The organism is Arthrobacter sp. Y3223166 (genome assembly GCF_059090935.1).
Genome location: NZ_JBNHGE010000023.1, coordinates 1 through 49,074, shown reverse-complemented (window position 1 = coordinate 49,074; position 49,074 = coordinate 1). Strand labels below are relative to the sequence as shown.

Genomic DNA, 49,074 nt, shown 5'->3' with positions numbered 1-49,074 from the left:
CCCGGGCCGCAGCCGGCCAGCAGCAGGGCCGCGATGGCCAACGCCGCCGCCGGTGCGGGAGTCCGCGACACCGCTGCCCGGTGAATGCATCGGCCCGGTTCCCGCACCGGGGAACCGGCCGGGCCCTCGGGCGGCTGCCTGTTCATGCCGCAAGTGTAAGTCCGGCTGTGCCGTGCACCACGGCGGCGCGGCGGCGTGCCCCCGGCAGGTACGGCGGGGACGCCGGGTACCCATGGCAAAGTGGTGGCATGGCCAACCCCTTCCTGGAACCCAGTGTCCTCCCCTATGAGCTGCCCGATTTCGCCGCGATCCGCCTTGAACACTATCCGGAAGCGTTCGAGGCCGGGTTCCGCGAGCAACTGGCGGAAATCGAGGCGATCGCGGCCAATCCGGCACCGGCGACGTTCGAGAACACCGCCGTCGCCTTCGAACGGTCCGGCCGCACGCTGTACCGGGTGAGCGCCGTGCTGGACAACTTCGCCGCCGCCGACGCCACCGACGACGTGATGGAGCTGCAGCAACGGATGGCCCCGCAGCGGGCCGCCCACCGTGACAACATCTACCTGCATGCGGCGCTCTACCGGCGGGTCTCGGCGGTCGACGAAGCCGCCGAAGGCCTCGAGGGCGAAGACCTGCGCCTTCTCACCGAGCTGCGCAAGAAGTTCCGCCGGGCCGGCGCCCAGCTCCCCCCGGCAGACCAGGAGCGGCTGCGCGCCATGAACGTGGAGCTGTCGGAGCTGGACGCGGAGTACTCTCGGGAACTGCTAAACGCCGGCAATGCCGCCGCGGTACATGTCACCGACCGCGCACAACTGGCCGGGCTCGCCGACGACGACCTGACCGCCGCCGAACTCGCGGCGCGGGACGCCGGTTACGACGACGGATGGCTGCTGGTCCTGACCCTGCCAACCGCCCAGCCGGCGCTGGAAACCCTCACCGACCGCGGCACCCGCCGCCGCCTGCATGAGGCATCGGTGGGCCGCGGCGAAGCGGGCCACCGGACGCTGGAGCTGGCGGCCCGCACGGCGGAGCTGCGGGCCGAGCGGGCCGCGCTGCTCGGCTTCGCCAATCATGCCGAGTATGTGCTGGACGGGCAGACGGCGCCCTCGCTCGCGGCCGTGCAGGACATGCTGGCGCGGCTCGTCCCGCCGGCCGTCGCCAACGCCCGCGCCGAGGCGGAGATCCTCGCCGAGGCGGCCGGCCACCCCCTCGAGCCGTGGGACTGGGCCTACTATGCGGAGGTTGTGCGCCGCCGCGACTACAGCGTGGACCTGGCCGGACTGCGGCAGTACTTCGAGCTCGAACGCGTGCTCGCCGACGGCGTCTTCTTCGCCGCCAACCGGTTGTACGGGCTGCGGTTCGAGGCCAGGCCGGACCTCGCCGCCTATCATCCGCAGGCCCGGATCTGGGAAGTGATGGACGACGACGGTGCCCGGCTGGGCCTGTTCATCGGTGACTTCCATACCCGGGACACGAAGAACGGCGGTGCCTGGATGGATTCGCTGGTCGAGCAGTCCCACCTGCTGGGACAGCGCGCCGTCGTGATGAACAACCTGAACATCCCGAAGCCCGCTCCCGGCGAGCCGGCCCTACTCAGCTACGACAACGTGGTGACGCTTTTCCACGAGTTCGGCCATGCGCTGCACGGCCTGCTGTCCCGGGTGGAGTACCCCAGCCTCTCGGGCACCAACGTGCCCCGGGACTTCGTGGAGTACCCGTCGCAGGTCAACGAGATGTGGATGCTGGAGCCGGAGGTCGCCGGCAACTACGCCAGGCACCACCTGACCGGCGAGCCGCTGCCGCGGGAGGTGGTGGACCGCATCAAGGCTGCGCAGCTGTGGGGCGAAGGCTTTGCCACCACCGAGTACCTGGCCGCGTGCGTGCTCGACCTGGCCTGGCACAGCCTGCCCGCCGGGCAGCGGGTCGAGGATCCGCCGGCCTTCGAACGGCAGGCACTGGCCGACGCCGGAATTGACCTGCCCCTGGTCCCGCCGCGCTACCGCACCGGCTACTTTAAGCACATCTTCGCCGGCGGCTACGCGGCGGGCTACTACTCCTACCTGTGGAGCGAAATCCTCGACGCCGACACGGTCGCCTGGTTCGCCGAAAACGGCGGACTCCGGCGCAGCAACGGAGACCGTTTCCGCCGCGAACTGCTCTCACGGGGCAACAGCATCGACCCGCTGCAGGCCTACCGGAGCTTCCGCGGACGGGACGCCGACCTCGCGCCGCTGCTGGCCAGGCGCGGCCTCGACCGGGACAGCAGCGCCCCGGCCGGCCGCTGGGACGTCCGGTAACGGCGGCCCCGTAAGGGCGGCCCCCGGAAACGGCGAACGCCCGGTACCGCACTGTCGTGCGGGACCGGACGTTCGCCGTCGTCGGTATTTACCAGCCGCGCTCGGCGAGGCGGTGCGGCTGCGGGATCTCGTCCACGTTGATGCCGACCATGGCCTCGCCCAGCCCGCGCGAGACCTTGGCGATGACATCCGGGTCGTCGTGGAAGGTGGTGGCCTTGACGATCGCGGCGGCGCGCTCGGCCGGGTTGCCGGACTTGAAGATGCCGGAGCCGACGAACACGCCGTCGGCGCCCAGTTGCATCATCATCGCGGCGTCGGCCGGGGTGGCGATGCCGCCGGCGGTAAACAGCACCACGGGCAGCTTGCCGGTGGCGGCGATTTCCTTGACCAGCTCGTACGGGGCCTGCAGTTCCTTCGCGGCCACGTACAGTTCGTCTTCGGGCATTGCCGACAGGCGCTTGATCTCGGAGCGGATCTGGCGCATGTGGCCGGTGGCGTTGGAGACGTCGCCGGTGCCGGCTTCGCCCTTGGAACGGATCATGGCCGCGCCCTCGTTGATGCGGCGCAGGGCCTCGCCCAGGTTGGTGGCGCCGCAGACGAAGGGAACGGTGAAGTTCCACTTGTCGATGTGGTTGGTGTAGTCGGCCGGGGTCAGCACCTCGGACTCGTCGATGTAATCCACGCCGAGGGACTGCAGCACCTGCGCCTCGACGAAGTGGCCGATGCGGGCCTTGGCCATCACCGGGATGGAGACGGCGTCGATGATGCCGTCCACCATGTCCGGATCGCTCATCCGGGACACGCCGCCCTGGGCGCGGATATCCGCCGGAACGCGTTCAAGGGCCATCACGGCCACCGCACCGGCGTCTTCGGCGATGCGGGCCTGTTCGGGAGTCACGACGTCCATGATGACGCCGCCCTTCAACATCTCGGCCATGCCCCGCTTGACGCGGCTGCTGCCGGTCACGGGCGCGTGAGTTGAAGTTTCTTCACTGCTGGACACTAAAAGCCCCTAGGAGTCGGTAGGAAACGTACACCTCATCATACGTCCGGCCCGGTGCGCTGGGTCACCGATGACGTAACCTTCCTCGGGGCCCCAACCGGGGGCCTGGGCGGTCCGGGGCGGATCAGGCGGTTTGCTGTGTCTGACGGTAGACGGCCATGATCCGCTGGGCCACGGTCAGCAGGCTGGCGGCGGCCAGCAGCACCAGGACCACCAGCAGGACCACCTCCGGCAGGCCCAGTCCGGTCAGGCCGGTGAAAACCAGGACGGAAACCAGGCGCTCGGAGCGTTCGGCCAGGCCCACCGCGGCGGTACAGCCCAGCGACTCGGCCTTGGCCCTGGCGTAGGAGACCAACGACCCGAGCAGCAGGCATACGAGCGCGGAGACGGCGATGGCGGTGTTCTCTCCGCCGGTGAAGAACCAGATGGCCACGCCGGCGAACACCGCGCCGTCGGCCAGCCGGTCGAGGGTGGAATCCAGGAAGTTGCCCCAACGGCTGTTGCGCTCCAGCATGCGCGCCATCAGGCCGTCCACCATGTCGGAGAAGACGAACGCCGTGATGAAGACCGTTCCCCAGAACAGCTCCCCCAGCGGGTAGAACACGAGCGCCCCCACGGAGACCCCGAGGGTGCCCACGATGGTGACGGCATCGGGCGAGACGCCCATCCGGATCAGGGCACGGGCCAGCGGCGAGAACAGTTTTCCGAAGAACCCGCGCGCGTACTTGTTGAGCATCGCCGCGCTACCGTGCCGGCCAGGCTTGGGATACCTGCTTGCGGACCTCGTCCAGGGTCTCGGTGATCGCCTTGGTCTGGGCAATGATCGGGAAGAAGTTCCCGTCGCCGCCCCACCGGGGCACCACATGCTGGTGCAGGTGCGCCGCCACCCCGGCGCCCCCGGCTTCGCCCTGGTTCATGCCCAGGTTGAAGCCGCTGGGGTTGGCCACCTTCCGCAGGACCCGCATCGCCGTCTGGGTCAGCTCGGCGAACTCGGCGGTCTCCTCCGCGGTGATGTCGGTGTAGTCGGGCACGTGGCGGTACGGGCAGACCAGCAGGTGCCCGGGGTTGTAAGGAAACAGGTTGAGCACCACGTAGGCGAACTCGCCGCGGTGGACGATCAGCGATTCCTCGTCGGGGCGGGCCGGAGCCACACAGAACGGGCACTCGTCCTTGTTCTTGAACTGGCCCTGGCCGCCCTTGACGTAGGCCATGCGATGCGGCGTCCAGAGCCGCTGGAAGGCATCCGGCACGCCGGGCAGCTCAAAGCCGTCCGTCACCTCGTCGCCGGTCCGGTCGGTCATGGCTTCGGTCGTCTCGGCCATCGTCAGTTGCCGCGCCTGGCGGCGGCCTGCACGATCCGGGACACGGCCTCGTCCACCGGGATGCCGTTGTCCTGGCTGCCGTCGCGGAAGCGGAAGGAGACGGCTCCGGCCTCGGCGTCCTCGCCGCCTGCGATCAGCACGAACGGAACCTTGTCCTTGCTGGCGGTCCGGATCTTCTTCGGGAAGCGGTCCGAACCCAGGTCGGCCTCGGCGCGGATGCCCTGAGCGCGCAGCTTGGCCACGATCTCCAGCATGTAGTCGTTGAACGCCTCCGCCACCGGGATGCCGACCACCTGGACCGGGGCGAGCCACGCCGGGAAGGCGCCGGCGTAATGTTCGATCAGCAGGCCCATGAAGCGCTCTACCGACCCGAACAGGGCGCGGTGGATCATGACCGGGCGCTGGCGGCTGCCGTCGGCTGCCTGGTATTCGAGTTCGAACCGTTCGGGCAGGTTGAAGTCCAGCTGGATGGTGGACATCTGCCAGCTGCGGCCGATCGCGTCGCGGGCCTGTACCGAAATCTTGGGGCCGTAGAAGGCCGCTCCACCCGGGTCCGGCACCAGTTCCAGGCCGGATGCCTCGGCGACCTCGGCCAGGGTGCGGGTGGCCTCGTCCCAGACCTCATCGGCGCCCACGTACTTCTCCGGGTCCTTGGTGGAAAGCTCCAGGAAGAAGTCGTCGAGCCCATAGTCCTTGAGCAGGTCCAGCACGAAGTTGAGCGTGGTGGTCAGCTCGTCCTTCATCTGCTCGCGGGTGCAGTAGATATGGGCGTCGTCCTGGGTCATGCCGCGCACGCGGGTCAGGCCGTGGACTACGCCGGACTTTTCGTAGCGGTAGACGGAGCCGAATTCGAACATCCGGAGCGGCAGCTCGCGGTATGACCGGCCGCGCGAGCGGAAAATCAGGTTGTGCATCGGGCAGTTCATCGGCTTCAGGTAGTAGTCCTGGCCGGGCTTGACGACCTCGTTGGTTTCGGGGTCGCGGGTCTCGTCCACATGCATGGGAGGGAACATCCCGTCCCGGTACCAGTCCAGGTGGCCGGAGACCTCGTACAGGTTGCTCTTGGTGATGTGCGGGGTGTAGACGAACTCGTAGCCCGCCTCGGTGTGCCGCTGCCGCGAGTAGTCCTCCATCGCCTTGCGGACGATGCCGCCCTTCGGGTGGAAGACGGGCAAGCCGGAGCCGAGTTCATCCGGGAAGGAGAACAGGTCCAGTTCGGCGCCCACCCGGCGGTGGTCGCGGCGCTCTGCCTCGGCCAGCCGCTCCTGGTAGGCCTTCAGGTCTTCCTTGGTGGGCCAGGCGGTGCCGTAGATGCGCTGCAGCTGCTTGTTCTTTTCGTTGCCCCGCCAGTAGGCGGCGGCCGAGCGGGTCAGCGCATAGGCGTTGGAAATCAGCTTGGTGTTGGGCAGGTGCGGCCCGCGGCAGAGGTCCTTCCAGACCACTTCGCCGCTCTTGGCGTCCACGTTGTCGTAGATGGTCAGTTCGCCGGCGCCCACTTCGATGCTGGCGCCCTCGCCGGCCTCGTCGGAGTGACCCTTGAGCCCGATCAGCTCTTCCTTGTACGGCTCCCCCGCCATCTCGGCGAGCGCTTCGGTCTCGGAGACGGTGCGGCGGACGAAGCGCTGGTTGGAGTTGACGATCTTGAGCATCATCTTCTCCAGCTGCTTCAGGTCCTCCGGGGTGAAGGGCTCATCGACGTCGAAGTCGAAGTAGAAACCGTCGGTGATGTACGGGCCGATCCCGAGCTTGGAGTCCTTCCGCAGCTGCTGGACCGCCTGGGCCATGACGTGCGCGGTGGAGTGGCGCAGCACGTTGAGCCCGTCGGGAGAGTCGATAGTCACGGCTTCGACCTTGGCCCCGGCCGGGATCGGCTGGTCCAGGTCCTTCAGTTCGCCGTCGACGCGGACGACGACGACCTCCCGCCGGGCGCCGTAAAGGTCGGCTCCCGTCGTGCCCTCGGTCACCTGGTTCTCTTCGCCGTCGACGATGAGGGTGATGTTCTGGGGCGCTGACACAGAGGTCTCCTTATGGTGGATGTAAGCCGTTACTGCAGCGACATACTTGGGCGCTGCAAGCCTCTACGATCGTATCCGCTGACGCGAAGCCCGACCAACACCGCCGCGGCGGGGCTACGCGCCCGCTGGGGCCGGCGAGCCGCCTCTGGCCGCGCATCATCCTGCCCGGTTCCCGTGGCTACCGGCCAGCCAGGACCCGGCCGGAACGCGGTGATCCAGTCCTTCTGCGGCCATGCGGCGGGCAAGTTCGCCAGTGCCAGGCTTTTCCTGGCGGGCGGCGTCCCTGCCGGCCGCCGGTGTTGCCGGCCCTCGTCCGGCCGCCGGTGTTGCCGGCCCCCGTCCTGCCGCGGCCCCGGAAGGAACAGGGTGCCCCGGCAGCGGCAGGCTGGCGGTGTCCGAAAGGTCCCACGCCTCCAGCGCCTGCAGCCCGATTCCCCTGGGGCCGGTCCGCCGGGTGAGGCCGCGGATGAGCAGCATCTCGGTGCCGAACAGCAACGGGCCGGAGCGTTCCTGGGCTTCCTGGAAGAAGGTGGCGTCCACGCAGCCGGTGCCGTCGTCCACGCTGATGAAAACCACCCGACGGCCGCCGCGCATGGGCGGTGTCTGGGTGGCCACACGGATGCCGGCCACCATTACTTCGCTCCCGTTGCGCATCTGCAGCAGGTCCTTGGCCTGGGTGACTCCGAGTTGGGCCAGCAGCGGAGCGTAGCTCTCCATCAGGTGGGAGCTGGCGTCGATCGAGAGCAGGTCCAGTTCGGTGCGCACCTTGTCCACCGTGGTCGGTTCCGGGAAGACCGGGACCAGATGGCGCAGCTCCAAGTCCCCCAGCGGCAGGGACAGCTGGCCCTCGGTGGGCTGGTAGCGCTGGGGAACCGGGCGGCTGTCCGGCTGGTCCAGATGGTAGACCAAATCCGTCCGGCTGGCCGCCCGGCCGCCGCGCTGGCCGGTCCGGCGGTTCAGCTCGTCGAAGGCGCCCAGCTGGGCCAGGCGTTTGAGCGCGGGTTTGCCGACCTTGGCCCGCGCGCGCAGGTCGGCCAGCGATTCGTACGGCTGGCCGACGACGATGCGTTTGAGCTCGGCCGCCGAGAGCCCGTAGATGCCGGTCAGGCTCAGCCGGATCCCCAGCTTTTCGCCGCTGCCGGAGGGAACGCGTTCCACCTGGTAGCGGTCGGTGCTGCGGTTGATGTCCAGCGGCAGGATCGGGATGCCCAGCCGCCGCGCTTCGGCCACCAGCAGGCGCAGCGGGTACATTCCCGGATCGTGCTGCCACAGCCCGGCCAGGAACGCCTCGGGGTGGTGGGCCTTCAGCCAGGCCGTCTGGTAGGTGGGCACCGCGAAGGCGGCCCCGTGGGCTTTGCAGAAGCCAAAGCTGCCGAAGGACTTCAGCGTGCCCCACACCGTGTCGACCACCTCCGGCGGATACCCCCGGTCCAGCGAGGCGTTGCGGAAGTATTCCTCCACCGCGGGTTCGGCTTCCTCGTTGCCCAGCAGCCGGCGGAATTCGTCCGCCTTGGCCAGTCCGCAACCGGTGAAGACGTCGAAGGTCCGCAGGACCTGTTCGTGGAAGATCGTGACGCCGTGGGTTTCCTTGAGGACCGGAATCAAATCCGGGTGCGGGAAGCGCTCCGGCGCCCAGCCATGGCGGTGTTCCAGGAATGGCCGGACCATATCCGATTGCATCGGCCCCGGACGGAACAGCGAAATGTCGATAATCAGGTCGTTGAAGTCCCGCGGGGCCATCTTGCCCACCAGCTCGCGCTGGCCCGGCGATTCAATCTGGAAGCATCCCAGGGTGTGGGTGCTGCGGATCAGCTCATAGGTCGGCTCGTCGTCCAGCGGGACCTGTTCCAGGTTGATGGTCCCGTCCGCGGCAATGTAGTCGGGCCCGGTTCCGTCCTCGCCCACCGGATGCCGGCCGGCTGCCGTCACGGCGTCCTTGCCCGGATGTATGCGGGCTATTTCCTTGAGCGCGTAGGCGATGGAACTCTGCATCCGCACGCCCAGCACGTCCAGCTTGAGCATGCCCATCGGGTCCATGTCGTGTTTGTCGAACTGGCTCATCGGCAGACCCAGCCCGCTTGGCTGGGTAGGGGTGCGGTCCAACAGCGAGCTGTCGCCCAGGATCACGCCGCAGGGGTGCATGGAGATATGCCGGGGCAGCCGGTCCAGCCGTTCGGTCAAATCCACCAGCAGGTCCAGTTGCTGGTCCTGCTCCACCTGGGCGGAAAACGCGCGCAGCTCCGGCTTCTCCGCCATCGCCTCACGGAACTGGCGCGCGGAGAACCGCCAGAGCTGTTTGGCGATGCCCGAAATCTCCTCCTCCGGCAGGCCCAGCGCCAAGCCGGCGTCGCGGACCGCCCCGCGGGCACGGTAACCGTTCTGCATGCTCATCAGGGTGACCCGCTGGCTGCCGAAACGGTCGAAGATTTTTTGGTAGACGTTGTGCCGCTCTGCACTTTCCACATCGATGTCGATGTCCGGCAGGGTGGAACGGTCCTGGGAGAGGAAGCGCTCGAAGATCAGCCCGTGGTCCAGGGGGTTCACGTGGCTGATGTAGAGCAGATAGTTCACCAGGCTCGAGGCACCCGATCCCCGGGCCGCGGCGCGCACGCCCATCCCGGTGATCATGCGCGACACTTCGGCCACCGTCAGGAAGTAGGAGGCGAAGCCCAGCCGCGAGATGATGCCCAGCTCATGGGCCAGCCGGTCCCGCAGTTCCTTCTCCGCCCGTCCGGACATTCCGCCAAACCGTTCGGCGATGCCGGTTTCGCAGCGCTGGACCAGCTCGGCCACGGGATCCCCGTCGATCCCGATGACGGAGGCTTCGGGGACCACCGGGCGCTTGAACCCCATGTCCCGGTAAGGATCCATGCGGCACCGGTCGGCCACCGCTTCCGTCGTGGCCAGCAGGCGGATGACGTCCTTGCTTCCGCCGCCGGCTGCCTGCACGATTTCCCGCGCCAGGGCCTGCATCCGGTCGGGGGATTTCAACCAGCCCTGGGCGCTCGGCTGCAGATCCGGCAGCTTGGACAAGGCTGTCAGCGCCCTCGCCGAGTCCAGCACATCTGCAGTGGCGGCGCCGTCCTCTTCGCAGTAGCGCACGGCGTTGGTCAGCACTGCGGGAAGATTCAACTCCCCGGCCAGGTTAAGCATCCGCACCGCGTGGGCGGTACTGAGATTCTCCCCCGGGGCACTCAGGTGGGAGACAATTTCCACTGCGAGCGCCCCGGCCGGCAGTCCGCTGCGCCAGCGTCCGGCCAGCCGGCGGGCTTCGGCGTAGCTACGGCGGCGCAGCGCCTGTCCGACGTCGGAAAAAGGACCCACCAGCACCGTCAGGGCCGGTCCGCCGTCCGGAATGCCCGCATGCCGGGCGAGTTGATCCACCGTCACGCCGGGCGTCCGGCGGCTGGCGGAACGCCCGCGGGCAGCCGTGCCGGCGTGGGCTTCCGAGACCAGGCGGCAGAGCGCATGGTAACCGCTGCCCTGGTTCCCGCCATGGGCCAGCACCACAACGCGGCCGGTGTCCCGACCGCCGCCGTCTTGGACGGCCAGGTCCACGCCGACTATCGGATCCATCCCCGTCGCCAGGCATGCCTTCAGGTGCTTGACCGTGCCGTAGAGACCGTCCCGGTCGGTGCAGGCCAAGGCGTCGGCACCGAAGGAAGCGGCCGCTGCGGCCAGTTCCTCCGGCCAGGAGACACCGTAGTGGGCACTGTACGCCGTGGATACGTGCAGGTGGGTAAAGCTCATGGACATTCCAAACAACGGTCGGGTCTCGGGATCGGCATCCGGCGGACTGCCGAGGCGAACCGGGGGCTGACAGAAAGGCCGGCGGGAACCGTAGCGCGGTCAGGCGCTCAACTCCCGGACGGCATCATGGACGCGGATCAGGCGCCAGCGTCCGGTATCCACCTGATGGGATAGGTCCAGGGTGCGGATCTGCGACCGGCCATTCAGCCGCGCCTGCACCCGCCAGATCTCATGGTCCACCAGTCCCGCGCCCCGGCCCCGTTCCGCACGCAGTTCCTCCGCCCACCATTTGCGGCGTTCGTACCAACGCACCGGTTCCGCGACGATGCGGTAGCTCCTGCCCTGCCAGCGCAGCCGGAGCGGCTGTCCGGCAGGGGAACACACAACGTCAACTGCTTCGCTGAAAACACCCATGTCCCAGTCGCCTTTCATCTGGACAACGGGTCATAATCCCCGGCGAGCGCCCCTGCCAACACGCCCACCGAAGAACTTGACCCTCTTATTCTATTCGAATATGTATTCGAATCCAAGATCAAGCGTAGGTTCGGGCACTGACAAAATCGGGCCGCCCGCCAACGGCGGCTCAGCGCGCAGCCGCACGGCGGCCAAGCGCAGCAGCACTGCCTACTGCAGCAGGACGGCCAGGCGCGCGCCGTGCGGCGGCCAAGGAGCCTAGCCGTCGTGCTCGGCGAGGTACTTCACGTCGTGGACCAGCTTGTCCCACATCAGCTTGGAGTGTTCCGCCGCCTCGGCCGTCTCGTTGTTGTCCTGCGACAGCGTGAACTCCGTGCCGCCCGGAACTGCCTCCAGCGTCCAGACGAGACGGTGGTAGTTCTCGGGCACGTCCTCCCGGCCGGACAGCGGGCTGAAATGCGTGACGACCAGCCGCCGTCCGGGTTCGAACTCCAGCACCTGGCCCTTGTCCTCGTACGCCTCGCCCTCCCACTCGCCCCGCCATCGGATAGGCCCGCCAACGCTCCAATCGGTCTGCACCTCGGTGCCGAACATGAATCCCCTGATGGCCTCGGGGTCCGTGATCACGGACCAGACACGGTCCGGCGGCGCCGCAATGGTCGCCGTCGAACTGGCCACGTACCGTCCGGACATTGGCTTCCTCCCCTGGTTCCCGCCGTGGCGGCGCGGGCGCGGTTACTCCATCCCAGCTTCCGGCAGCCGGGGCCGGCACACAATGGCTGCAGGGATGCCGCTCAGGGAACGATCCCCGATTCCGGGGCGCCCGGCGGCGCTCATGCTGCTTCGTCGATGAGATCGGGCCCGTTGTTGCGCACGTTGTTGACCTTCGAACTGACCCGCCGCGGGACAAGATGCGGTTCGGGCATGGCCTCCAGCAGCTGCCGCACGTCGGCCTCGGATGTTGTTTCCGGATCCAGCCAGTCCGCATAGAGGCCGGGCGGAACGATCAGCGGCGTCCGGTCATGGATATGCCCGAGCGCATCGGCCGCCTGGGTGGTGATGATGGTGCAGGTGCGCAGCCACTTCTCCGGGTGGTCTTCGGGCAGGGCCGGGTCGGGCCAGTTCTCGAACAAAGCCGCGAAAGCCAGCGCCTCGTCGCCTTCGCCGTGCAGGTAGGTCGGGATCTTGCCGTCCTCGGTTTTCTGCCATTCGAAATACCCGTCGGCAACAAGCAATCCGCGCTTCCTGGCCGCCGCCTTGCGGAACGAGGGTTTCTCCGTCACGGTCTCCATCCGCGCGTTGATCAGGCGGGCGCCGGAGCGGGGGTCCTTGGCCCACGGCGGCACGAGGCCCCACCGGGCCAGGATGAGTTTCCTGGACACTCCCTCGCCGTCGGCCTGCTTGCGGTCGATGATCAAGGGGACCTCGTCGGTCGGAGCCACGTTGTAGGAAGGCTGGATCTCTTCGACATAGGACTCATCGACGTCGAAGGAAGCCACGAGGTCGCCGGTGCTCCGGGCCATGACGTATCTGCCGCACATGCCTCCATTATGGTCCAGCCGCGCGGCGGAAGCCCGGCGCGCGGCCCTTAAACGGCCTCGCACCCCGGCGGTACTCCCCGCCCGGCAGCCGCCGCGGCCGGCGCCGGGAATGACCGCGCCCGGTGAGACGTTGACATGTACACAAGCTTTCAGACCAGAAGGAGCCATCTTGGATTACACACCTGCTGCCGGAACCGTCACCATGTTCTCCACCACCTGGTGCGGGTACTGCCGCCGCCTGAAGACCCAGTTCGATGCGCAGGGCATCGGCTACACCGAGATTAATATCGAAGAGGTCCCCGGCACCGCGGAGCTCGTCGAGAAGCTCAACGACGGAAACCAGACGGTTCCCACCCTGCTCTTCCCGGATGGCAGCAGCGCCACGAACCCGCCGCTCTCCCTGGTCAAGGAACGCCTGGGCGTCTAGCAGCGGCAGGCTCCACCGGCGGAATCCGGACCGCGGGCCACGGGGCGCCGCAGTTTCCATAACAATCGTTTTGGAAATTGTGGCGCCCCTGTTTTGTTCCTAGGATGGGGCAGGACGGCCGACGACGGCCTCGCCAGACTTCGCTAGGAAGGAATCACTCCCGCATGGTTCACAAGGTTCGGGCAGTAGTGGCCCTGGAAAAGAATGCTCCGGTCTCCATCGAAACCATCCTGGTTCCCGATCCGGGCCCGGGCGAGGCGCTGGTGGACATCCTCACCTGCGGCGTCTGCCATACCGATCTGCACTACAAGCAGGGCGGGATCAACGACGACTTCCCGTTCCTGCTCGGCCACGAAGCCACCGGCGTGGTCAGCGCCGTCGGCCCCGACGTGACCGATCTTGAGCCCGGCGACCGCGTCATCCTGAACTGGCGCGCAGTGTGCGGCGAGTGCCGGGCCTGCCGGCGCGGTGAAGCCCAGTACTGCTTCAACACGCACAACGCCACCCAGAAGATGACCCTCGAGGACGGCACCGAGCTCTCCCCCGCCCTGGGCATCGGTGCCTTTGCCGAGAAGACCCTGGTGGCCGCCGGCCAGTGCACCAAGGTGGACGACGACGTCGACCCGGCGGCGGTCGGACTGCTCGGCTGCGGCGTCATGGCCGGCATCGGCGCGGCGATCAACACCGGCGAGGTCAAGCGCGGCGAATCCGTGGCCGTGATCGGCTGCGGCGGCGTGGGCATCGCCGCCATCGCCGGCGCAAAGCTGGCCGGCGCCACCACGATCATCGCCGTCGACATCGATGACAACAAGGTGGAGCTGGCCAAGTCGCTGGGTGCCACGCACGGGATCAACTCGAAGCAACAGGACCCGGTGGAGGCCATCCGGGCGCTCACCGGCGGCAACGGCGCCGACGTCGTGATTGAAGCGGTCGGACGTCCGGAAACCTACAAGCAGGCGTTCTACGCCCGCGACCTGGCCGGGCGCGTGGTCCTGGTGGGAGTCCCGACGCCGGACATGAAGATCGAACTGCCGCTGCTGGACGTGTTCGGTCGCGGCGGCTCGCTGAAGTCCTCCTGGTACGGCGATTGCCTGCCGTCCCGCGACTTCCCGATGCTGGTCAGCCACTACAAGCAGGGCAACCTGGACCTGGACGCCTTCGTCACCGAGCGGATCAAGCTCGACGAGGTTGAGGCCGCGTTCGACAAGATGCACGAGGGCAAGGTGCTGCGTTCGGTGGTGGAGGTCGCATGAGCGCCGCAATCGAAAACCTGGTCACCTCGGGCACGTTCTCGCTGGACGGCGGCACCTGGGACGTGGACAACAATGTGTGGATCGTCGGCGATGCCACCGAGGTCATCGTCATCGATCCGGCACATGATCCGCAGGCCATTGCCAACGCCGTCGGCTCCCGGAGCGTGAAGGCCATCCTGCTCACGCACGGTCACGACGACCACATCCGCGCCGTCGGTGCATTCCGGGACCTGGTGAAGGCACCTGTTTACCTGCACGACGCCGACCGGATGCTCTGGGACGCGGTCTTCCCGGACAGCGCACCCGACCACGCAATCGAGGACGGCGACACCTTCGAGATCGCGGGAGCGCGGCTGCAGGCCATCCACACTCCGGGCCACTCCCCCGGATCGGTCTGCTTCCACCTGGCATCGCAGAACGTGCTGTTCAGCGGGGACACGTTGTTCAACGGCGGTCCGGGAGCCACCGGCCGCAGCTATTCCAGCTTCGAAACGATCATCGAGTCGATCAAGGGCAGGCTGCTGACGCTGCCGCCCGAGACCACGGTGAAGACCGGTCACGGCGATTCCACCAGCATCGGCGCCGAAGCGCCGCAGCTCGACGAGTGGATTGCCCGCGGCCACTGAGTAAGTCCGGGCCCAGTCCCGCACCGCCCGCGTCCGACCGTATTCCGGTTCGGGTGCGGGCGGTGTGCTGTCCGGGGCCGGATCCGGCTTGCCGGCGGTGGCGCCATCGGTTCCACGCGCGGCTGCGGTGCGGCCGTCCGATCAGCCGCCGATGTAGTGCATCTCGACCCTTTGCCCTGGCCAGCCGGTGGCCGGGGGCGCCTCGCGCGGCGCCCGACCGGTCCCGTTTCCGGCGGCCACGCCCGCGGTCTCGGCGCTGCGCAGTTCCGAGTAGCGGTCCGAGCGGCCCCGCCAGACGCCGGAGAGCACGCGCGTCAGTTCGCCGTCGTCCGCGCCGCCGCGCAGCAGGGCGCGCAGATCCGTCCCGCCGGTGCCGAACAGGCAGGTGAAAAGCTTCCCGTCGGTGCTCAGCCGGGCGCGGGTGCAGCCGTGGCAGAACGCCTGCGTGACGCTGGAGATGGTCCCGATTTCGCCGCCGCCGTCGCGGTATCTGAAGCGTGTGGCCGTCTCGCCGGGGTACCGGGGGGCCAGCGGTTCCAGGGGAAGGTCGGCATCGATCCGCCGCACGATCTCGGCCGACGGGACGACCTGCGCCAGGTTCCAGCCGTTGGTCGTGCCCACATCCATGTATTCGATGAACCGGACGATGTGGGGCGTGCCGTGGAAGTGGCGCGCCATGGCCGGGACGCCGCCGTCGTTCTGGCCGCGCTTGACCACCATGTTGACCTTGACCGGGCCCAGCCCGACCGCGGCCGCGGCCTCGATGGCCTCCAGCACCGCGGCGACGGGATAGTCGACGTCGTTCATCGCGCGGAAGGTGGCGTCGTCAACCGAATCCAGCGAGACGGTCACCCGGGACAGCCCGGCCGCCTTGAGCGCCTCGGCCTTGCGGGCCAGCGCCGAGCCGTTGGTCGTCATCGCCAGGTCCAGCGGACGGCCTTCGGGCGTGCGGAGCCCGGCCAGCCCGGTGACCAGGTCCTCGATTCCCCGCCGCAGCAGCGGTTCGCCGCCGGTCAGCCGCAGCTTTTCCACCCCTTCGGCGGCGGCGATCCGGGCCACCCGGACGATTTCGTCGAAGGTCAGCAGCTGGTCCTTGGGCAGGAACACGAAGTCGCGGCCGAATACTTCCCTGGGCATGCAGTAGACGCAGCGGAAGTTGCACCGGTCGGTGACGGAGATCCGCAGATCCCGCAGGGGCCGGCCCAGTGCGTCGTCGAGGGTATCCGGACCGTGCTGCGCTGGCCCGTCCATGGTGTGCCTCCGCTGCCGGGACTCGAAGTCCCCTCCAGACTAGGCGGGCCGGGCGTCGACTACAACGGGGCCGGTTCCGGGACCTGCACGCGGGCCAGCAGGTCGGCAAAAGACCCCTCCGCCACGTCGGCGTAGCCGGCGTACGCCGTGCGCAGCGCCCGCTCCACCGAGTCCACGCCGAGGCCGGGCAGCAGGTCCTCGGCCGCGCCGGCCGTTGCCGGATCCCAGTCCAGGCCGAGTGCGTCATAACTGGCCGTGAGCACCTCGCGCAGCGGCGCCGCATCCTCGACCACCACGACGGAGGAAAACAGCCAGGCACCGGCGACGACCCGCTGCGCGGTGCCCACCAGCTTGATCCGGCGCTGGGGCTCGACCGGGTACGCGCCGTGGATGCTGAACTCGCCCGGGCAATACTCCCCGGGGATTTCGCCCACGCCGGCCTCCAGCCCGGTGGCCCGCAAGCCGCCGGCGATGAGCTCCCCGAACCGGCCGAAACGCTTTTTCGCGCCGGCAATGGCATCGGCCAGCGGCTCCACATGGTCCAGCACCAGGCAGCCTTCGTGGTATGCGGCCGCGCGGCCGCCCGCCTTGCGCACCAGCGGTTCGAATCCACGTTCGCGGCAGCGGCGGGCCGCCTCCTGAAAGCCGGGCAGATGAGCGTCCCGCTGCCCGAACGCCACCGTGGGTGCCGGACGGTACAGGCGCACGGTAGCGCCGAGCCGTCCCTGCTTGGCCGCGGCCAGCAGTTCCAGTCCAAACTGCAGGTCCGCCTCCGCGCCGAACGACTCCGGCTGGCGGACCCAGTCGAGCCCGCCAGGGCCCTGCGCTGAGTGCTCCAAAATGTCGCCTGCTTCCTGAACTTGCTGATCCGCGCCGCCGGTCGCGGCGGATGCCCCTGCCATTTTACGGCCCGGGGCCATAAAGTGCCGTCCGTTCCGGGTCCGGGCATTCGAGACCTTGCCACCGTGCCGGACACGGAATAATAGCCATGTGACTTCTCCCCAAACACCGCTCGTGCTGCTCGGCGGCGTCTCCGGCTCCGGTAAGTCCTACCTGGCAGCGCGGTTCGGCCGTCCGCATGTGGAGCTCGACGCGTTTTACCGGGAGATCAGCGAGCACACCGGCGCGTCCCCCATGCCGCTCACCCCGTACGGGGAAATCGACTGGGACCATGCCGACACCTGGAACAGCGGCGCCGCGGCCGGCGCCATAATGGACCTGCTGGAGACTGGCAGCACCCGGATCCCCAACTACTCCATCGCCACCTCCAGCTACAGCGGGCACCGCACCGTGGAACTCGCGGAGGGGCCGGTGATTGCCGAGGGGATCTTCGCCGACGCCGTGCTCGGTCGGCTGCGCGGCCTCGGGGCGGAGGTTGACCCCATCTTCATAAGGGTCTCCCCCATCACGACGGCGGTGCGCCGCCTGGTGCGCGACCTGCGGGAGCACCGCAAGCCACTGCCGTTCCTGCTCAAGCGGGGCTGGGCAATCTTCCGTTCCGAGCGCGCCGTGCGCGACCGTTACGTGGCGGCGGGATTTCGCCCTGTCGCCAAGCGGCAGGTGAAGAGGGAGCTGGCCGCCCTGCGCCGGACACCGGCCGCCCAGCGGAAGTAGCGCCCGGCTATTCGGTCAGGTCCCACATCCGGCGCCACCATGGCCGCTTGGGCTCGGGCTCCGGTTCCTCGCGTGCCGCCGCGGCCGCCCTGGCCGCCCGGCGTTCCCGCCAGCGTTCCAGTTCATACTCCACGTCCCGGGTCTTGGTGATCACCGGCGGGCCGCCCTGTAACTGCCGCCGCGCGTTGACCACCCGGGCGTTGAAGTCCTCCAGGATTTCGCGCACCCGCCGGTCAGAGATCTGCTGGTCCAGGCGTCCGTCCAGCTCGGCGTCCTCGGTCCGCAGCAGCAGGGCTTCGGGGCCCAGCCCCGTAAGGTTCTCGCGCTCGATCAGCCCCTTAAGCCACCAGTCGGGGTCATACCCGTTGCCCAGGTTGGGTATCGGTTTTCCGGCGTATTTCAGGTCATCGAAATCCCCGCGGGCCATGGCATCCCGGATCAGGTAGTCCGCGCGCCGGGAGGTGTCCAGCTCCCGGATTTTCCGGTGCTTCTCCTCTTCGGCCTCCGCCCGCTCCTCTTCCTCCGCGTCGGCCGGCCCGCGTTCGCGTGACGCCCGCAGCTCCGCGGCGCGTTCCAGCCGCCGGCCGTTGTCACCCGCTGCCCTGCTGTTCACTCGTCAGACACCGCCTCCGGTACGACTTGGCCCGATGCTCGGCCACCGGGCTTTTCCTGACATTTTCCCAGCCCCGTTGCGAGCCAGCAATGCGTCGCCGTCGTTCATGCGCCGATCGCAGGTTCCCCGTCCGGCCGCGCCGGCGCGCTTCAGCGGTGGCCGCCGGCGCATCCGCGATGGCAGACTCGGCCGCATGCGCGAATTTGTCGTCCTGGGCACCGCCTCGCAGGTTCCTACCCGGAGCCGCAACCACAACGGCTACCTGCTGCGCTGGGACGGCGAGGGAGTGCTGTTCGACCCGGGTGAGGGAACGCAGCGGCAAATGATCCTCGCCGGGGTTTCGGCCAGCCGGATCACGCGCATCTGTCTGACGCATGTGCACGGCGACCACTGCTACGGATTGCCCGGCGTGCTCTCGCGCATGGTCCTGGACGGCGTTGAGCATCCGGTTCATCTGCACTATCCGGCCTCCGGTGCTGATGTGGTCCGGGCCCTGGTCTCACTCGCCTCCCCGGGACTTGACCTGCGCCTGCACCCGCACGGCGGCGCCGGGGCCATCGCGGACGGCCTCGAGGTGCGACCCCTGGACCACCGGATCGAGGCCTACGGCTACCGGCTGGTCGAACCCGACGGCCGCACCCTGCTGCCCGACCGGCTGGCTGCCGCCGGGATTTCCGGCCCCGACGTGGGCCGCCTGCAGCGGGAAGAAACCTGGAAGGGGGTGCGGCTGGAGGATGTCAGCGTGGCCCGCCCGGGACAGCGCTTCGCCTTCGTAATGGACACCGCGGTCTGCGCCGGGGCGGAGGAACTGGCCGACGGCGCCGACCTGCTCGTGGCCGAGTCCACCTTCCGCGACGACGACGGTGCTCTTGCCGTCCGGCACCGCCACCTCACCGCCGGTCAGGCCGGCGGACTCGCCGCCGGCGGCGGTGTGGGCACGCTGGTGCTGACCCATTTCTCCTCGCGCTATCCCGACCTGGCCCCGCTCGAGGAACAGGCCAGGGCGCGGGCAGGAGGGGCCGAGGTGGTTGCGGCCCGAGACCTGGACCTGATCCCGTTTCCCCAGCGCCGGCGGACCGGCATCGGGCGATGAAGCACGCCCTGGCCGGTTTTCCGGCAGCCCTGCCTGTTTCCCTCCCGGCTCGTCCGGGTTACGGTGGCAATCTCAGCGCAAGGTGAATCACGATCGAAGGAGGCTGCAATGAGCGAGCAGAACCGCCCGGAGGACGAACAGACCCTGCCGGATCCGGAGCTGAACATCCAAGGTGAAGACCCGCTCATCCCGGATGAGGGCGTCGACGCGGTGCCGCCGGAACTGGTGGATGCCGGGATCGATACGGACTCCGCGCGTCCCGTGGACGAGACCCTGTCCGATCCGCTCGAGGGCGGGATGGCGGACGACCGGCTGGGAGCCCCGCTGGAAGATTTCGACCCGGATGAATCGCCGAGCCAGTAGGCGCAATGAAGCCCCGCAGAGTTACTGCGGGGCTTCATCTATCCCGTACGGTTTCGGCTACGTGGTTCGGTCGCTGGCTGGCTCTTCCACTGTTGACTTGTCCAGGAAGGCAATCACTTCGGAGTCATCAGTCTTCGTCCAGGTTTCGCGCCCGGTGTCCTTGTCTTCGCGGCGGGTTTCCGGCGTGTCCACGGCTTCCTTGCGGAAGCCCCAGCGGGAATCCCTATTCGAGGCGTAGCACATCACGAACCTCCTTTTTATCGGTCCCTTAATCGTCCTCCGGTCAGCGGCGGATGCCAAGGGCCGTTTTCGCGCGGATTCATGCACGCTGAGGGTCCGCCCTCCGTCATCGCAATTCGACGATGACGTCGAGGACTTTGGGCGGGCTGAAGATTGCTGGGGCGCCGTAACCGATGACAAGGGAGAAGGCCAAGGAGACGGCCATACCGGTGGCAGGCCGATGCTTGCCAAGGGCGTTTAGGGCAGACTGGTGGCGTGAGCGGAATCCCGTGGGTGCTGCACGTCGATCTCGACCAGTTCATCGCTGCGGTCGAAGTGCTCCGACGGCCGGAGCTTGCGGGCAAACCGATCATTGTCGGCGGCCGGGGCGACCCCACGGAACGGGCTGTGGTGTCGACCGCATCCTACGAAGCCCGGGCGTTCGGCGTCGGTTCCGGAATGCCCTTGCGCACGGCGGCACGGAAAGTGCCCGACGCCGTCATCCTCCCCGTCGATCACGAGGCGTACCTCGCAGCGTCAGAAGCGGTGATGAATACGCTGCGAGCGCAGCCAGGCGCCACCGTGCAGGTGCTGGGCTGGGATGAAGCCTTTGTCGGCGTCGAGACAGAGAATCCGGAAGCCTACGCCCGGCAGGTGCAGGCCGCCGTACTGGAGCGAACGCAGCTGCATTGCAGCGTGGGCATCGGCGACACTCTGGTCCGCGCCAAGGTCGCCACCGGTTTCGGCAAGCCGGCCGGCGTCTTTCGTCTCACCGCCGGGAACTGGCTTGACGTCATGGGCGGCCGGCCCACCAAGGACCTGTGGGGCGTCGGCACCAAGGTGTCGGGCCGGCTGGCCAAGCTCGGCATTAACACCGTTGCCGAGCTCGCCGCGTCCGACCCCCAAGAGCTGGTGCCGGAGTTCGGCCCTAAGATGGGGCCCTGGTACGCGGAACTCGGACGCGGGGACGGCGCCAGCGTCGTGGACGACACCCCGTGGGTTGCCCGGGGGCACAGCCGGGAGACCACCTTCCAGCGGGACCTGACTGAGCCCGCCGAGGTCGACGGCGCCGTCAGGGAGCTGACAGCGCGGGTCCTTGAGGACGTTGTGGCCGAGGGACGGCCCGTTGTCGGGCTGACGCTGAAGGTCCGGTACGCACCCTTCTTCACCAAGACCCACGCTAGGAAGATTCCCGAGACATTCGACCGGAACGAAATCCTCGCGCGGGCCCTGGACCTCGCAGCCGGAATCGAAGGGGGTCGTCCCATCCGGCTCTTGGGCCTGCGTGCCGAAATGGCGATGCCCGATGACGCCCGACAGGGACATACGCCGACGCGCGGCGGTTGGTGACGGCCCCTGGCCATGCCGACACGCGTTGACCCTGTTCCCGGCGTGCTGCCACACTTGTGTGTGCAGGGCAGGTTGGTTCAAAGGAGACCCTCATGTCACCCATGATCCGCAAGAGTCTGGACGAGCCCGAAGAAACCCGGCCTTTCGAGGACGGTAAGGGGAAGCTGGATCTGATCAATCTCGAGTCAGGCCCCGTCGGGCGAGCGGTTTTCGAACCCGGTTGGCAGTGGTCCAAGCACGTGAAACCCATCGCTAAGACGGACAGCTGTCAGGTGGCCCATACCGGCTATGTGTTGTCCGGACGACTCAAGATCGTTATGGACGACGGCGAGGAAAACGAGTTCGCTGTCGGCGACCTTATGTCGGTTCCGCCCGGTCACGATGCCTGGGTCGTAGGCGATGAGCAGTGCGTGGTCCTTGATTGGCACGGATACAGTGACTACGCCAAGCGACAGGACTAAGAGCGCCGCCTCGCGTCCCCGCAGCTGGCACGACTGACGCCCTCTAAGGCGCCATCCTCGGTTCCTCCTCCCCGGCCCGGGGAGGAGAACGTATTACTTCCCGGCCGCCTCGTCGAGCATTTCGCACAGATCGTGCACGTGCCGCGTGGTGTTCAGCAGGATATCCACCGATGTTGGCTCTTCTTCGGGGTCCTCGGACAGGTGGGCCTGAATACTCAGCCACCCCCGGTCATAATAGAAAAACTCCGGGAAGCCTTCTTCGGCCAGAGCCGCGGCGTCAACGTCGCTTAAGGGGTAAATAATCGAGGGACCCCTGAGTGAATCCGTGACGGTCAGCCGATCGGCCGAGAAATGTTGAACCATACGACCGGAGACGTCGAGTTCATCGATGAAGGCATCGTCCGAGGCGCGCGTCAGGTCCACGGTGGACCCGCCCCGGAACTTCACCACCGTTGACCCGTTCTCTTTTACCCAGGCCTTGTAGTGGACATCCCGGACGTCTCCAGCTTCCAGGGTGACGGTCGTGCCGCACACCTCAATCTCTATTGGAGCGTAGTAATCGTCGGGGACGGGCAGGTAGTGCCCCCCAGTGTCCTCGGGCGGCCAAGGGGCGGGGGTTTCCTCCTGGGGCGTTGCAATGGCCGGCGCGGTCCCCGCGGCGAGGGCAAGAGCAATGAAAATGGGCAGGCGCAGTGTCTTCTTGGTGATCATGATGGGGCTCCTGGGCGGGCAGGAGGCTTCTCGCTCATCCTGCAGGGAGATGCGTTGGATGCCGTAGTGGCGACAGGTCCGTTGAGTGAACCACGGTCCCTGCGTTCCTCCCCCAGCCAGGCGCACAGTGCGGTCAACCTACGCCTGCGGTTCTGCGACTGTCAACGAGTTCTGACGCAGTCCCACTACCCTCTCTCATTAAGGGTGTATAAAACCGTGCAAAAAGAAATGCACCGTTTCTCCCAGTTGCGAATGGGATATCAGGAGGCAGGCGATAACGTCACATCCAAAGGTGAGCATTAGGGGCGGAAGCGATGTCGATGCCCGAATTAAGGTTATTTCCCGCACCAGATTCTTCGAGTTATTGCCCATCCGAGCAGAGGCACCCCTTTTGGTTGTGCGATAGTTCAGCAACAACTGTATAGTCAGTCCATGCTGACTATAACTTCGAGGCTGGATGTCATGAATCGCCTAGGGCGGGCCATGGCCGATTCAAGCCGAGCATCCATCCTCATGACCCTGCTCAAGGGGCCAAGCTACCCTGCCGTCCTCGCGCGCAGCCTGAACTTGACGCGTTCGAATGTTTCCAATCACCTGACGTGCCTTCGTGATTGCGGCATCGTCATTGCCGAACCTGAAGGTCGGCAAACCCGGTACGAGATCGCCGACCCCCACCTGGCGAACGCTCTACGGGCCCTCGTTGAAGTGACACTGATGGTGGACGAAAACAAACCCTGCGCCGACCCTGCATGCCCGCTGCCCGGGTGCTGCGAGGGGTCCCGATGACAGCACCAACTGCGCTCTCTGCCGAGCGGCGTTTAGTACTGCACCGCCGTGTGCGACTCATTGTCGCTTCCACCATCACGTACAACCTGATCGAAGCCATTGTCGCGATCTGGGCCGGCTCCATGGCTTCGTCTGCCGCGCTCATCGGCTTCGGCCTCGATTCCATCATCGAGGTTCTCTCCGCGGCAGCGGTCGCCTGGCAGTTCACACGCAAAGATCCCGAACGTTGGGAGAAAGTGACTGTCCGCGCAATCGGGATTGCCTTTTTCGCCTTAGCGGCCTACGTCACCATAGACGCAGTACTGGCTCTCTCGGGCATTGAAAAGGTCGAGCACAGCCCCCTCGGCATCGGTATCGCTTCACTGAGTCTCATCGTGATGCCCGTGCTCGCGTGGTTCGAGTTCCGGACCGGGCGTGAGTTGAACTCGAAGAGCGTTCAGGCAGATGCCAAACAACTATTGCTCTGCATCTACTTGTCCGGGACTGTGCTGATTGGTCTACTTCTGAACACCTTGTTCGGGTGGACCTGGGCAGATTCGATCGCGGCTCTCGTGGTTGCAGCCCTTGCCGTCCGCGAAGGCATCGAGGCATGGAGGGGAGATGTCGAGTCGCCATTCGAGGTCTTCGAAGAACTCCGCGACGACGAAGAAGCAGACCGAGAATAACCAGGATGAGGGGCTCATGGAGAAGGCCGATGATGGGGATCAACGAAACGTTTCCGCGGCTTGGTGCAGTCAGCGCGGGGCCGGCAGTGCTGGGCACCAAAGCGGCCGTGCTCGATGCCCTCTCGGCGGAGGGATTCAATGTTCCGCCGGGCTTCGTGGTTACCTCAGAGGCCTCCGACCGGAACGACATCGCCAACGCCTTGCAGGACGCCGCCGACCTGATTGGTCCGGGGCCCTTTGCGGTCAGGTCCTCCGCGCCTGCCGAGGACCTGCCCGGCGCCTCGTATGCGGGCCTTTACGAGACGTACCTTAACGTCGCGCGGGATGATCTCGAGGGTGCAATCAGGCGCTGCCTGGCGTCCGCTGCGCACTATCGGGTGGCGGCATATGAGTCAGCACGCGGAGCGTCAGGTCAGCCACAACCGGCGGCCGCTTCCATGGCGGTGCTCGTTCAACAGATGGTCCAGCCGCTGGCCGCCGGCGTCGCATTCACCTCCAATCCCCTCACCGGGGAGAGAGACGAAACCATCATCACTGCCGTCCAAGGACTCGGGGAATCCCTCGTGGCCGGCGACGCCGTCGGGGAACAATGGACTGTCCGGGCTCAGGACGCCGTCTGTACGCGGAACGCCGGCACCCTCACTCGAGTTCAGGCACGGGAAGTAGCGGAGCTGGCCCGCAATGTCGCGGCCCGTGCCGGAGTCCCGCAGGACATTGAATGGGCCATCGACCCGGCGGGCGTGCTGTTCCTTCTGCAGGCCCGCCCGATGACGGCCATGCCGGAGGTTGTCGATTGGGTGGCGCCAGGCAAAGGCCTGTGGTCACGAAACTTCCGCCTCGGTGAATGGCTGCCGGAACCGATGACGCCGCTGTTCCAGGACTGGCTCCTGCCCCGGATTGAGTCCGGATACCTTGACGGCATGCAGGCCGACGCCCGCGTGCGGGTGCCTTTCCGATATGCCTCCGTCAACGGGTGGTACTACAACTCCCCGCCGGTGCCGTCGCTAAGGCTTCTAGCACAAGCAATTTTCGACAGCCACGGCCGGGCACCCTGGTTCCTGTTCAACACTCTCATCCGCGTCTCCACCAATCCTGCCGCAGCGCATCACGCAGTTCTCCATGGCCTGGAACTGCGATGGCGCAACCAGCTGCTGCCCGATTACCGCGAGCTCGTGCGGAAGGCTGAACAGGAGGTCGATTCAGCATCCCAAGCCGGGATTGTCGAACTCGTGGATGCCGTGTGTCACCGGGCCGGAATCTATCTTTGGTCGCTTGCCGTCGTCGGCGGATCTGCTTGGAAGATGGAAACCGCACTCGCCCGGTTCTGGCAGAAGCATCTGGCCGCGCCTCTCCACGGGACGGCGGCAGGAGAAACCGGACATCAGGCGCTCCTTCGCGGTCTGGCGGGGACCGCATCAGCACAGGTTTCCCACGCGGTCTACTCCCTGGACTGGTACCACCCCACCGCCGGAGAAGCAATGCCCCAGCACCGGAGCGTTGAACAACTGCCGGCTACCGGGAAGACCAAAGCTCTTCGCGTTCAGCGTGCCCAGACCGAAGCAACAGCACGCAAGGCACTCCAGGATCAACCAAAAGTACTCGCACGATTCAATGCCCTCGTTGAAGTGGCCCAACACTACGCGGTTCTGCGGGAAGAACAGTCTCGCGACCTAAGCCTGGGATGGCCGGTGCTGCGCCGCTGCGCCCGCCGCCTCGGCGAACTGTCGGCCGCCAGCGGCATCATCGAAGACGCATCGTACCTGCATTTCCTGAGGTTGGATGAGGTCACCCGACCGTCTGCGGGTGCGCGGCCGCCCGTGGCCAGCCGACGCGGCGCTTGGCAACGGCAGCGGAAACTCGTTGCACCGCTGACCTTGGGCAATCCCGGCAAGTTCATCGGCGATCCGATCGCCCGCGCAGTGGAAGCAGCAAGAAGTTCTCCTCACCTGCCGGAAGGGGCCATCGTAGGCCAACCGGCGAGCATTGGCCGGATCACAGCTATCGTCCGTGTCATGCATGGGCCGGAGGACTTCGACACCTTCCTCGACGGCGAGGTACTGGTCGCTAAGTCGACGGCGCCCGCGTGGACACCCCTCTTCGCCCGTGCGGCAGCGGTCGTCACGGACGGCGGCACCCTGGCTGCTCACGCCTCTCTGGTCGCCCGGGAATTCGGCATACCGGCTGTCGTCGGAACGGGAGACGCGACCCTCCTGCTTCGGACAGGACAACGCGTCACCGTCGACGGCGGTGCCGGCATCGTCCTGCCGATTCAGACGGACCCCTGACCCAGCCGTGGGCACGCTACTGTGGCGCTCAGAGGTCGGTCAGGAAGCCCGCGGCTTTGTCCAGGGCTCCGGGTGCCAGCGAGTAGTAGGCCCAGGTGCCCCGCTTTTCGCGGTTTAGCAGGCCGGCATCCACCAGGATTTTCAGGTGGTGGGAGACGGTGGGCTGGCCGAGGTCCAAGGGTTCGGTGAGATCAAAACGCACGATTCGCCGGAGGCCGATTCCGGCGGGCGCGCAACTCATGCTCTGAGGGTCAGGATCCGTCCTTCTGGGAAGGGTGCGGGACAACAACGTCGTCGGCCATGCGCGACGCCGCAGGGAAGAGGAGCACAAGGAGGCCGATACCCAATGCCGCACCGATGATCTGCGCCAGCACGAATCCGGGGACGGAGCTCGGAGCGATGCCGGCAAACGTGTCGCTGAAGATTCGGCCGACCGTTACCGCAGGGTTGGCGAAAGACGTCGAGGACGTGAACCAGTACGCCGCGCCAATGTACGCACCCACAGCGGGAGCCGCAAGGATACCCCTTCGAGTGGCAGCCAGGGAGAAGATCAGCAGAATGAGCCCGGCCGTCGCAACCACCTCGCCCAGCAACGTTCCCTCAGTGGCTCGATCCTTGGTCGAGACGGTCGTACCCACCTCAAACATGGCGTTGGCGAGTACGCTGCCGCCGATCCCGCCGACCATCTGCGCCACCAGATACGTACTCAATTCCGCAAGGGTCAAGCCGGTGCGGCTGCGCCGGCCCAGAAGCCAGTCCGCGAGCGAAACCATGGGATTGAAGTGAGCGCCGCTGACCGGCCCGAACATGAGGATCAGCACCGTGAGACCCAGCACCGTGGCGGTACTGTTCTGCAGCAGCTGCAGTCCCACATCGTTCGGGGACAGTTGCTGCGCGGCAATGCCCGAGCCGACGACGATGCAAACAAGCAGGGCCGTCCCGAGCAGCTCGGCGATTGCGCGGCGCCACAAGGGCGGCTGCTGTGAAGTCATGAGATCCAGCTTGACCGAATAAATTAACTCAGTCAAAATTGAATCAATGACTATTGAGCTAAACGGGGACTTTCAGGCGCGAGTTGCAAAACATGCCGCCCTCGCAGACCCTGCCCGCCTGCGGATTGTCGATCTGCTGACGCTCGGAGACTACTCACCGACGGAGCTTCAGGCGGAGCTCGGCATCCCCTCCAACCTGCTGTCCCACCACCTGCGCACCTTGGAAGCTGCCGGCCTCGCGACCCGCCGCCGCTCGGAGGCGGATAAGCGGCGCAGCTACATCAGACTCACCTCCGGGGCGCTGGAGTGGCTGTCGCCCCGGCGTGAACACGGCGTGCGCCGCGTCCTCTTCGTCTGCACGCGCAACAGTGCACGGTCTCAGCTCGCGACCGCCCTGTGGCGGCGCGTCAGTGAAATCCCTGCGACGTCGGCGGGCACGCGCCCGGCAGACCGCGTCGCCCAAGGGGCCGTCGACGTCGCGCATCGCCACGGCGTCGCCCTCGGGAACGCGACGCCGCGTCAGCTGGCTGAGGTTGCAACGAGTGCCGATTTCATCGTCACTGTGTGCGACAACGCGCACGAGGAACTCCCGAACCTGGAGGGAATTCACTGGTCTGTTCCGGACCCGCTCCGAGTGAACACCAGGGACGCTTTCGAACACGCCTTCCTCGACATCTCCACCCGCATCAGCGATCTCGCGCCACGCTTGCGCGCCGCCTGACCTCATGGGCAGGACGAGCGCCAGCACATTTATTGACAGAGTGGTCGGTTTGGTTGGGTGTCCGCCCCGCTCCATCGCTGCACCGAGGCAGCATTGATGGTTGTCGATGTACGGAGTATCCGGCCCCATATTGATTCCATTCGAACCACAGGAGAAACCCGTGAGCACCAATACCACCAAAAAGCCATCCGTCCTCTTCGTCTGCGTCCACAACGCAGGGCGTTCGCAGATGGCGGCGGCGTTCCTGACCAGCTTGTCCGAGGGCGCTATCGAAGTCCGCTCCGCCGGCTCCCAGCCCGCTGACAAGGTCAACCCGGCCGCAGTGGAGGCCATGGCTGAACTCGGCATCGACATGTCCGCCGAGATCCCGAAGGTCCTCACCACCGAGGCAGTGAAGGAGTCGGACGTCGTGATCACCATGGGCTGCGGCGACGAGTGCCCCTATTTCCCCTGCAAGCGCTACGAGGACTGGGTCTTGGAGGACCCGGCCGGGCAGGGTGTGGACGCTGTCCGCCCCATCCGCGACGAGATCAAGACCCGCATCGAGGGATTGATCGAATCCCTGATCCCGGCCACCAATTAGACCAACCCGACTTAGAGCATCAGGGGAGACTTTCGTGAGCACCGACATCCGCATCGAACAGCTGATCATCATCGGCTCCGGCCCCGCCGGCTACACCGCCGCGATCTCGGCCGTGCACTCGGCCGGGACCAAACCCGGCAGCGCGATCAACGCGTTTTCGGCCGATTCTCTGGCTGGGCGTGGCGTCGACAAGAGAGCTGAGAAGCCCAAACCCGTCAGTTCGAAGAGGCCGGTTTTGGCTTGCAGTCCCTGCAAGGGAATGGCGGTCGGGCTGGGTGCCCTTGCCTCCGTCGGCGCCAAGGCAGCGTCCTGCGCAACCTGAGCTCGTCTCATCTCCTTTGTAGCCTTAGGAGGCGGGTGGTGGCGTCACTCCCAGGCCGCCTCGTCGAGCATTTCGCACACATCGTGCACATGCCGGGTGGTGTTCAGCACAATATCCGAAGCGATCGGCTCCATCATCTCGGGGTCCTCAGAGAATTGGCTGTAGAAACCTAACCACCCCCGTGTGTAGTAGGCAAACTCCGGCAAACCTTCCTCGGCCATCGATTCGGCTTCTTCAGGGCTCGCTGCTGCCACAATCGAGCGCCCTCCCAGGAGATCAACAACGGTCAGCTCATCGGCTGAGATGTATTGATAAGCCAATCCGGAAATGTCGAGTTCGTCGATGAAGGCGCCATCCGAGGCACGGGTTAGGTCCACGGTGGCATCTCCTTTGAACTTCAGCACCGTGGACCCGTTCTGCTTCACCCGGGACTTGTAGTGAACATCCCGGACGTCTCCGGCTTCCATGGTGACGGTGGTGCCGCACGCCTCGAACTCTATAGGAGCGTAGTAGTCGTCGGGGACTGGCAAGTACTGCCCCCCGGTGTCCTCGGGCGGCCAAGGCGTGGGGGCTTCCTCCTGGGGCGTTGCAACGGCCGGCGCGGTCCCCGCAACGAGCGCGAGGGCAATGAAAATGGGCAGGCGCAGTGTTTTCTTGATGATCATGATGAGACTCCTGGCGTGGCAGGAGGGCTGCTCGCTCGTCCTGCACGGATATCCGTTGGATGCCGTAATGGCGACAGGTCCGTTGAGAGAACCACGGTCCCTGCGTTCCTTCCCCCAGCCAGGCGCACAGTGCGCCCAACGTACGTCTGCGGTTTTCCGAGTGTCAATGGGTTCCGGGGCAGTTTCACCACCCTCTTGAATAGAGGGTGAATTAGAACCGCTCAAGATCAAATGCATCCTTTTCTCCCACGTGCGAATGGGAAATCAGGAGGCAGGCGAGAACGTCACACCCAAAGGTGTACATTAGGGGCGGAAGCAATGTCGATGCTCATGTTAAGGTTTTCCCGCACCTAACTCTTCCACCGGTTGCCAAGGCGCCAATCGTTGACAGATCGAACGCGACTCACCTCTGCCCTCGTCTTTATCAAAATGATCAAGTGAACCAAAAGAGCCAGAGTGAACCAGCTTTCAACTAGCAAGGGCAACGTCTGGCATGAAGGGGTCGCAGCGCCTAAGTTGGGATTATCCGGTTCAATACTTACGTGCCGCGTCTGCGGTCGAGAGCAGGTGGTTGTGAGCGGGCGCGAGGAGTTCGAAGCATTGCTGGAATTGTTGTCAGCGGTGCGCAATTCGGTCCTGCGGTACCCCATGTCGGGCGTTGTGGACAGGACCGACCACGAAGGAAACATTGTTAGCACGAAAGTCCGCATCAGCGATGGCGAGCACAGCTGGAGCGTCGAAGGCGATGGCGGCAGCATCACGTTCAATCCCTCCGACGGCCGCGTCATCAGGACCGGCAACAGAGTCGAAACGATCGGATTCCAACGACCGGACTGGCTTCCTGATGAAATCCAGCTCTTTTATCCCCTCAGCATGCGCATCTGGGGCGGGCACCAAGACAACCAGCGCATCACGGGCGTGGAACGGCAAGAAGGTGGCATTCGTCTCTCGATGGTTTACATCGACGATGCAGAGTACACGGCGGAAGCAATGTTCAATCCGCAGCATAGTGTGATTACCGACTTCCGCACTGCGACCGACCGGCTCTCGCTCCGTGACCTGCAAACCGACATACGAGTCGAAGGCTGACCAAAACCGAGATGGGACGCCGCGTGTCCGGAGTTGCATGATGGGTCACGGGCGGACTTAAGCCCAACGGAGCGGGTTAGTCAGGCCGCACGACAGTGACCCCGTCCCCGGCAGGGCGTGCCGTGTCGACCGATGCCCCTGCCGAGATCTGCCGCTTGATCTGCTCGAGCTCATCTTTGAGCAGGTCAACGGTGACGCGATACTGGTCGAACTGCGCCGTCCGGCGCCTGGCCACGGAGTAACTGATGCCGGCCGCGAGGATGCCCAGCGGGAACGCCACCATCAGGGCCCAGCCGGACGCGGCAAGGAACTCCAGCGCTACGGGAAGCGCATGCCTGAAGGCCAGGAACTCGTTCACGCCACCGACGACTCCATCAAGAGCGGTGTCCAGCGGGCCCAGAAACTCCCCCACGACAGGCGTCCCGGAAAACGACGGAGCGCTCAGCGGCGGTTCTCCCCCTGTGGACCAGCGTGAATCACGGAAATGGTTCAGGACGTAGATCCCGGCACCCGCATTAAGGGCCGCGAAGAGGAGGACGGAACCAAGAACAGTCCAATGAAGCCTGCGGGGACGCCACGCGCCGGCCACTAGCGCAAAGACGGCGGCCGCACACCAGGAAAAGACGCGGAGTTCGTCGCGGCTCATCCCGCCCAAGAGATCCAAGATATTCTCCGCCCCTCACAGTTGGAATCGATGGTTGTTCCGGTTACAAGCGCGCCTGTCCCAGTCACTTCCGGCCGTTCCCGAAGGCAGCTAAAGGAACGGCCTACCTGAGCGTTGCTCAGATAGGCCGTTCATATTACCCGGAGGCGACCATCTTGCTGGGACGGCCGCGATCCCCCAATGGAAGAAAGAGGGAGGGAGGAGGACCTAGAAGTCCCAGTCTTCGTCTTCGGTGTTGACGGCCTTGCCGATCACGTAGGAGGAGCCGGAGCCGGAGAAGAAGTCGTGGTTCTCGTCCGCGTTGGGGCTCAGGGCGGAGAGGATGGCCGGGTTCACGTCGGTCACGGTGGACGGGAACATGGCCTCGTAGCCCAGATTCATCAGCGCCTTGTTGGCGTTGTAGTTCAGGAACTTCTTGACGTCCTCGGACAGGCCCACGGCGTCGTAGAGGTCGTGGGTGTACTGCACCTCGTTCTCGTACAGCTCGTAGAGCAGCTCGAAGGTGTAGTCCTTCAGCTCCTGCTTGCGCGCCTCGGACTCCCCCTCGACGCCCTTCTGGAACTTGTAGCCGATGTAGTAACCGTGCACCGCCTCGTCGCGGATGATCAGCCGGATCAGGTCCGCGGTGTTGGTCAGCTTGGCCCGTGAGGACCAGTACATCGGCAGGTAGAAGCCTGAGTAGAACAGGAAGGACTCCAGCAGCGTGGAGGCGACCTTGCGCTTGAGCGGGTCATCGCCGTAGTAGTAGCCCTCGATGATCCGGGCCTTCTTCTGCAGGTTCTCGTTCTCGGTGGACCACCGGAACGCCTCGTCGATCTCCTTGGTGGAGCACAAGGTGGAGAAGATCGACGAATAGCTCTTGGCATGCACCGATTCCATGAACGCGATGTTCGTGTAGACGGCTTCCTCATGCGGAGTCAGCGCATCCGGGATCAGGCTGACCGCGCCGACGGTCCCCTGGAGCGTGTCCAGCAGGGTCAGGCCAGTGAAGACGCGCATGGTGAGCAGCTTTTCGTCTTCGGTCAACGTGCCCCAGGACTGCACATCATTGGACAGCGGGACCTTTTCGGGCAGCCAGAAGTTGTTGCAGAGCCGGTTCCAGACCTCAACGTCCTTCTCGTCCTCGATCCGGTTCCAGTTGATCGCTTCCACGTGGTGCAGAAGCTTGACCTTCTCGGCTGACATCGCGTCCCCTTCTTCCCAAAGTCTGTCTTGTTCCATAGTGCCCGAATGCCGGCCGCGGTGCGGCCGGCTGGGCCAGCGGGTGGTGGCCGGATGTCTGGCTTCCCGTCGGCGCCCGTACGACGGCGGGCGGGCACCCGCCGTCGTACTTTTCAGTTGTCCGGGTCTGCTACAGCATGCAGCTGACGCAGCCCTCTACCTCGGTCCCCTCCAGCGCGAGCTGGCGGAGCCGGATGTAGTAGATGGTCTTGATGCCCTTGCGCCAGGCGTAGATCTGCGCCTTGTTGATGTCGCGGGTGGTGGCGGTGTCCTTGAAGAACAGCGTCAACGACAGGCCCTGGTCCACGTGCTGGGTGGCCGCGGCGTAGGTGTCGATGATCTTCTCGTAGCCGATTTCGTAGGCGTCCTGGTAGTACTCCAGGTTGTCGTTGGTCAGATACGGGGCCGGGTAGTACACGCGGCCCAGCTTGCCTTCCTTGCGGATCTCGATCTTGGAGGCCACCGGGTGGATCGAGGACGTGGAGTTGTTGATGTAGGAGATCGAACCGGTGGGCGGAACGGCCTGCAGGTTCTGGTTGTAGATCCCGTGCTCCATGACGGAGGCCTTCAGCTCCCGCCAGTCGGCCTGGGTGGGGATCTCCACATGGGCGAAGAGCTCCTTGACCCGGTCGGTCTGCGGTACCCATTCCTGCTCGGTGTACTTGTCGAAGAACTCGCCCGAGGCGTACTTGGACTTCTCGAAGCCGCCGAAGGTCTGGCGGTGTTCGATCGCGAGCTTGTTCGAGGCACGCAGCGCGTGGAACAGCACCGTGTAGAAGTAGATGTTGGTGAAGTCCAGGCCTTCCTCGGAACCGTAATGGACCCGCTCGCGGGCCAGGTAGCCGTGCAGGTTCATCTGGCCCAGGCCGATGGCGTGCGACTGCAGGTTGCCTTCGGCGATCGAGGGCACCGAGTTGATGTAGGACATGTCCGACACCGCGGTGAGCGCGCGGATGGCGGTCTCGATGGAGGTGCCGAAGTCGGGCGAGTCCATGGTCTTGGCGATGTTCATCGAGCCGAGGTTGCAGGAAATGTCCTTGCCGATTTCGGCGTAGGTGAGGTCCTCGTTGTACAGCGACGGCGAGGAAACCTGCAGGATCTCCGAGCAGAGGTTGGACATGATGATCTTGCCGTGGATCGGGTTGGCGCGGTTCACCGTGTCCTCGAACATGATGTACGGGTAGCCCGATTCGAACTGGATCTCGGCCAGCGTCTGGAAGAACTCGCGGGCGCTGATCTTGGTCTTCTTGATCCGGCTGTCGTCGACCATCTCGTAGTACTTTTCCGAGACGGAGATGTCCGAGAACGGCACCCCGTAGACGCGTTCGACGTCGTACGGGGAGAACAGGTACATGTCCTCGTTCTTCTTCGCCAGCTCGAACGTGATGTCCGGGACGACAACGCCCAGCGAGAGCGTCTTGATCCGGATCTTTTCGTCGGCGTTCTCGCGCTTCGTGTCCAGGAAGCGGTAGATGTCCGGGTGGTGGGCATGCAGGTACACCGCGCCCGCACCCTGGCGGGCACCGAGCTGGTTGGCGTAGGAGAAGCTGTCTTCGAGCAGCTTCATGACCGGGATGACGCCGGAGGACTGGTTCTCGATCTGCTTGATCGGCGCGCCGTGCTCGCGGATGTTGGTCAGCGACAGTGCGACGCCGCCGCCGCGCTTGGACAGCTGCAGGGCGGAGTTGATGCCGCGGGCGATCGACTCCATGTTGTCTTCGATGCGCAGCAGGAAGCAGGAGACCAGCTCGCCGCGCTGCTTCTTGCCCGCGTTCAGGAACGTGGGCGTGGCCGGCTGGAAGCGGCCGTCGATGATCTCGTCCACCAGCCGGTTCGCCAGTTCCTCGTCGCCCCTGGCCAGGTGGAGGGCCACCATGCAGACACGGTCTTCGTAGCGCTCCAGGAAACGCTTGCCGTCGAAGGTCTTGAGCGTGTAGGACGTGTAGAACTTGAACGCGCCCAGGAACGTCTCGAAGCGGAACTTTTTCTTGTAGGCCCGGTCGTAGAGCGACCGGACAAAGTTCATCGTGTACTGGTCGAGCGTCTCGCGCTCGTAGTAGTCGTTCTTGATCAGGTAGTCGAGTTTTTCTTCCAGGTCATGGAAGAACACGGTGTTGTTGTTAACGTGCTGCAGGAAATACTGGCGGGCAGCTTCGCGGTCGGCCTCGAACTGGATCTTCCCGTCCGGGCCGTAAAGGTTGAGCATGGCATTGAGTTCGTGGTAGCCCAGTCCCTTAAATGCCGCCGGCAATTCTGCCTTGGCATCGGCTACGGCTGCGGGTGCAACTGTCGTTTCCAAAAGTGTTCCAATCCTTGCTTGACCCGGTCGACGTCCTCGGACGTGCCCATGAGTTCGAATCGATAGAGAAGCGGCACCTGGCACTTTGCGGCGATCTTCTCCGCCGCCAGGCAGTACGTTGTGCCGAAGTTCGTGTTGCCGGAGCCGATCACTCCACGGAGCAGGCGCCGGTTCTCCTCGCGGTTGAGGAATTTGATGACCTGTGGCGGAATCGAATTCCGGCCGGATTCGCCGCCGTACGTCGGCAGTACCAGGACGAACGGCCGGAGCGCGTGCAGCGTCTCCTGCTGGGTGCGCAGCGGGATCCGTGCCGCCGGCAGCCCCAGCTTCTGCATGAAGCGGTCGGTGTAGCCGGAGGCGGAGGAGAAATAGATCAGGTCCGTCTCGGCGATCCCGCCGGTTGCCGGACCCGCCTCACGCCTGGCGGCCTCACTCATCAGCAGCTCGGTCATGGCGTTTGGTTCTGGTTTCGAACGAATCCGCTCAGGCTACCGAGGCAGCGGCCTGGGCCAGTTCCTCGATCTTGTCCGGGCGGAACCCGGACCAGTGGTCCTGCTCGGTGACGACGACGGGCGCCTGCATGTAACCAAGGGAACGGACACGCTCCAGCGCTTCCGGATCCTGGGACAGGTCAACGCTCTGGTAGGCGATGCCCTTCTTGTCCAGAGCCCGGTACGTGGCATTGCACTGCACGCATGCTGGCTTGGTGTAAACCGTTACAGTCATGGTCCTTCTCCCCTAATTCTCGGTACGGCGTTCTGCTGTTTTCTGGCTGTGCGGCTGTCCCTGAGAAGAACCCGCGCTCGCTGCCCGCCAGCGGTTCCAATACTACATCTAGTGGACTCGGCCGTTCGGAACCCCAAGATGATGTATTACAAGTATGTCATTCCGTGCCCACCTTCGTCCACAGCCCATGGGGTATTTTCGGGGGTTAAACAGTTGATATTCCGGCCTTTCCAAGGCGCCATCCACAGCCTGTGGATGGGCTGCCCACAACTTCGAAAAGTCTCGTGTCGCCGTTTCGTCGGCGTGTCGCCTCTAGTGCCGGCACCACTAGATGTTGTGGTCCCCGGCGTCCGTCGTTTTTTCTGCTGCCGCTCCCGTACTCGGAACCTTAGCGGCCGCCTCGGACAATCGGCCGGACGATACGGCCGGACCATTCGGGCGGCTCCATGCTCCGTGGTCGGGCGGCTTTCACCCCCCTGACTGCCAGTGCAGCACGTCCGGGCTTCGAACCACTCCTCCTCGCGTGAATGCGGCACCCTTAACACAACGCTGTGGCGGCCCGCGGCATTCCTCCAAGTGCGGCCCGCGGCTCTGGCAAAGCCCAAGGTAGGCTTAGCGCAAGGGTGAATGAGCCACAGGAGGGCTGATGGTCAACACGGTGCACCTGCGCACCTTGCTCGAAGTGACCCGGCGCGGGTCGTTTGCCGCGGCCGCGGCCAACCTGGGCTATACGGCCTCGGCCGTTTCGCAGCAGATGTCCGCGCTGGAGCGCGAGACGGGCGCCAAGCTGTTCGAGCGCTCGGCGCGCAGCGTGCAGCCGACCGAAACGGCGATGGTGATGTCCCGGCACGCGGCCAAGGTCCTCACGGACATCGATGCGCTGCTGGCTGCCACCGCCCGCAGCCAGGACACCAGCACGCAGGAGGTCAGGCTCGGGATCTTTCCCAGCCTGGCCACCTACGTACTCCCCCGGTTGCTGCAGGCCCCCGGATGGCCGGGCCTGGGGATCAACCTCAAGGTATCCGTCGCCGAGCCGGGCCAGACGATCCAAGGGTTGCGGGCCGGCGGCGGACTCGACGTCGCCCTGGTGTTCCAGGTCGGCCAGGGCGGGCTGGCCTGGCCCAACACGGTGAGCCGGCAATGGATCGGCGACGACAATTTCAGGGTGGTACTGCCCGAATCATGGGGGATTCGGCCCGGGGCTTCGGTGACGGCCTCCCAGTTGGCGGAGATGCCCTGGATCATGCACCATCCCGGCACGGCGGACGCCACCGTGATCGAGCGCCTCTTCGCGAGCTGCAACCTCCACCCGCGGGTGGTCGCCTACTGCGACGACTTCAACGCCAGCCTCGCCATGGCCGCCGCGGGTCTGGGCGCCGCGCTGGTTCCGGAGCTCGCGATGCACAACGGGCCCGACGGCATCGTGGTGCTGGACGTCCCGGAAATCCGGCTGGCACGGAATATCTTTGCGCTGCTGATCAACGACCGGCAGAACGCCCAGCTCGGCCTGTTCATGGATCAACTGTCGGTGATCCTGCGCGACATGAGCATCACGACCAGGCGCACCTGAGGGCTTCGCCAGGGCAGGCGCCGCCGGTCCCCGCCACAGGTTGTTTCTTTCCCAACCTGAGCAACGGCGCGTTCGCCCACAGCTGAATCTGTGCGCAGATCCGCAGCGAAAAGGCAGGGGCACAGCGCTTTCGCCTTGAAGTACCGGGGGGGGGTTGAAGGAGTTGTGGCGCTTGGCGGATACGAAAAGGTCCGGTGCAAACAGTTTGTTTGCACCGGACCTTCGCTGCTGGGTGGAGCTGAGGGGACTCGAACCCCTGACCCCCTGCATGCCATGCAGGTGCGCTACCAGCTGCGCCACAGCCCCTGGAATGGAATGATTCGCCAAAACGGCAATATATTCCGCTGCGTGAATATCACCGATGGTGCTTCACGGAGTGGAGCTGAGGGGACTCGAACCCCTGACCCCCTGCATGCCATGCAGGTGCGCTACCAGCTGCGCCACAGCCCCGTTATCCTCGCGGATTCCGCGCCGCTTCCTTCGAAGCAACTTGAATATTCTATGCAGAGACTCGCACGGATTCCAAATCAGCGGATGGTTCCGGGCGGCCGGCGGAGGATCGGTTCCGGCCAGCAGTACCCATCCGCCCCGGCTACTCCGTGTCCGTCGATGCGGCCTTCGCGTCCAGCTGCAAGTCGATGAACGGGCAATCCTTCCACAGACGCTCCAGGGCATAGAAGACGCGGTCTTCCTGATGCTGGACGTGGATGACCACGCCTGCGTAGTCGAGCAGCACCCAGCGCCCCTCGGACCGGCCTTCGCGGCGGACCGGTCGCAGGTCCTGCTTGTGCAGCTCCTCTTCGATGCCGTCGACGATGGCGTTGACCTGCCGCTCGGTGGGTGCCGAGGCGATGAGGAACACGTCGGTGATAGCCAGCCGCTCGCTAACGTCGATCGCGACGATGTCTTCGGCGATTTTGTCGCTGGCTGCCTTCGCGGCAGTGCGCGCGATGGCGATTGAGCTCTCGGGTGCGGTCATGTGTCTCCTTGGAATGTGAACCAGCGATTGAGCGGCGGCGTTAGCCGCCAAAAATACCGAGCATCATGGCGATGCCCGCCGCGAACGCAGCGGCGCCGAGCACCAGCGCACCACCGACTGCGAGCCTCACCCGGCGGACCCGGTCGAGCCCTGCCGTCCGGGCGTCGAGGGGGTCCAGCCCGTAGGCGCTGCTGGCCTTGAGCGGATGGATGGTGGCACCGCGCCCTTCGGCCAGCGCTTCGGCCTGGGCCAGGATCTTCGATCGCGGCGGTGCCGACGCGGCCGTGTCCACCGGCGTCGGAACCGGTTTCCGGTCCTGCCCCGCCGGTTTCCCTGATCCTGCCGGCACAGCCTGCGTCGCCGCAGGCGGTTGCGGCTTGACCGTTTCGGGTGCCGGCTTCCGGCGGGCGGGAACCTGCTGCCGGCCGGGCGTGGCCTGCGCCGGAGCAGACGGTGCTTGGTCCGGAGCCGGCGTCGTCACCACCGGAACGTAGGATGTCGACGACGGCCGGAGCACGTGCCGGTCGGTCCCCGGGACGGCCACGAATTCCATCGGTGCGGAGGCAATGTCAGCCGCCGGCCGCTCCATGGCCGTGTGCCGGCGCTGTTCGTTTTCGTCGCTGAGCCGCTTCTTGTCCGCGGCCCTGCGGTTCAGGACGGCGGCACGCTCGGCGAGGGCCTTTTGCTGGGCCAGCAGTTCCAGGTCCACGTCGTGCGGGTCCTGCTCCTGCCGGGATTCCATCATGGCCACCATGTTCTTGGCCTGGCCCATCAGCAGATCGCGGGCGGCCAGCGCCTGCTCAACGGTCATCTCGCCGGCGTCGACGGCCTCGCGCGCGGCCTCCGAGAGGGGCTTGTCCGGCGCGGCGGCCGGAGACTGGACCGGAGGCCGGCCGGTGTCCCCGCTGCGCCGGGCCCGCCGCCCGCCCTCGATCGGCGGTCGCTGCGGCTCATACGGGACATCCGCCGGGGCGTCCGAGGTCCGGGCGCGCGCGTCTGCCGGGGCGTCCGGGGCATCGGATGTCCGGCCCCGCGCGCCGGCCGGAGCGCCCGACGTGCGCGCGCGGCTGCCCGCCGGGGCGGCGGGGCCGTTGGGGTCCCCGGTCGGGGCGCCGGATGTGGGGAGGCGGTTCTCGCGCTCCAATTGCTGTTGGCGCAGCTGGCGCCGGGTGGGAATCTGTTCCTGCTCGGGCGCCGGGATCTTGGGCAGCGCCTCGGTCAGGGTCTTGAGCGCACGGCGGGCCTCACGCTCGCGGGCGCGGGTCTGCGAAGACCGCTCGCCCTGGCGTTCGCGGGACTCCGTCCGGCTGTCGCCGGACGGCGCCTGGGCAACTTCTCCCCCGCCATCGCCCGTGGCAGCTGCCTGGGCATCCGGTGCCTGGGAGACGTCCCCGGAGGCGTTCTCCGGACCCGTACCGGCGCCGTCGCGCTGCCGCCGGATGTCCCGGCGGCTGGGCGGCGGCTGGGATTGATTGCTCATGCTTTGCTGATCACCCAGAAGTAAACGACTGATTTCATTGGCTTGGTTGCAGTTGGCTCAGGGCGACGGCGCCGTCCGGCGCGCGCCGGTAGAGACCATACTTGGCTATGTACTGTACTACGCCGTCCGGCACCAAGTACCAGACAGGCTGGTTCTCGGCCACGCGCTCCCGGCAGTCCGTGGAGGAAATGGCCATCGCCGGAACCTCCAGAAGGCTCACATCCTTGCGGCCCAAATCGTGCAGCTCGTGGCCCGGCCGGGTCACTCCGACGAAGTGCGCCAACGACCACAGCTCGTCAATGTCCTTCCAGGACATGATCTGCGCCAGCGCGTCCGCGCCGGTGATGAAGAACAGTTCCGCGTCGGGACGCCTCGCGCGCAGGTCCCGCAGCGTGTCGATGGTATAGGTCAGACCCGGGCGTTCAATGTCCACCCGGCTCACCGTGAACTGCGGATTCGATGCGGTCGCGATCACCGTCATCAGGTAGCGGTGCTCGGCCGGACTGACCTCGCGTCCGCTCTTCTGCCAGGGCTGGCCGGTGGGCACGAAGACCACCTCGTCCAGGCCGAAGACCGACGCCACTTCGCTGGCCGCCACGAGGTGCCCGTGGTGGATCGGGTCAAACGTTCCGCCCATGACGCCCAGCCGGAGCTTGCGCCCCGGGTAAGTGAGGTGCAGGTCTCCGGCGTGCGGGGCTTTGACGGGCAGCGCGGACACGAACGGCTAGCGGCGCGCGGCCTGGCCGTGATCGTGCTTATTCGGATGCTGGCGGTGCGGGTCAACGTGCTCCTCGACCGCCGAGTGGCGCTGTCCGACGCTGGTGAACGCGATGGTGGCGAACATCATGATCAGGAAGGCGGCCATGAAACCGGCGCCGATCGCCCAGGCGGGGACCGGTAGTTCGACGTGGGCGGCTTCGCTGGCCACGAGTGCGGCGTCGAGGACCTGAGACAGCATGATTCTCCCTTGCGGTTCTTCAGCCCGGCCGCGCGCAGGCGGACGGGATATGGCTTCCTACTCATGGTACGCGTTCCGGGCGCGGAACCGTGATTCGGCCGGGACAGGCCGGCCGGCACATGCCTAGTCGCGGACCTGTCCGTCGCCCTGGACGATCCACTTCGTGGTGGTGAGTTCGCGCAGCCCCATCGGCCCGCGGGCGTGCATCTTCTGCGTGGAGATGCCCACCTCCGCGCCCAGGCCCAGCTCCCCGCCGTCGGTGAACCGGGTGGAGGCGTTGACGATCACTGCCGCGGAGTCGATCTCGGCGATGAACTTCTCGGCGTTGCGCAGGTCGTTGGTGATGATGGCCTCGGTGTGGCCGGTCGTCCAGGTGCGGATGTGCTTGACCGCATCGTCAACGGAGTCCACCATCGCCACCGCCAGGTCCAGGTCCATGTACTCGCGGCCCCAGTCCTCGTCGGTCGCGGTCTGGGCCTCGACGCCGGACGGCAGGATGCCGGCCACCCGCTGGTCCACATGCAGCCGCACGCCGGCACCGGCCAGCGCCGCGAGCACGTCGGCCGAGGCGGCCGCGTCGCGGTGCACCAGCAGGGTCTCGACCGTGTTGCAGACCGACGGCCGCTGGGTCTTGGCGTTGAGCAGGATGTCCACGGCCATCTCCGTACCGGCCGATTCGTCCAGGTAGATGTGGACGTTGCCCTCACCGGTCTCGATCACCGGCACCTTCGCGTTGTTCACCACGGACTGGATCAGCTCGCGGCCGCCGCGCGGAATCAGCACGTCCACGAGGCCGCGCGCCTGCATCAGCGCGGTGGCGCCGTCGCGGCCGTAGTCGTCCACGCTCTGCACCGCGTCGGAGGGCAAGCCCACCCGGTCCAGCGCGTCGCGGATGATGCCCAGCAGCGCCACATTGGTGTGACGCGCCGCGCTGCCGCCGCGCAGGATCACGGCGTTGCCGCTCTTGAGGGCCAGGCCGGCAATGTCGACGGTGACGTTCGGGCGCGCCTCGTAAATGGCGGCGACCACGCCCATGGGGACGTGGACCTGGCGCAGCCGCAGCCCGTTCGGCAACGTCTGCCCGCGCATGACGGTCCCCACCGGGTCCGGCAGCGCGGCCAGGTTCTGCAGGGCAGCGGCCAGGCCGTCGATGCGCTTGGTGTCCAGGGTCAGCCGGTCCAGCAGTGCGGCGCTGGTGCCGTTCGACTTGCCCTCGTCCAGGTCCTGGCGGTTGGCCTGCAGCACCAGGTCGCGCCGGGCGATCAGCGAGTCGGCGATCTCCTGCAGCGCCTTGTCCTTCCAGGCCCGATTGGCGCGGGCCATGCGGCGCGCCGCGGTCCGGGACCGTCCGGCGATCGCCGCGACGGCGGCCGCGGCGTCCGGTTTCCGGCCGTCTTCGAGCTCGTCGGCCGGGGACTGGGAAGAGGCTGTCTGGGTCATACCCTCGATTTTAGCCCGTGGGTGCGGCACAGCACGACGACGGAGGTCACGTTACGCTGCCGCCCCGGACCGGCGCGGTGGTTCAGAGCAGGACGAGGTCGTCCACGTGGATGACTTCGCGCTCGTACTGCCGGCCGAGCGACGCGGCCAGCTCCCGGGTGGAGCGGCCCAGCATGCGCGGGAGCTCATAGGAGGAGAAGTTGACGAGGCCGCGGGCGACCACGCGGCCGTCGCCGTCGGCCAGCTCCACCGGATCCCCCGGTTCGAAGTCGCCCTTGACCGAGACGACGCCGGCCGGCAGCAGCGACCGGTGCTTCTCGCGCACGGCCTGCACGGCGCCGTCGTCCAGCACTAGCCTGCCCTGCACGGAGGCCAGATGTGCCAGCCAGAGCAGCCGCGGGGGCCGGCGGGTGCCGCTGGCCGCGAACCACGTGCCCACGTCCTCGCCGGCCAGGGCCCGCGCCGCGTTCGGCGTGGAGGTGACCAAGGCCGGGATGCCCGAGCCGGCGGCGATCCCGGCGGCCTCCACCTTGGTGACCATGCCGCCGGTGCCCACGCCCGCGGCGCCGGTGCGGCCGATGTTCACGCCGTCCAGGTCCTGGGGCCGGGCCACCAGCGGGATCCGCCGCGCGCCGTCCTTGGGCGGGCCGTCGTAAAGCGCGTCCACGTCCGAGAGCAGCACCAGCGCGTCGGCCTTGACCAGGTGGGCCACCAGGGCGGCCAGCCGGTCGTTGTCGCCGAAGCGGATTTCGTGGGTGGCTACGGTGTCGTTCTCGTTTACCACGGGGACGACGCCGAGGTGCAGCAACCGGTGCAGCGCGCGGTAGGCGTTGGCGTAGTGCTGGCGCCGCATCAGGTCCTCGGCGGTCAGGAGCACCTGGCTGACGGTGATGCCGCGGGCGCCGAAGGCCTGGGTGTAGCGGGCCATCAGCAGGCCCTGTCCCACGCTGGCCGCGGCCTGCTGGGTCGCCAGGTCCCGCGGCCGGCGGGCCAGACCCAGCGGGGCCAGTCCGGCGGAGATGGCGCCCGAGGACACCAGGATGACTTCGCTGCCGGCGTTCCGGCGGGCGGCCAGCACCTGCACCAGGGACAGCAGGGCCTCTTCGGAGATGCCTCCCGCCACCGAGGTCAACGACGACGAGCCGACCTTGACCACCAGGCGTCCGGCCGTGGCCAGCAGGGTCCGGTCGGCCGCCGTGGCCGGCTCAGCGCGCATCGTCGTCGTCACTGTCTTCCTCTGCGGTCCAGATGCCGGACTTGCGTTCGGCCTCGAGCTCGGCGCGGGTGGCGGCCCTGGCTTCCTTCCGCTCCTGGTACTGCTCGCGCTTCTCTTCGCGGGTGGGCCGGATGTACTCCATCAGGCGCAGGTCCGTGCCGCGGGGGGAGGACAGCAGTTCGGCGCCGGCGGCCATGGTGGGCTCCCAGTCGAAGACCACGGCGTCGTCTTCGCCGATCACCACCGTGTCGCCCGGGCGGGCGCCGGACTTGAACAGCTGGTCCTCGACGCCCAGCTTGGCCAACCGGTCGGAGAGGTAGCCCACGGCTTCGTCGTTGTTGAAGTCGGTTTGCTTGACCCAGCGTTCCGGCTTCTCTCCGAGCACCCGGAACAGCGGTTCCAGGTTCTTTTCCTCGCGCCGGATGATGAAGCCCCGCTCGTTCACCGAGCGCGGGCGCAGGACGGCGGGGGCCACCTTCGGCGGGGCGGCCTTCGCTTCGGCGCGGGCGGCGGCGACGATCCCGGCCATGGCAAAGCCGAGCTGGCGCAGCCCCTCGTGGGTGGCCGCGGAGACTTCGAACACCTGGTAGCCGCGCTTTTCCAGTTCGGGGCGCACGAATTCGGCCATGTCGCGGCCGTCGGGCACGTCCACCTTGTTCAGCACCACCAGCTTGGGCCGCTGGTTCAGCGGGACCACGTCCCCGTCGGCGCCGGCGTAGCTCATGTCCACGGTGTACTGTTCCAGTTCCCGCTCGATGATCTCGAGGTCGGAGAGGGGGTTGCGGTCGGCTTCCAGCGCCGCGCAGTCCAGCACATGCACCAGTGCGGCGCAGCGCTCCACGTGGCGCAGGAAGTTGTGGCCCAGTCCCTTGCCTTCGCTGGCGCCCTCGATCAGGCCCGGCACGTCGGCAATGGTGAAACGGATATCGCCCGCCTGGACCACGCCCAGGTTCGGCACCAGCGTGGTGAACGGGTACTCGGCGATCTTGGGGCGGGCGGCGGACATGGCCGCGATCAGGCTCGATTTGCCCGCGGACGGGAAGCCGACCAGCGCCACATCGGCGATGGACTTCAGCTCCAGGACGATGTCCCGCTCGTCGCCCGGAATGCCCAGCAAGGCGAATCCGGGTGCCTTGCGCTTGGCCGATGCCAGCGCGGCGTTGCCCAGCCCGCCCTGGCCGCCGGCGGCGGCGACGAACTCGGCGCCATCGCCCACGAGGTCGGCGAGAACGTCACCGTTCTTGGTCTTGACCACGGTGCCGTCGGGGACGGGCAGCACCAGCGTGGCGCCGTTCTTGCCGCCGCGCCAGTCCCCCATCCCCGGGCCGCCGTTGGTGGCGTGCCGGTGCGGGGCGTGGTGGTAGTCCAGCAGCGTGGTGGTCTGGGGGTCCACGCGAAGGATCACGTCGCCGCCGTTGCCGCCGTTGCCGCCGTCGGGCCCGCCCAGCGGCTTGAACTTTTCGCGCTTGACGGAGACGCAACCGTGGCCACCGGATCCGCCGGATACATGCAGGACTACCCGGTCAACGAATGTTGCCACGTGATCGATCTCCTCTGTGCCGGTGGGCGCGAACCGAAACGGCCCACCAGTGATTCTAGTCTGGTTAAAACACCAGTGAGGCGGACCGACGGCCCGCCTCACTGGAAAGCTGTTAGCTGCTTGAATTACTCCGCAGCGGCAGCGACGATGTTCACGACGCGGCGTCCGCGGCGGGTACCGAACTCAACAGCACCGGCCTCAAGGGCGAACAGCGTGTCGTCGCCGCCACGGCCGACGTTGGCGCCGGGGTGGAAGTGCGTGCCGCGCTGGCGGACGATGATCTCGCCGGCGGAAACTACCTGGCCACCGAAGCGCTTCACGCCAAGGCGCTGTGCGTTGGAATCGCGACCATTGCGAGTGGAGCTCGCACCCTTCTTATGTGCCATCTGATTTGCCTACCTTTGTTTCTGAAGGAACGTTTACTAAAAGTCAGCCGACCGCTTACGCGATGTCGGTGACCTTGACCTTGGTCAGTGCAGAACGGTAGCCCTGGCGCTTCTTGTAGCCGGTCTTGTTCTTGTACTTCTGGATAACGATCTTCGGGCCGCGGAGATTTTCGACAATCTCGGCGGTGACCTTGACGTTGGCCAAAGCATCGGCAGCAGAGGTGACCTTGTCGCCGTCGACCAGGAGCAGAGCAGGCAGCTCGATGGTGCTACCGGCCTCGCCGGGGACGCGGTCAAGGGTCACGAGGTCTCCAACGGAAACCTTTTCTTGGCGGCCGCCGGCGCGGACAATCGCGTACACCACTTGGGAACTCACTTCTCTAGACGTTTATTACAGTTTTTGCTCGAATACGCAGGCACGACATAACGGCCTGGAAAGCACTGTGCATCCGCGCCTGCGGGTGGAAACCCTTCGAAGGCGTACGCACCGAAGATCTAGATTACGCTATTACGGCTATCAGCCGCAAACCAGCGGGCTCCGGGGGTGCCGGGACGGGCTCTGGCGTCATCTTCTCCTGGCACGGGCGGACAGCAATCCGCTCGGGCGCACCTGACAATACTACCGGCCGAGCCGGCCAGGCACGTGCATTTCGCCGCCGCGACACGGCGTGCGTTGATTCCGCTGCGGGAAGTGGGCTGGAGACGGTGTCCGCACCTGCCGGGCGGCCAGCGGTGGCGGCCAGCCGTGGCGGGCACCGGGCAGCCCAACCGGAACCCAACCGGAACCAGTCACAGCCGCGCCAGACGCAGGCAGGCCGCGGAACCGATGCGGTCCGCGGCCTGCCCGGGCATACGACCCTGCCTACAGTTCCGAGGCCGGTACTCCTACACCCAGCACCACAGGAGCGGCCGCTTCGTTCTTGTCCGCTGCCGCTTCGGCCAGTGCGGACGCGGCCGGGGCCGTGGCGGCGTGGCGGTGGCCGCCGTCGTTCTCCGCCGGGATGGCGGCGTCCACCGTCTGGACGGGAGCGTCGGCGGCACCCTGGGGGCTGCTGGCGGCACGACGGCGACGCGGCTTGCGGACGGCGGCCGGCGCAGGCGCCTGCGGTTCGGCGGTCGCCGCGGACCGGGCGTCACCGTGCGCGGCCTGTGGTTCGGCAGCAGCGCCGGATGTCTCCGCCGCGGCCGGCTCCGGTTTCTCCACCGGAGCAACCTTGGGCTCCGGTTTCTCCACCGGCGCTACCTTGTTGAAGGCCTCGGTGAGGCTCTCCAAGGTCAGCGACGGCTCTTCCGGGGCAGCCGCCGGGCTGTGCACGGCGCGCGGGATGGCCACCGTCTCTCCGTTGATCTCCAGCACGGCGGCTTCGGGTCCGTCGCCGGCTGAGGCTGCGGGCACGGCGGGTGCCACGCCGGGATCGTCGGCACGGCGCGACCTGCGCTTGCGTCCGGACGGCTGGCCCGACGCTCCGGCGGGCGCACTGGCCGCCGCCGCTTCGGGCTTGCCGGCGCCGGCCGGTTCTTCGCCGCCCTGCTGCTTGGCCTTGGCCGTCTCCGGGTGCTCTTCCGCCTCGTGGGCGGCGTGCGCGGCGGCGACGATCGTGGCCAGTGCCGCCCGGGCGGCCTCGGCCTTGGCCCGGCGCTCGGCGTCGTCGTCCTGGCCCACGGCGGCCGGGGCCTCGGCGGCAGTCTCCTGCCCGCCCTGGCCGCGGTTGCGGCGCTTCTCGCTGCGCGACTGCCGTTCGGAGCGCTTCTCGATGCGAACCTGGTGGTGCTCGGTGGCCGCGGCGGGGCGGCGGTGTTCCACCGGCTCGTCGTGAGTGATCACGCCGCGGCCGGCGCAATGCTCGCACTGCTCGCCGAAGACTTCCAGCAGCCCGGTGCCCATGCGCTTGCGGGTCATCTGGACCAGGCCCAGCGAGGTCACCTCGGCCACCTGGTGCTTGGTCCGGTCGCGGCCCAGGCATTCCACCAGCCGGCGCAGCACCAGGTCGCGGTTGGACTCCAGCACCATGTCGATGAAGTCGATGACGATGATGCCGCCGATGTCGCGCAGCCGCAGCTGGCGGACCACCTCTTCGGCCGCTTCCAGGTTGTTCTTGGTGACGGTTTCTTCCAGGTTGCCGCCGGAGCCAGTGAACTTGCCGGTGTTGACGTCCACCACGGTCATGGCCTCGGTGCGGTCGATCACGAGGGAACCACCGGAGGGCAGGAAGACCTTCCGGTCCAGCGCCTTGTGGATCTGCTCGTCGATCCGCTGGGCGGCGAAAATGTCCGTCTCCGACGTCCACTTCTCCAACCGGTCCACCAGGTCGGGGGCCACATAGGTCACGTAGGCCTCGATCGTGTCCCAGGCTTCTTCGCCGGAGACGACCAGCTTGGAGAAGTCCTCGTTGAACACGTCGCGGACCACCTTGATGGTCAGGTCCGGCTCGGCGTAGAGCAGCTCCGGTGCCAGCGTCTTGGTGGACCCGGCACGCGATTCGATGCCCTCCCACTGCGCCCGCAGCCGGTTGATGTCGTTCATCAGCTCTTCTTCGCTGGCGCCCTCGGCCGCGGTGCGGACGATCACGCCGGCGCCGTCGGGAACATGTTCCTTCAGGATCTTCTTCAGCCGGTTGCGTTCCACGTCGGGCAGTTTCCGGGAAATGCCGGTCATGGAGCCGCCGGGCACGTAGACCAGGAAGCGGCCAGGCAGCGAAATCTGGCTGGTCAGGCGGGCGCCCTTGTGGCCCACCGGGTCCTTGGTGACCTGCACCAGGACCGAGTCGCCGGACTTGAGCGCGAGTTCGATCCGGCGCGGCTGCCCGTCGAGGTGTGCGGCGTCCCAGTTGACCTCGCCGGCGTAGAGCACGGCGTTGCGGCCGCGGCCGATGTCGATGAAGGCCGCCTCCATGCTGGGCAGCACGTTCTGTACCTTGCCCACGTAGACGTTGCCGATCAACGAGTCCTGCTGGGTCTTGGACACGAAGTGCTCGGCCAGCACGCCGTCTTCGAGCACGCCGATCTGGATCCTGTCGTCGCGCTGGCGGACCACCATCTGGCGGTCGACGGATTCGCGGCGGGCCAGGAACTCGGCCTCGGTGATGACCTGGCGGCGGCGGCCCGTCTCGCGCGATTCGCGGCGGCGCTGCTTCTTGGCCTCCAGCCGGGTGGACCCCTTGACCGACGCCACCTTGTTGCTGGGGGCGGTCTCGGTGATCGGCCGCGGTGCCCGGACCCGGGTGACCGTGTTGGGCGGGTCGTCGTCGGCCCCGCCGGTGAGTTCAAGATCGGCATCCCCGCGGCGGCGACGGCGGCGGCGGCGCGAGGTCACGCCGTCCTTCTCCCCTGCGGCACCCTCGTCGGCGGCTTCGGCGGCCTCGTCGCTGTCTTCGGTGCTGCCGGCCTCGTCGCTGCCGGTTTCGGCCTCGGAGCGGTTGCGGGTGCGGCCGCGGCGGTTGCGCCGGCTGCGGCGACGCCCGCCGTCCTCGTCGTCCTCGTCCGACTCGCCGGCGGCGGCGGCCGGTTCGGGCTTGGCAGCGACGGCGGACAGGTCCGGGGCGTGGAAGAGCAGGGACACCGGCGAGGACGGGATGGTGAAGGGATCGGCGCCGAGTCCCGCCTCGGCGGAGGCTTCTTCGGCAGGGTCTCCCCCGGCGGCCGACTGCTCAGCTTCGGCGGCGGCCTGCTCCCGCGTGGCGGCGGCGGTGGCCGTCTCCGTGGCGGCGGGGGCTTCCTCAACAGCAGGGGCGGCGGCCGCGGTGGAACGACGACGGCGGGCGGGCGCCTTTGCGGGCTGCTCCCCTGCCGTGCTTCCGGCTTCGGTTTCCGTCCCGGCGGTGTGTCCGGCGACGGCTTGGGCGGCGTCTCCGTCGGCCGCCACCGAGGTGGCCTGCGTGGCGGCGGGTGCGGTGGTGGCGGGGGCCGTAGCCGGCGCTTCACCCTCGGCGACGGTGAGTTCGGCGGCTGCCGCTGCGGTGGCCTGCGCCTTGCTGCTGCGGCGGGTGCGGGTGGCGGCGGTGCGACGTCGGCCGGCCGGCTGTTCGGCGGGCTCGGCCGCTTCTCCGGCGGCCAGGACGCCTTCGGCTTCGGCGGGTTCGGCGGCGGGCTGAGCCTCGGCGCCGTCCTGCGGAACGCTTTCCTGTGCGGCGGCTTCGGCGGCCTTGTCGGCGGCGGTCTTGCGCG

At 66.8% G+C, this 49,074-nt stretch carries 47 protein-coding genes, 2 tRNA genes and 1 pseudogene; 17 read left to right on the top strand and 33 right to left on the bottom strand.

Features of this window, described 5'->3' with window-relative positions; translation table 11 throughout:
• Positions 1 to 248 precede the first annotated feature (248 nt).
• The gene (locus AC5RUH_RS11390) at positions 249 to 2,297 is read left to right on the top strand and encodes a M3 family metallopeptidase (protein ID WP_494128611.1); all 2,049 of its coding nucleotides are present in this window, start codon (positions 249 to 251) and stop codon (positions 2,295 to 2,297) included.
• 88 nt (positions 2,298 to 2,385) lie between these two features.
• Here the strand turns inward: AC5RUH_RS11390 and pdxS are convergent, their stop codons facing one another.
• The 8 genes from pdxS to AC5RUH_RS11350 all read right to left on the bottom strand — a co-directional run bounded on the left by pdxS (position 2,386) and on the right by AC5RUH_RS11350 (position 12,342).
• A complete protein-coding gene (pdxS, locus tag AC5RUH_RS11385; RefSeq protein WP_494014074.1) occupies positions 2,386 to 3,300 on the bottom strand; it encodes a pyridoxal 5'-phosphate synthase lyase subunit PdxS in 915 nt (304 codons plus the stop codon).
• Positions 3,301 to 3,424: 124 nt separating this feature from the next.
• Positions 3,425 to 4,036 carry a phosphatidylinositol phosphate synthase gene (gene pgsA, locus AC5RUH_RS11380; RefSeq protein WP_493999835.1) on the bottom strand — a complete coding sequence of 204 codons (612 nt, stop codon included), beginning with the start codon at positions 4,034 to 4,036 and terminating at the stop codon, positions 3,425 to 3,427.
• Positions 4,037 to 4,043: 7 nt separating this feature from the next.
• A complete protein-coding gene (locus AC5RUH_RS11375; RefSeq protein ID WP_493999836.1) occupies positions 4,044 to 4,622 on the bottom strand; it encodes an HIT family protein in 579 nt (192 codons plus the stop codon).
• 2 nt (positions 4,623 to 4,624) lie between these two features.
• On the bottom strand, positions 4,625 to 6,637 hold the full coding sequence (thrS, locus tag AC5RUH_RS11370) for a threonine--tRNA ligase (RefSeq protein ID WP_493999837.1): 2,013 nt from the start codon (positions 6,635 to 6,637) through the stop codon (positions 4,625 to 4,627).
• Positions 6,638 to 6,793: 156 nt separating this feature from the next.
• Positions 6,794 to 10,387 carry a DNA polymerase III subunit alpha gene (locus AC5RUH_RS11365; RefSeq protein ID WP_494025963.1) on the bottom strand — a complete coding sequence of 1,198 codons (3,594 nt, stop codon included), beginning with the start codon at positions 10,385 to 10,387 and terminating at the stop codon, positions 6,794 to 6,796.
• A 99-nt stretch (positions 10,388 to 10,486) separates the two neighbouring features.
• The gene (locus AC5RUH_RS11360) at positions 10,487 to 10,801 is read right to left on the bottom strand and encodes a DUF6504 family protein (RefSeq protein WP_493977563.1); all 315 of its coding nucleotides are present in this window, start codon (positions 10,799 to 10,801) and stop codon (positions 10,487 to 10,489) included.
• A gap of 258 nt (positions 10,802 to 11,059) precedes the next feature.
• Positions 11,060 to 11,494 (bottom strand): SRPBCC domain-containing protein, encoded by a 435-nt coding sequence (locus AC5RUH_RS11355; RefSeq protein WP_494014076.1) that lies wholly within the window; start codon positions 11,492 to 11,494, stop codon positions 11,060 to 11,062.
• Positions 11,495 to 11,634: 140 nt separating this feature from the next.
• A complete protein-coding gene (locus tag AC5RUH_RS11350) occupies positions 11,635 to 12,342 on the bottom strand; it encodes an SOS response-associated peptidase (RefSeq protein ID WP_494014077.1) in 708 nt (235 codons plus the stop codon).
• Positions 12,343 to 12,511: 169 nt separating this feature from the next.
• Between AC5RUH_RS11350 and AC5RUH_RS11345 the strand changes: the two genes are divergently transcribed.
• The 3 genes from AC5RUH_RS11345 to AC5RUH_RS11335 all read left to right on the top strand — a co-directional run bounded on the left by AC5RUH_RS11345 (position 12,512) and on the right by AC5RUH_RS11335 (position 14,648).
• Positions 12,512 to 12,769: a glutaredoxin domain-containing protein gene (locus AC5RUH_RS11345; RefSeq protein WP_127512700.1), complete on the top strand. Its 258-nt coding sequence runs from the start codon at positions 12,512 to 12,514 to the stop codon at positions 12,767 to 12,769.
• Positions 12,770 to 12,933: 164 nt separating this feature from the next.
• On the top strand, positions 12,934 to 14,022 hold the full coding sequence (locus AC5RUH_RS11340; protein WP_493999841.1) for an S-(hydroxymethyl)mycothiol dehydrogenase: 1,089 nt from the start codon (positions 12,934 to 12,936) through the stop codon (positions 14,020 to 14,022).
• A complete protein-coding gene (locus AC5RUH_RS11335) occupies positions 14,019 to 14,648 on the top strand; it encodes an MBL fold metallo-hydrolase (RefSeq protein ID WP_493999842.1) in 630 nt (209 codons plus the stop codon). Before AC5RUH_RS11340 ends, AC5RUH_RS11335 begins: the two co-directional genes overlap by 4 nt.
• A 141-nt stretch (positions 14,649 to 14,789) precedes the next feature.
• Here AC5RUH_RS11335 and moaA read toward each other — a convergent pair whose 3' ends face one another.
• Both moaA and AC5RUH_RS11325 read right to left on the bottom strand, forming a co-directional pair.
• Positions 14,790 to 15,899, bottom strand: a complete 1,110-nt coding sequence (gene moaA, locus AC5RUH_RS11330; RefSeq protein WP_493999843.1) for a GTP 3',8-cyclase MoaA — start codon at positions 15,897 to 15,899, stop codon at positions 14,790 to 14,792.
• A 59-nt stretch (positions 15,900 to 15,958) separates the two neighbouring features.
• Positions 15,959 to 16,738, bottom strand: coding sequence for a lipoate--protein ligase family protein (locus AC5RUH_RS11325; protein WP_493999844.1), 780 nt, complete (start codon positions 16,736 to 16,738; stop codon positions 15,959 to 15,961).
• A gap of 151 nt (positions 16,739 to 16,889) precedes the next feature.
• Here AC5RUH_RS11325 and AC5RUH_RS11320 point away from each other — a divergent pair, with 151 nt between their 5' ends.
• Complete coding sequence (locus AC5RUH_RS11320; RefSeq protein ID WP_493999845.1) at positions 16,890 to 17,513, top strand: uridine kinase family protein; 624 nt, start codon at positions 16,890 to 16,892, stop codon at positions 17,511 to 17,513.
• Positions 17,514 to 17,520: 7 nt separating this feature from the next.
• Here AC5RUH_RS11320 and AC5RUH_RS11315 read toward each other — a convergent pair whose 3' ends face one another.
• Positions 17,521 to 18,126, bottom strand: coding sequence for a DnaJ family domain-containing protein (locus AC5RUH_RS11315; RefSeq protein WP_494023004.1), 606 nt, complete (start codon positions 18,124 to 18,126; stop codon positions 17,521 to 17,523).
• A gap of 193 nt (positions 18,127 to 18,319) precedes the next feature.
• On the opposite strand from AC5RUH_RS11315, the gene AC5RUH_RS11310 reads away from it, so the two are divergent.
• Positions 18,320 to 19,219, top strand: a complete 900-nt coding sequence (locus AC5RUH_RS11310) for a ribonuclease Z (RefSeq protein WP_494128610.1) — start codon at positions 18,320 to 18,322, stop codon at positions 19,217 to 19,219.
• A 108-nt stretch (positions 19,220 to 19,327) separates the two neighbouring features.
• On the top strand, positions 19,328 to 19,582 hold the full coding sequence (locus AC5RUH_RS11305) for a hypothetical protein (protein WP_494101527.1): 255 nt from the start codon (positions 19,328 to 19,330) through the stop codon (positions 19,580 to 19,582).
• A 57-nt stretch (positions 19,583 to 19,639) separates the two neighbouring features.
• On the opposite strand, the gene AC5RUH_RS11300 is transcribed toward AC5RUH_RS11305, so the two are convergent.
• Entirely contained in the window at positions 19,640 to 19,825 is a 186-nt protein-coding gene (locus AC5RUH_RS11300; protein WP_494069123.1) for a hypothetical protein, read from the bottom strand.
• 252 nt (positions 19,826 to 20,077) lie between these two features.
• Here AC5RUH_RS11300 and AC5RUH_RS11295 point away from each other — a divergent pair, with 252 nt between their 5' ends.
• Together AC5RUH_RS11295 and AC5RUH_RS11290 are read left to right on the top strand one after the other, a co-directional pair.
• Entirely contained in the window at positions 20,078 to 21,151 is a 1,074-nt protein-coding gene (locus tag AC5RUH_RS11295) for a DNA polymerase IV (protein ID WP_493999850.1), read from the top strand.
• 92 nt (positions 21,152 to 21,243) lie between these two features.
• On the top strand, positions 21,244 to 21,612 hold the full coding sequence (locus AC5RUH_RS11290) for a cupin domain-containing protein (protein ID WP_493999851.1): 369 nt from the start codon (positions 21,244 to 21,246) through the stop codon (positions 21,610 to 21,612).
• Between the two features lie 93 nt (positions 21,613 to 21,705).
• Here AC5RUH_RS11290 and AC5RUH_RS11285 read toward each other — a convergent pair whose 3' ends face one another.
• Positions 21,706 to 22,323, bottom strand: coding sequence for a hypothetical protein (locus AC5RUH_RS11285; protein ID WP_493999852.1), 618 nt, complete (start codon positions 22,321 to 22,323; stop codon positions 21,706 to 21,708).
• 432 nt (positions 22,324 to 22,755) lie between these two features.
• Between AC5RUH_RS11285 and cmtR the strand changes: the two genes are divergently transcribed.
• The 3 genes from cmtR to AC5RUH_RS11270 are packed head-to-tail and all read left to right on the top strand — an operon-like array spanning position 22,756 to position 26,059.
• On the top strand, positions 22,756 to 23,109 hold the full coding sequence (gene cmtR / locus AC5RUH_RS11280) for a Cd(II)/Pb(II)-sensing metalloregulatory transcriptional regulator CmtR (RefSeq protein ID WP_493999853.1): 354 nt from the start codon (positions 22,756 to 22,758) through the stop codon (positions 23,107 to 23,109).
• Positions 23,106 to 23,774 (top strand): cation efflux transmembrane domain-containing protein, encoded by a 669-nt coding sequence (locus AC5RUH_RS11275; protein ID WP_493999854.1) that lies wholly within the window; start codon positions 23,106 to 23,108, stop codon positions 23,772 to 23,774. Before cmtR ends, AC5RUH_RS11275 begins: the two co-directional genes overlap by 4 nt.
• Positions 23,699 to 26,059 (top strand): PEP/pyruvate-binding domain-containing protein, encoded by a 2,361-nt coding sequence (locus AC5RUH_RS11270; protein ID WP_494128612.1) that lies wholly within the window; start codon positions 23,699 to 23,701, stop codon positions 26,057 to 26,059. Before AC5RUH_RS11275 ends, AC5RUH_RS11270 begins: the two co-directional genes overlap by 76 nt.
• Positions 26,060 to 26,087: 28 nt before the next feature.
• Here AC5RUH_RS11270 and AC5RUH_RS11265 read toward each other — a convergent pair.
• Together AC5RUH_RS11265 and AC5RUH_RS11260 are read right to left on the bottom strand one after the other, a co-directional pair.
• Positions 26,088 to 26,272, bottom strand: a pseudogene (locus AC5RUH_RS11265) (ArsR/SmtB family transcription factor); the annotation flags it as partial.
• 38 nt (positions 26,273 to 26,310) lie between these two features.
• Entirely contained in the window at positions 26,311 to 27,051 is a 741-nt protein-coding gene (locus AC5RUH_RS11260) for an aquaporin (protein WP_494014083.1), read from the bottom strand.
• A 46-nt stretch (positions 27,052 to 27,097) separates the two neighbouring features.
• On the opposite strand from AC5RUH_RS11260, the gene AC5RUH_RS11255 reads away from it, so the two are divergent.
• The 3 genes from AC5RUH_RS11255 (at position 27,098) to AC5RUH_RS11245 (ending at position 28,677) form a co-directional block, all read left to right on the top strand.
• On the top strand, positions 27,098 to 27,772 hold the full coding sequence (locus tag AC5RUH_RS11255; protein WP_494014084.1) for an arsenate reductase/protein-tyrosine-phosphatase family protein: 675 nt from the start codon (positions 27,098 to 27,100) through the stop codon (positions 27,770 to 27,772).
• A 160-nt stretch (positions 27,773 to 27,932) separates the two neighbouring features.
• Positions 27,933 to 28,355 (top strand): arsenate reductase ArsC, encoded by a 423-nt coding sequence (locus AC5RUH_RS11250; protein ID WP_494014085.1) that lies wholly within the window; start codon positions 27,933 to 27,935, stop codon positions 28,353 to 28,355.
• 34 nt (positions 28,356 to 28,389) lie between these two features.
• On the top strand, positions 28,390 to 28,677 hold the full coding sequence (locus tag AC5RUH_RS11245; protein ID WP_494014086.1) for a hypothetical protein: 288 nt from the start codon (positions 28,390 to 28,392) through the stop codon (positions 28,675 to 28,677).
• Between the two features lie 44 nt (positions 28,678 to 28,721).
• On the opposite strand, the gene AC5RUH_RS11240 is transcribed toward AC5RUH_RS11245, so the two are convergent.
• A complete protein-coding gene (locus AC5RUH_RS11240) occupies positions 28,722 to 29,342 on the bottom strand; it encodes a hypothetical protein (protein WP_494014087.1) in 621 nt (206 codons plus the stop codon).
• Between the two features lie 456 nt (positions 29,343 to 29,798).
• Here AC5RUH_RS11240 and AC5RUH_RS11235 point away from each other — a divergent pair, with 456 nt between their 5' ends.
• Entirely contained in the window at positions 29,799 to 30,431 is a 633-nt protein-coding gene (locus tag AC5RUH_RS11235; protein WP_494014088.1) for a hypothetical protein, read from the top strand.
• Positions 30,432 to 30,507: 76 nt separating this feature from the next.
• On the opposite strand, the gene AC5RUH_RS11230 is transcribed toward AC5RUH_RS11235, so the two are convergent.
• The 5 genes from AC5RUH_RS11230 to nrdH all read right to left on the bottom strand — a co-directional run bounded on the left by AC5RUH_RS11230 (position 30,508) and on the right by nrdH (position 35,341).
• On the bottom strand, positions 30,508 to 31,077 hold the full coding sequence (locus AC5RUH_RS11230) for a hypothetical protein (RefSeq protein ID WP_494128609.1): 570 nt from the start codon (positions 31,075 to 31,077) through the stop codon (positions 30,508 to 30,510).
• Between the two features lie 225 nt (positions 31,078 to 31,302).
• Positions 31,303 to 32,280, bottom strand: a complete 978-nt coding sequence (gene nrdF / locus AC5RUH_RS11225) for a class 1b ribonucleoside-diphosphate reductase subunit beta (protein WP_493999860.1) — start codon at positions 32,278 to 32,280, stop codon at positions 31,303 to 31,305.
• Between the two features lie 166 nt (positions 32,281 to 32,446).
• Positions 32,447 to 34,567 carry a class 1b ribonucleoside-diphosphate reductase subunit alpha gene (nrdE, locus tag AC5RUH_RS11220; protein ID WP_494001260.1) on the bottom strand — a complete coding sequence of 707 codons (2,121 nt, stop codon included), beginning with the start codon at positions 34,565 to 34,567 and terminating at the stop codon, positions 32,447 to 32,449.
• A gap of 17 nt (positions 34,568 to 34,584) precedes the next feature.
• The gene (gene nrdI, locus AC5RUH_RS11215; RefSeq protein ID WP_494101540.1) at positions 34,585 to 35,052 is read right to left on the bottom strand and encodes a class Ib ribonucleoside-diphosphate reductase assembly flavoprotein NrdI; all 468 of its coding nucleotides are present in this window, start codon (positions 35,050 to 35,052) and stop codon (positions 34,585 to 34,587) included.
• A gap of 46 nt (positions 35,053 to 35,098) precedes the next feature.
• Complete coding sequence (nrdH, locus tag AC5RUH_RS11210) at positions 35,099 to 35,341, bottom strand: glutaredoxin-like protein NrdH (protein ID WP_127513743.1); 243 nt, start codon at positions 35,339 to 35,341, stop codon at positions 35,099 to 35,101.
• Positions 35,342 to 35,987: 646 nt separating this feature from the next.
• Here nrdH and AC5RUH_RS11205 point away from each other — a divergent pair.
• Positions 35,988 to 36,911: a LysR family transcriptional regulator gene (locus tag AC5RUH_RS11205; protein ID WP_493999862.1), complete on the top strand. Its 924-nt coding sequence runs from the start codon at positions 35,988 to 35,990 to the stop codon at positions 36,909 to 36,911.
• A gap of 233 nt (positions 36,912 to 37,144) precedes the next feature.
• Here AC5RUH_RS11205 and AC5RUH_RS11200 read toward each other — a convergent pair.
• From AC5RUH_RS11200 to AC5RUH_RS11145, 12 genes are all read right to left on the bottom strand, one after another.
• Positions 37,145 to 37,217, bottom strand: a tRNA-Ala gene (locus AC5RUH_RS11200).
• A gap of 71 nt (positions 37,218 to 37,288) precedes the next feature.
• A tRNA-Ala gene (locus AC5RUH_RS11195) sits at positions 37,289 to 37,361 on the bottom strand.
• Between the two features lie 142 nt (positions 37,362 to 37,503).
• Positions 37,504 to 37,890, bottom strand: coding sequence for a ribosome silencing factor (gene rsfS, locus AC5RUH_RS11190; RefSeq protein ID WP_493999863.1), 387 nt, complete (start codon positions 37,888 to 37,890; stop codon positions 37,504 to 37,506).
• A gap of 40 nt (positions 37,891 to 37,930) precedes the next feature.
• Entirely contained in the window at positions 37,931 to 39,370 is a 1,440-nt protein-coding gene (locus AC5RUH_RS11185) for a hypothetical protein (RefSeq protein ID WP_494109296.1), read from the bottom strand.
• A 34-nt stretch (positions 39,371 to 39,404) separates the two neighbouring features.
• On the bottom strand, positions 39,405 to 40,049 hold the full coding sequence (gene nadD, locus AC5RUH_RS11180; RefSeq protein WP_494001261.1) for a nicotinate-nucleotide adenylyltransferase: 645 nt from the start codon (positions 40,047 to 40,049) through the stop codon (positions 39,405 to 39,407).
• 45 nt (positions 40,050 to 40,094) lie between these two features.
• Positions 40,095 to 40,328 carry a hypothetical protein gene (locus AC5RUH_RS11175; protein WP_493999865.1) on the bottom strand — a complete coding sequence of 78 codons (234 nt, stop codon included), beginning with the start codon at positions 40,326 to 40,328 and terminating at the stop codon, positions 40,095 to 40,097.
• 123 nt (positions 40,329 to 40,451) lie between these two features.
• Positions 40,452 to 41,768, bottom strand: a complete 1,317-nt coding sequence (locus AC5RUH_RS11170) for a glutamate-5-semialdehyde dehydrogenase (RefSeq protein WP_494014092.1) — start codon at positions 41,766 to 41,768, stop codon at positions 40,452 to 40,454.
• A gap of 82 nt (positions 41,769 to 41,850) precedes the next feature.
• Complete coding sequence (gene proB / locus AC5RUH_RS11165) at positions 41,851 to 42,984, bottom strand: glutamate 5-kinase (protein WP_494014138.1); 1,134 nt, start codon at positions 42,982 to 42,984, stop codon at positions 41,851 to 41,853.
• Positions 42,974 to 44,524, bottom strand: a complete 1,551-nt coding sequence (obgE, locus tag AC5RUH_RS11160) for a GTPase ObgE (protein WP_494022988.1) — start codon at positions 44,522 to 44,524, stop codon at positions 42,974 to 42,976. Before obgE ends, proB begins: the two co-directional genes overlap by 11 nt.
• Positions 44,525 to 44,649: 125 nt before the next feature.
• Positions 44,650 to 44,910: a 50S ribosomal protein L27 gene (gene rpmA / locus AC5RUH_RS11155; RefSeq protein ID WP_136785451.1), complete on the bottom strand. Its 261-nt coding sequence runs from the start codon at positions 44,908 to 44,910 to the stop codon at positions 44,650 to 44,652.
• A gap of 55 nt (positions 44,911 to 44,965) precedes the next feature.
• Entirely contained in the window at positions 44,966 to 45,274 is a 309-nt protein-coding gene (gene rplU / locus AC5RUH_RS11150; RefSeq protein ID WP_493977453.1) for a 50S ribosomal protein L21, read from the bottom strand.
• A gap of 498 nt (positions 45,275 to 45,772) precedes the next feature.
• The coding region (locus AC5RUH_RS11145) for an Rne/Rng family ribonuclease (protein ID WP_494128608.1) at positions 45,773 to 49,074 on the bottom strand (3,302 nt) is incomplete at its 5' end.

What these genes read in the sequence shown, in the direction of transcription:
- AC5RUH_RS11285 (WP_493999852.1), bottom strand. Translation starts at nt 22,323, where the DNA reads ATGATCACCAAGAAGACACTGCGCCTGCCCATTTTCATTGCTCTTGCC.
- AC5RUH_RS11340 (WP_493999841.1), top strand. Translation starts at nt 12,934, where the DNA reads ATGGTTCACAAGGTTCGGGCAGTAGTGGCCCTGGAAAAGAATGCTCCG.
- cmtR (WP_493999853.1), top strand. Translation starts at nt 22,756, where the DNA reads ATGCTGACTATAACTTCGAGGCTGGATGTCATGAATCGCCTAGGGCGG.
- AC5RUH_RS11310 (WP_494128610.1), top strand. Translation starts at nt 18,320, where the DNA reads ATGCGCGAATTTGTCGTCCTGGGCACCGCCTCGCAGGTTCCTACCCGG.
- AC5RUH_RS11290 (WP_493999851.1), top strand. Translation starts at nt 21,244, where the DNA reads ATGTCACCCATGATCCGCAAGAGTCTGGACGAGCCCGAAGAAACCCGG.
- AC5RUH_RS11375 (WP_493999836.1), bottom strand. Translation starts at nt 4,622, where the DNA reads ATGGCCGAGACGACCGAAGCCATGACCGACCGGACCGGCGACGAGGTG.
- AC5RUH_RS11360 (WP_493977563.1), bottom strand. Translation starts at nt 10,801, where the DNA reads ATGGGTGTTTTCAGCGAAGCAGTTGACGTTGTGTGTTCCCCTGCCGGA.
- AC5RUH_RS11365 (WP_494025963.1), bottom strand. Translation starts at nt 10,387, where the DNA reads ATGAGCTTTACCCACCTGCACGTATCCACGGCGTACAGTGCCCACTAC.
- AC5RUH_RS11260 (WP_494014083.1), bottom strand. Translation starts at nt 27,051, where the DNA reads ATGACTTCACAGCAGCCGCCCTTGTGGCGCCGCGCAATCGCCGAGCTG.
- AC5RUH_RS11230 (WP_494128609.1), bottom strand. Translation starts at nt 31,077, where the DNA reads ATGAGCCGCGACGAACTCCGCGTCTTTTCCTGGTGTGCGGCCGCCGTC.
- AC5RUH_RS11270 (WP_494128612.1), top strand. Translation starts at nt 23,699, where the DNA reads ATGGAGGGGAGATGTCGAGTCGCCATTCGAGGTCTTCGAAGAACTCCG.
- nrdF (WP_493999860.1), bottom strand. Translation starts at nt 32,280, where the DNA reads ATGTCAGCCGAGAAGGTCAAGCTTCTGCACCACGTGGAAGCGATCAAC.
- AC5RUH_RS11335 (WP_493999842.1), top strand. Translation starts at nt 14,019, where the DNA reads ATGAGCGCCGCAATCGAAAACCTGGTCACCTCGGGCACGTTCTCGCTG.
- AC5RUH_RS11185 (WP_494109296.1), bottom strand. Translation starts at nt 39,370, where the DNA reads ATGAGCAATCAATCCCAGCCGCCGCCCAGCCGCCGGGACATCCGGCGG.
- AC5RUH_RS11240 (WP_494014087.1), bottom strand. Translation starts at nt 29,342, where the DNA reads ATGATCATCAAGAAAACACTGCGCCTGCCCATTTTCATTGCCCTCGCG.
- rsfS (WP_493999863.1), bottom strand. Translation starts at nt 37,890, where the DNA reads ATGACCGCACCCGAGAGCTCAATCGCCATCGCGCGCACTGCCGCGAAG.
- proB (WP_494014138.1), bottom strand. Translation starts at nt 42,984, where the DNA reads ATGCGCGCTGAGCCGGCCACGGCGGCCGACCGGACCCTGCTGGCCACG.
- nrdI (WP_494101540.1), bottom strand. Translation starts at nt 35,052, where the DNA reads ATGAGTGAGGCCGCCAGGCGTGAGGCGGGTCCGGCAACCGGCGGGATC.
- AC5RUH_RS11175 (WP_493999865.1), bottom strand. Translation starts at nt 40,328, where the DNA reads ATGCTGTCTCAGGTCCTCGACGCCGCACTCGTGGCCAGCGAAGCCGCC.
- AC5RUH_RS11350 (WP_494014077.1), bottom strand. Translation starts at nt 12,342, where the DNA reads ATGTGCGGCAGATACGTCATGGCCCGGAGCACCGGCGACCTCGTGGCT.
- AC5RUH_RS11300 (WP_494069123.1), bottom strand. Translation starts at nt 19,825, where the DNA reads ATGTGCTACGCCTCGAATAGGGATTCCCGCTGGGGCTTCCGCAAGGAA.
- AC5RUH_RS11355 (WP_494014076.1), bottom strand. Translation starts at nt 11,494, where the DNA reads ATGTCCGGACGGTACGTGGCCAGTTCGACGGCGACCATTGCGGCGCCG.
- AC5RUH_RS11275 (WP_493999854.1), top strand. Translation starts at nt 23,106, where the DNA reads ATGACAGCACCAACTGCGCTCTCTGCCGAGCGGCGTTTAGTACTGCAC.
- AC5RUH_RS11305 (WP_494101527.1), top strand. Translation starts at nt 19,328, where the DNA reads ATGAGCGAGCAGAACCGCCCGGAGGACGAACAGACCCTGCCGGATCCG.
- moaA (WP_493999843.1), bottom strand. Translation starts at nt 15,899, where the DNA reads ATGGACGGGCCAGCGCAGCACGGTCCGGATACCCTCGACGACGCACTG.
- nrdH (WP_127513743.1), bottom strand. Translation starts at nt 35,341, where the DNA reads ATGACTGTAACGGTTTACACCAAGCCAGCATGCGTGCAGTGCAATGCC.
- AC5RUH_RS11205 (WP_493999862.1), top strand. Translation starts at nt 35,988, where the DNA reads ATGGTCAACACGGTGCACCTGCGCACCTTGCTCGAAGTGACCCGGCGC.
- rpmA (WP_136785451.1), bottom strand. Translation starts at nt 44,910, where the DNA reads ATGGCACATAAGAAGGGTGCGAGCTCCACTCGCAATGGTCGCGATTCC.
- pgsA (WP_493999835.1), bottom strand. Translation starts at nt 4,036, where the DNA reads ATGCTCAACAAGTACGCGCGCGGGTTCTTCGGAAAACTGTTCTCGCCG.
- AC5RUH_RS11390 (WP_494128611.1), top strand. Translation starts at nt 249, where the DNA reads ATGGCCAACCCCTTCCTGGAACCCAGTGTCCTCCCCTATGAGCTGCCC.
- AC5RUH_RS11255 (WP_494014084.1), top strand. Translation starts at nt 27,098, where the DNA reads ATGACTATTGAGCTAAACGGGGACTTTCAGGCGCGAGTTGCAAAACAT.
- AC5RUH_RS11170 (WP_494014092.1), bottom strand. Translation starts at nt 41,768, where the DNA reads ATGACCCAGACAGCCTCTTCCCAGTCCCCGGCCGACGAGCTCGAAGAC.